Here is a 57,671-nt window from a genome sequence, read left to right on the forward strand (position 1 = left end):
CAGGTTGCAACTAGCTCTAGCCTGACCAGCCCCTCTCACAAGGAAAACGCTAATCAACCTACTCTACAGATCGCACATTAATTTTAATTGCGACCTAAACCAGTAAAGCGTTTCCAGAGGCAAAGTTACTTTTCTCCCCGCAGTACGCTCTCTGCTCGCTGGAAAACCTCGCTCTTTCCGGTAAGAGACGGTCCGTTGGATTGTCGCTTTCCGCGATTTTACTTGGTCGCATTCTTCCATCAGAACTCACCCACCTACGCGTGTTTTCCGTAGCGTGAGCTGCCGACGAATTCACCATTTTGGTGAAACTGTCACTTCATAGTGGTGAAAGCGTTCCTCAAATCCTTTGCAGGAAAGGAGTTGCATCAACTCTAATCTGGTTGTCTAGGACTGTTCGGGAGAACGCTCTTTGTCCTAAACTCAAGTTGCATAGGGTATTACGTTCAGGGAAGAGATATTCCCCAGTCTTGTGGAGCGGTTTTAGAAAGGCGAAACGAGTTTCAAGACGCCAGAATTTTTTTCGATGTTTCTTCCGCCGGAAAATTCATCCCGCCCTGATTTGCTGCGATAGGGGTGTGTGCAATTAGCAGAGCGGCACGATGATTGCACTTAAGTGAGGCAATGTTTGGGTCCGGGGCTTTGCCTCCAGGGCTTCTCAGATTTTAGTTTCATTAGCTAAAGGGCAGACTCGTGAACATTGACTTGCAATCTTACTCTGACGAACTCGAAGATAGTTCGCAGGTCCACTTTTCTTCTCGCGCTCCCCGTCATCGCAGTGGCGTAGCTCCGGATCGCGTCCGTGCCAAACGGAAGAGCTTCCGCAAGCGGAATTCTCCAAATCAGATTCGGAGCATCGCACACCGAAGCAATCGGAAAATTAGCTGGTAGAAGTAATTCAATTGGCTACAAGCTTCTGTCGCTAGGCACTCCCCGTTTGGATCGAATTCCTTGGACTGAAGACGGTGTGTCTAATATTGGCTACGGTTGTACAATAGCCTACTGCTCCTGGACCCCTTGGGGAGACAGGGTTGTACATTCCTGTTGACCATGCGCGAAGCTAAAGCATGAGTGAAGTGGTAACAAGTGTCCTCCCGATCTTCTTACTGATACTGGTGGGCTGGGCCCTCAAATGGTGTCAGTTTTTGAAGGCTGGTGGTTGGAATGCACTTGAGCGGCTTACCTATTACGTGCTTTTTCCCGCCTTGCTGATTGCCACTCTGGCCGAGTCCGAGTTTTCGCAATTGGCTGTTGGGGCCGTTGCCACGTCTATTGCAGGGGCTATCGCACTCGTCAGTATTCTACTGCTTGCTGTGCGGAGGTTTCTCCCTGTCGACGGCCCTGGTTTTACGAGCGTCTATCAGGGCTGCGTAAGAATGAATACCTATATCGGGCTTTCCATAGCAGAGAGCCTCTTCGGAGAGCAAGGACTTTCCGCCGCCGCGCTCGCGATTGCCATCATTGTTCCGCTGGTGAATTTCACATGCGTACTCGTTTTGACTTGGTTTGGATCGACAACAACGACCAAGAAGTTATCGATTCTCATCATGAGTTGTCTCAAGAATCCGCTCATCATTGCCTCGATAGTGGGTTTGTCATTGAACCTGTTGGGCTGGGGCATTCCAGGCCCCGTGGGTCCTATGACCAAGATCCTCGCATCGGCAGCCTTGCCACTAGGATTACTTGCTGTGGGTGCCGCTTTGAATTTTGAGGCTCTGCGGGAAACTGGAGCGGTCACACTGGTTGCCTCAGCAGTGAAATTGGTAGTGTTGCCGATAACTACCTATTTCTTACTAAGCTGCTTCGATGTGCAAGGCTTAGAGGCATCCATTGCGGTGCTTTTTAATGCCCTACCGACAGCGACGAGCGCCTACATATTGGCCAGCCAGTATGGTGGCGATGCTCAACTGATGGCGCGGCTCATCACAGTTCAAACCTTGCTGTCCATGTTTAGTCTACCGCTCGTGCTTTCTTATTTTGTCTGAACAGCTATCCGACTCTTGGGTCCAACAAATCTCACTCGACGATTTCAAGAGTTCCGACTTTCGGAGCCAGGGAACTGCCGCCAACAAAGATCTCGTACTCACCCGGTTCGAGAACACGTTCTTCGTCGTTATTAAAAAATCCCAAGTCACTGACGGGCAAAGCGAATTCAACCACGCTGGTCTCGCCGGGCTCCAGTTGAATGCGACGAAAGCCTTTGAGTTCACGAACCGGTCGCGTGAGGCTTCCCACCAGATCGCGGACATAGAGTTGTACAATTTCGTCTGCGGCGACTTTACCTGAATTGGAAACGGGTACGCGGACGGCAAGAATTTCTCCTGAACGAAGCTTTGTGGCCGATAATTCGACGTCGCCGTAGGTAAAGGTGGAGTAAGAAAGTCCGTATCCAAACGGGAACAGAGGATACGGCCCCACGTCGATGTAGTTCGAGTTGTATCCCAACTCCACGTCGAAGTCGTCGTCCACCCGTTTATCCTTGGCAAAATCATAAGGGCGGGGAGGACGGCCCGTGTTTACGTGGTTGTAGTAGAGCGGAATCTGCCCGACGGATTTTGGAAATGTCACGGGAAGTTTTCCCGACGGAGACTCGATCCCCCACAGGAGATCAGCCAGGGCAGGGCCTGCCATAGTCCCGGCGTGGAACGAGTAGAGCACCGCATCGACCGCTTCGATCTGCTTGCCGATCGTGAGTGGTCGCCCTGCTTGGACGATCAGAATGATCGGTTTGCCCACCTTCGCGAGTGTGCTGACCAATTCATTTTGCGCTCCCGGCAAATCGAGCGTTGCGCGACTCCGTGCCTCACCAGAAATGTTGGCCCGCTCGCCGACGATCAGGACGACGATATCCGCCTGCTCGGCAGTTGCTACGGCCTCTGCAAAACCCTGCGTGCTGCGATCAAGGTCATCAACAAGCCCCGAGGCATAAAGAACCTCGATCTCGTTGTTTTTCGCACTCTCTCGAATTGCAGCGAGTGGCGTTTGACTGTCGGCCTCTTTGCCATCGGGGATCCAAGTGCCAAGTTGGTCTCGCTTGGCATCTGCCAGGGGGCCGATGATGGCGATTTTTTTGAGTATAGTCTTATCCAACGGCAAAACGCTGCTTTCGTTTTTGAGCATCACAACGGATTGCCGGGCAACTTTTCGGGCCGCGTCCAAATGTTCTTGGCTTAGCAAAATCTTGGCGGCGTCGGGTTCTGTGTAAGGCTGCTCAAACAAACCAAGTTGGAATTTGACGCGCAAGATCGGTTTAACCAATTCGTCGACGGTTGTCTCAGATACCTGGCCACTCGTGACCAACTCCGTCAGATTCTTGCGGTAGCAGGGGCTACTCATTTCCATGTTCACACCTGCCTGGGCCGCCGCCAGTGCCGCCGCCCGCTCGTCCTTTGACGAGCCATGCTCAATCGTCTCGAAGATGGAGTCCCAATCGCTCACGACAAATCCTTCAAACCCCCACTCACCGCGAAGTACGTTGCTGAGCAATTGCTTGTGGACAGACATCGGAATTCCGTTCACGTCGTGAAAGCCGCACATCAACGTCGCGACGCCCGCATCGACGGCAGCCTGAAAGGGAGGGAGGTAGACATTCCTCATGGTGGAAGGGGAAATCATTGTGGCGTTGTAGTCGCGACCTCCCTCGGCTGCACCATAACCGGCAAAGTGCTTTACGCAGGCCGCAATGGAATCTGAATTGGACAAGTCGTCCCCTTGGTAACCTCGAACAGATGCTGCCGACAGGGAGCTGGCGAGATAAGGATCTTCACCAAAGCTCTCAGCGATTCTCCCCCAGCGAGGATCACGAGCGATATCGACCATCGGGGCAAACGTCCATCCAACACCCGCTGAACGTGCCTCGCGGGCGGCAATGGCGCACGCTTGCTCGACCATTTCGGGGTTCCATGTGGCAGCCTGACCGAGTGGAAGAGGAAAGATCGTCCGAAACCCGTGGATCACGTCGCGACCGATGATGAGTGGAATGCCAAGCCGACTTTCTTCCACAGCTAGGCGCTGAAACTCGTTGACCGTGGTCACGTTGATCTCATTGAGAATCGAGCCGAGCTGTCCGCTGCGAATCAATTCGTATAACGCACTATCTGCAACCAAATTTTTCGTGTTGCCCGTCGCTTCGCCACCAATGCCATTGGATTGCGTGAGCTGCCCGACCTTTTCTTCGAGGGCCATTTCTGCAAGCAGAGAATCGACTCGCTGGTCAAGCGGGGCAGATTTATCTAGCCAGGGACGTTCAGTCTTAGTCTCTTGGGCCGACAGGAGAGGAGATCCAGAGATCGCCAAACAGCAAACGAAACACAAGAATGAATCGAGGAAGTAAGTGGGAGTCATGTCGTGTCGATTGCATAGCGCAGTGCAAAATTTCATACTGTTTTCTCAAGAAGGAATAGTCATGATGAAAAAGTAGCCGAGGCGGGAGTCGAACCCGCACGGGGGTTACCCCCCACTGGATTTTAAGTCCAGAGCGTCTGCCATTCCGCCACTCGGCCATATTATATTCGGAAATCGGAATGCAGAATGCGGAATCAATCCGGTGCCACATTCTGCCCCTAGCTTCAGGTGCGTCTTCAGATTACTGTTTTGGGTGCAGTTCGCCAACCAAGGTAGGTGGGCTGTTTCTTGATTTCCTGGCTCGACGCGGTACTGATCAATGGAATTTTCCGGCTGGAATGGGTTTCTCGGGACGCGAGCATCACTGATGCTTGATCTTGTTTGTTTAGGGATGGTGCTGGTGCTGGCGATCCTGGGCTGGAGCATTCGACTCGTGCGGAAACATGGGAATTACTCACTTCATAAGAAGGTGCAACTCACCCTGGCGGGATTGCTGCTAGTCGTATTAACCCTGTTTGAGGTGGATATTCGGCTCCACGGTTGGGAGGAGCGGGCAGCGGGTGAATTGGGAGGCACGCCGTCGAGCAGTGTCTTCTACGTTTTGTGGGTTCACCTCTTCTTTGCAATGACCACGTTGGTGCTGTGGATCGTGGTCATCGTGCGGGCTCTCAAAAATTTCCCCCAGCCCCCCCTGCCCTGCGAACACAGCCGCTCACATCGGCGCTGGGCATGGTTGGCGGCGATCGACATGCTGCTCACGACTTGCACCGGCTGGGTGTTCTATATGATGGCGTTTGTGTTGTGAAGTTGCGAGATACGAGTTTCGAGTTGCGAGCCCGATAATTGCCCAAAACAACTCGTGACTCGCAACACTCCTCACACTGCTCCTCGAGTTTCATTGGTGACTTCAGCGGCGCCGGCTTCGATGCGATTGATGGAGTTGAGGAAGGCGCGCGCCGCCGCTTCGACGGTATCGGTGGAGGCACCCCGGCCGCGATAGACTCGGCCGCCGTATTCCACTTCGACCACGGACTCCCCTTGGGCGTCTTTACCGCGGCTGGCGCTCTGAACTCGGAAATCTTTCACCACGACCGACTTGCCGGTGATCTCTTCGATGCCGAGAAACAAAGCATCGAGTGGGCCATCTCCCTCGTTGTTGGTGGCCTCGGATTCCTGGCCGGCGCGAGACAACACGATCCTGGCCTGACGGACCGCTCCGCTGGTTGCCTGGACCTCATAGGAAACGAGTTGCCATTGGTCACCAATTTCTGTGTTACGTTGTTCGATCAGGGCTGCGATGTCGCCATCGTAGATCTCTTTTTTCTTGTCGGCGAGTTTCTTAAAATCGACAAAAACGGCGTCTAACTGCTCGTCGCTCAGGTGGTATCCGAGCGCCCGACTCCGGTCGGCCAAGGCAGCGCGACCGCTGTGCTTGCCGAGTACGAGGTCGGTCTTGGTGAAGCCAACGTCTTCGGGCCGCATGATTTCGTAGGTTGTGGGTTCCTTGAGCATGCCGTCTTGATGGATCCCCGCCTCATGGGCGAATGCGTTGCGGCCGACGATGGCCTTATTGCGTTGGACGACCATCCCGGTGATGTTCGAAACCAGGCGGCTGGTGGGGACCAAACGCTGGGTGTTGATAGTCGTTTCGGCCTGGTAATAGTCGCTACGGGTTTTCAGGGCCATGACGGCTTCTTCGAGCGAACAGTTGCCGGCTCGTTCGCCAAGGCCGTTGATCGTGCATTCGATCTGCCCCGCACCGTTTTCGACGGCGGCGAGGCTGTTCGCGACAGCAAGTCCCAGGTCATTGTGACAATGAACGCTGATAACCGCTTGATCAATGTTCGGTACGCGATTGACGAGCATATGAATCACCTGCGCAAAATGGGTCGGCGTGGCGTAGCCGACCGTGTCAGGGATATTGACGGTTGTGGCACCGGCAGCAATGGCTGCCTCGACCACCTCACACAAGAAGTCGTGCTCGGTTCGGGCGGCATCTTCGGGAGAGAACTCGATGTTGTCGCAATAGCTCTTGGCTCGTTTTACCCCCTCGACTGCCCTGCGGATGATCTCGGCTTTGTCCATGCGGAGCTTGAATTCGCGGTGGATCGCGCTGGTGGCGAGAAAGACGTGGATGCGTGTATCCTTGCCATACTTGAGGGCTTCCCAGGCACGGTCGATGTCTTGCTCGCGGCAACGTGCCAAGCCGCAGATCGTCGCCCCTGAGACCGTGTTGGCAATCTGGCGGACGGCTTCAAAATCGCCTACGGAAGTGATGGGGAAACCTGCCTCGATGACGTCTACACCGAGATCGACGAGCGCCTGGGCAACCTCCAGTTTTTCCTTGAGGTTCATGCTGCAACCGGGCGATTGCTCACCGTCGCGCAAGGTCGTGTCGAAGATCGTGATTTTGCGTGGTTTGGAGGGTGACATAGTAATTTGTGGATTGGTGGTATGTGGTTGGGGAGAAGGCAATAAAAAAACCCTGGGGCCGAGGGGCCTCAGGGTTTGATAACTTTTTTCGGTAAAAGTGTCTTTACGAACCCTAAGCCCTTCGCTTGGTTAGCGGTAGTAGTAGCAGGGTTAGTAAGGACAAAATAGCCATGATCGCTTGCAGTTGTAGACTTATTCGATGGAATTCGCTTGGTCGCGAGCTGAACAATGTAGTATTCTTCTCGGTAACTCTAACCGACAAACTGTGGCAAGTCAAGGTTCGTTAGGAAGAGCGAAATTCTCAGAATTCATGCTCCCCAGAGAAAATGACAAGCAGGTGAAATACCATGCAAGACAAAGGAAAGTATCTCGACCTAAGCACGGAGCGTGCGAACAACGTTGTGAGCTCCTCAGCTTCAGTGAAGCCATTTCTGGGCGTAAACTTCGCCTGCTGCGGGGTTTACTCCCGGGTGTATCCTAATGCGGATCGAACTGCTTATGCGGGGCATTGCCCTCGCTGTGCGAGGCGGGTGCGATTTGAGATCGGTCCTGGGGGGAGCGATTCTCGGTTTTTCACCGCTCAGTAAATTCGCTTGTCTTCTTTCCCACGCAGGCGGGAATCTATGTACTTGCAAGGATTGTTGCCGAATCTCCACGTGCTGAAGCAAGCTCGCCTTCTATTGCCTTTTCATTTGCTCCTGGATCCAACACTCCAATTCCTCCAGATCGACCGGCGGGAGCGAGCCGATATCGGGCCGCAAGCGTTTGGCTTCGCGAACGTAAACGTGGTGGATGTCTTTTTGGGGCTTGTCGGTATTCCAATGCAGGAGGACGCGGATGCACATCGGAAGACTTCCGGGTACGGAGATCTCGTGGCCGCAGAGTAAGGGGACGTCCAGGAGTCCTAGCTGCCGAGCCGCCAAGGCTGGAAACTCGGCATTGATATCCGGAGTGGTCGAGAAGACAGCGCTGGCAATGTCACAGGATTCGATCTCGTTTTGCCGCAACATGAGCGCGAGCAATTGGCGTGTCGCCACGAGGATTTCCTCGCGGTCGTTCTGGTCGAGAGTGGTCGCTCCACGGACACCGCGACAGGGCATAGCAGAATCTCGTAAAAAAGTACTGGAAAATGAGTGGTGAAAGATCGGAACAGCAGCTTATCTCTTGTTTTGGCGGAGAGTAAGCCAGGCAGTGTTTCAGAGCATTATAGATCGGAATATTCCAGCTTTGCGAGTGTTCTTCGGCATTGCGCAAAGATTGCCGACCTTGCCTGATTTAGCTGGGAGAAACTGGAAAAAATGTTTGGCAGAATATTTCAGACCCGTTGACAGCTGGAGGCCCAATGGTAGAATTTCGGGTCTCGACTGAACCTGTTGTTCGCAACAGGGTCTTGAGAGAAACGCTCCGGCACGGAAAATAAGTGCTGGAGTTTGTATTGCTCTTTGACAATTCGGTAAGTGACTTCTAACAATTTCTTGAGATTGTGAGTTCCTCTTTGTAGGGTCTCATAATTCTTGAGTGAAATGCCAGCACAAGACTGTATTTTTCGTGTCGGGCGCGCTTAATTCACGCGTTCGGCATTAAATCAAATTTCTCAATTTGGCTCTTTAGCTGAGTTTACTCAGTTTAAGTATACATTAATTGAAGGGTTTGATCCTGGCTCAGAATGAACGTTGGCGGCATGGATTAGGCATGCAAGTCGAGCGAGAACTTTAAGATTGAAACTTCGGTCGATTTCTTAAAGGGAAAGCGGCGCAAGGGAGAGTAACGAGTAGTTATCTACCCCAAGGCCCGGAATAGCTGCGGGAAACTGCAGGTAATGCCGGATAATATCCCCGGATCAAAGGTGTGATTCCGCCTTGGGAGGAGACTGCTTTGTATTAGCTTGTTGGTGGGGTAATGGCCCACCAAGGCTACGATGCATAGCGGGCGTGAGAGCGTGGCCCGTCTCACTGGGACTGAAACACTGCCCAGACACCTACGGGTGGCTGCAGTCGAGAATCTTCGGCAATGGGCGAAAGCCTGACCGAGCAATGCCGCGTGCGGGATGAAGGCCTTCGGGTTGTAAACCGCTGTCAGTTGGGAGGAAGGGTCCGTGAAGAGCGGATCTTGACCTATCTTCAGAGGAAGTCCGGGCTAAGTTCGTGCCAGCAGCCGCGGTAATACGAACCGGACAAACGTTATTCGGAATTATTGGGCTTAAAGGGTGCGTAGGCGGTGCGGTAAGTGCGGTGTGAAATCCCACGGCTCAACCGTGGAATTGCGCTGCATACTGCCGTGCTAGAGGGAGACAGGGGTAAGCGGAACTGATGGTGGAGCGGTGAAATGCGTTGATATCATCAGGAACACCAGTGGCGAAAGCGGCTTACTGGGTCTCTTCTGACGCTGAGGCACGAAAGCTAGGGTAGCGAACGGGATTAGATACCCCGGTAGTCCTAGCCGTAAACGATGAGCACTTGACTGAGGACCCCCCCATAGGTTCTCGGTCGCAGCGAAAGTGTTAAGTGCTCCGCCTGGGGAGTATGGTCGCAAGGCTGAAACTCAAAGGAATTGACGGGGGCTCACACAAGCGGTGGAGGATGTGGCTTAATTCGAGGCTACGCGAAGAACCTTATCCAGGCCTTGACATGTACGGATGCTGCCCATGAAAGTGGGTTAGTTGCCTTCGGGTGAAACGTGCACAGGTGCTGCATGGCTGTCGTCAGCTCGTGTCGTGAGATGTCGGGTTAAGTCCCTTAACGAGCGAAACCCTTGTTCTTAGTTGCCAGCGCGTCATGGCGGGGACTCTAAGAAGACTGCCGGTGTTAAACCGGAGGAAGGTGGGGATGACGTCAAGTCCTCATGGCCTTTATGGTCTGGGCTGCACACGTCCTACAATGGCATATACAAAGGGATGCTACCTCGCGAGAGCAAGCAAATCCCAAAAAGTATGCCCCAGTTCGGATTGCAGGCTGCAACTCGCCTGCATGAAGCCGGAATCGCTAGTAATCGTGGATCAGCATGCCACGGTGAATATGTTCCTGAGCCTTGTACACACCGCCCGTCAAGCCACGAAAGTGGGGGGGGCTTAAAGTCGCCAAGCTAACCTTCGGGAGGCAGGCGCCTAGAGTCAACTCCGCGATTGGGACTAAGTCGTAACAAGGTAGCCGTAGGGGAACCTGCGGCTGGATCACCTCCTTTCTAAGGATTTCTTAGAACTTCAAAGATCTTGTTTGCTCTTGTAGTAAACATCCTTTGATGAAATCTTCAATATCGGTGACGATGTTGAAAAACATGGGGACGGTTCTTGTGATGGCATAGAAGTCAGATAAGCGACCCGGATGCGTAAGCTTCCGGTAAGTTTGACAGCGAACCGAATTGATATTGAGAAACCCGGCCCAGAGTTAGCCGCTCTGGGTCGGGTTTTTTTTATGCGCCTAGCTTCTCGTGAGTTAGTGCCTGGTTGCACCGTAATCGCCTTAGTTCGAAGCGGTTGAGTACCAGGGTCCCCTGGTCCAGTGATTATGGAGAAGTGGTGTAATGCATGTAACTGGATTCGCTGAATAACATGCCAATCAAAAATATTTTGTTCGATCTCGATGGCACGATTGGCAATACACTGCCGCTGTGCATTGCTGCATTTCGAGCGGCGATCGAGCCTTTCGCCGAGCGAAGCTTGAGCGACGAGGAGATCATCGCAACGTTTGGTCCTTCGGAAGAGGGGACGATTGCTGCTCTCCTACCCGATCATCAGGCGGAGGGACTTCGACGCTACCTGGCAAGTTACGAGGCATTGCACCCCGAATGGCCAGCACCGTTTAAGGGAATGCTGGAGGTCCTCGATTTTCTCAAAGCTAATCGTGCATTCGTAGGCCTCGTCACAGGCAAAGGTGAAGTAAGCGCCAACATGACTCTGCGTAGATATGGTTTGAGTAATTTTTTCGATGTGGTAAAGACGGGTGCAGCGACGGGACCTGTCAAAGACGTTCGCATCACCGAAGTCCTGAGGGAATATTCCCTCCAGAAAGACGAGACGCTGTACGTGGGGGATGTCCCTAGTGACATTACCGCCTCCAGAGATTGTGGGATCAGAATCGCTGCCGCGGCGTGGGCTCCGACTTCAGATGAAGAAAAGCTGCGAGCCTTGAGCCCGGACTTTCTGTTCACGTCCGTGCCGCAATTTTTGGAGTTTCTAAAGGATGAGTTCGGGATGTAATGAGAAGGTGACTACTTCGCGAAAGCCTGGGGGAATGCGAACCCGAGACGCACCCACAAAATTCCGGCAATCACTATTCTGAATTCGATTGTAGGACTCTGCACTTTGTCATGGAGAAAATAGACTTCGAGCTGTTGACAGGTCAAAGACAGATCTTCCCTTAATACTACGCCATTATCACATGCAAGATAGTGAACACTATGTTTCTATATGATAAGAACCTCGGCTGTGATTTGTTGCACAGCAGGTGCCACTTTCTCCGCAAGAACTTCTCCCGTGAAGCCTGGAGCATTGTATTCGCTTGTCGGGTCTGAAATGACGGGTTGGATCATGAGCGGCGGCGCTTCGGGTGCGACTGGCTCCGCAAGTAATTCTCCCGTAAAGCCCGGAGCGTTGTATACACTCGCCGGGCCTGTAATCACAGGTTGTATCATGAGCGGCGGTGCTGCGGGTGCCAATGGAGCTACCAATGATTCTCCCTCAAAGCTAGGAGAGTTATATTCGCTCGCTGGGTCTGTGATTACGGGCTGGATCATGGGAGGCGCCACAGGCACAACAACATCTTTTGGTGCTGGCAAAGGTGCCGACACTTCGCTCCGAATGCTCCCGGTTTGGGTACGAACAGCAATCGAACCTGCCCCAACATCCGGTAAATTCGCTTCGGTGACCGGGAGTGGAACTAAGTCGACCCAATTATGCGTACTCGCCGGATCCATGATCACGGGCTGAGTTAAGAGCGGTGGCAATTCATTCAAACTGCTGCCAAATTCACTCGATATCGAGTCGAACGCCGCATCTAGCACAGCAATCTCATAAGGAACATGCGACTCCGGAACCGAAACGGTTGGAGCATATTCCAACGATTTGTCTTCCGCAAGAATCTTTTCGATAAAAATGGGTTCGTTTAGTTGTCCAGCAAGCGGAGGTGCAACCGCTTCAGTGCGATAGTACTGAAGCAATACACGATTATGCGTGGCAGAACTCTGGATCTCATCTGACTGGTTTAATTCCGCTTCAAAGAGGGAACCAAACAGCGGCAACATGACTCCGGGCGCATTTCGGCTCTCCAAACGTTCGGGAGCAACGATTCGTCGAGGGGAGCGCGGATAACATGGGAGATATACCCCGTGCGATAAGTCAGCCAGCCATTTCCACTTGCGATTCATAAGTCTCTTTGCTCACTTAGGCATGCCTTATACGCACCGCTTTTTTGACAAAATCCGGCTTGATTTACTCAGGTTTCACTGCCGCAGGTTTGGCAAGCAAATCTCTTGCTCCACGAGCCAATTCGATCCATCAGTGGCCAACTTGCTCTGTTTGCCCCAATTGTCACTATCGGCCAACTCACACCGGGCGGTAAACTCAGGTACTATTTAGACCGTTTGGATGGATCGTGCCTCTTTTCTGGACAGTATTCAGTAGGGATTCTATAATCCGCAAAGATACTTTCGACCAATTTGGGCGATTTGGCGGGTACCTCAGACTGCACCTTCTGTCGTCCCAACTCGTTTTATGAATCTTTTCTAAATGCTGCTCTATGCCCGGCGCTCACGAATACTAGTTGATCGCCGACAAGTATCCTTTTGATTACCCCCGCCAGCCCTAGGCGACCCGCTGTGGAAGTGGTCTCCGGCGTGTTTCCGGAATGGCGAGAATCTCTACCTTGCCTAAGGGGTAAGTTGCCAGACTTGTCTTGGTCCCGCTGAATTGTGGGAAGCGGAACACATCAAGCCTGATTGGCACGAGAAATCACCCGACGAAAAGCTTCCGTTCGGACTCAATTCCTTGGAAGATCCTGCCCTTCGTGCTGCGACCTGTCTCTCGTGTCATGTGCGCCATAGCGACTGCGGAAGACTCATCACTCATGAGATGTACGCCGCCGGACACCCTCCTCTCTCGGGTTTCGAGATGGAAGCATTCGCCGACAAGATGCCGAGGCATTGGCGGTATTCCCACGAAAAACCAGGAAGCCAACCTTTCAACTTTGAACGCCCCCGGGCAGTTTTTCTGGGCAGCTTCGTCGCGTTCAGGACTGCCGTCGATCTGGCCAGCGATGCCGGGAAAATTGGCCTGAACTCGCGCGTCTGGAGTGCTATTCTTGCCATCACTAATGGCAGACTCCCAGTTGGCGGCTGGAGGACAACAATCGAAGTGTTGCCGGTCGCCCTCGGCTTGAGCTTGGCTGCCTCCCGTTGGTGCGAATCGCCGCGGTGTTGGCGGGGAGACCGTCGGTGCAGAGCAGCTTGACACACTGCTCACCCAATCTCAGCAGCCTTTTTAACAAAACTTGTTCGGAGACATCACCGAATTGGTGGCTCTCCGCGCTGCAGTCGACAGGTGGTCTGAACCAGTCGAGCAGCAACTGTTCGAGATGCCACTCGACGAAGTTCAGGTGGGTGAAATCCTCGATTTTCTGCTGGGCATAGCTGCCGAGGGATGCCACGACTACGACACCGCCCGGCAACTCTCGGGGGCGATCACGGTCGTTGCCGGGGAGCTGTCGCGTTCTGGGGCCCAGGTTCCAGGGCTCAGCAACCTGCAGAAACAACTGGCGAATCTCAACGTGCGGGGATTTGCCTTGGTCTCCACCGATGACAAACACGTAGAAGCCAAGTTTCACCAGCAACTTTCCAATCGTGCCCGCTTCAAACCCCGTGTCTTTTCTGCCCTGATGGCATCGCTGCGAGAGAGCACTGGCAAGTAAAACTTGCACTGATGGAACTCTATTCCATTGCTCTCACACGAATGGTGAAGCTTCACCGATTCAGGGAAAACCCTATTTTCCCCTGGAAAAATGGACGCATTCGCTCAAGGCCAGCACATTCCCTCCCTGAATTGGTGACCGCGGGTGAAGAGGTGTGTTTCGCACTACAAGACTCTAAGTGGTTTACCCACGCAATGTTGCGTCGCTTATTACTGGCGATTCCCATCTTGGCACACAAGTAGCAATAGAAACATTGCCGCTCAGTGCATGCGCAGAGCGGGGGGTGCCATCAAGGATGGCCTCCAGCGCTGTCGGCTCGTCGCTGATGGTGTTTAGGAAAATTGTGATTCCTTCACCCTTTGGTTGTCGGAATGGCATCTCGCTGAGCAAGCGAGGAAAAATAACGCAAGGTGCGTTTCCACTGGATTTAATAGGAGAAATGCAAATGAGCAACTTTCAATCTTACGAAGCGTTGGAAGCAGATTACGGCGGTGACAACTTTCGTCGAAGCGAACCGATTAAGGCGAGCCGACAGAATCCACCCAATCGGGGAAATCGTCGCGGAAAATCTCCTCAATCGGTCAACGGAATTCACCGTCGACGTAAACGAAAACTCAATTGGTAAGGCATTGGACCATCCGACCAGGTGCGTGCTGCTCTTAGATCCTTTGGTTCGCAGAGTGTGCATGTCGCTGGCTCTTGGTGGGTTCGTTGCTTAGTAGCCACAGTGGTTTGTCCTTTGGGCGTTCACTGGAATTGGAAGTGTGAGAACTACCTACGTACGGTTACGTCGCATGAGTTGTGGCGCTCGTGTCGCAGAGTTTTTACCTGAAGAAGTGTTAATTGGGATTCGGAAGTGCAGCGTGTTGCTTGCACATTGATAGGAATCACTTGGCAGGTTTACTCAAAATGATTTTGACACCGGCGATCAACATCTACGACATCCGAGGGTCTTAAGCTGTGGAATTTGTCTCAACGCAATCAATCCGACGAAGATCTAAGCAGCCAGAGAAACAATCGAACGTGCCTGTGGGCAGCTTGGTATTGCCGAGCATGCTGCACTGTTTGATGTTGACCTGGTCTGACGAGAGAGCTGGGTTATTGCGTAATGCTGCCGAAAGCGAATCCTGGCGATCCACTGTTAATCGGGACGTTCAAGAGTACCTTCGCAACCTGTTTCGACTCCGTGTGCCCCTGACTCTAATCGACCTACCATGCCTGAAATCCAACAGTTACGTGGGAATCCAACAAGCGGCTAGCCATGCCTCAGAGCTTGGTAGTTCTCAGGTCATCATTTGTGGAAACGATAATCACCGTGAGGAGGAGATCTGGGCTCGGGGATTAGGAGTCTGGGCTTATCTGCCAGGTGATAGAGGTCCAGCTGGTTTGGAATTTGTGTTCGGTGACGCTCGTCAGGCGCTGGCGAAGAGTGCAATGACCTATGTGGAACTCGAGGCATATCACTAGATGCGAACATTTTAATTAGAGCGTGTTGTGGATTGATGGAAGAGACATCGTGAACTGAAAAGAGCGCAATTACACTCCCCCTCGAATACCACATTGCGAGTAGATCGATGAACAAGCGAAACCTGGGAGAGCTTGAAGAACTTACAGCGGAGTACACGGCCAGCTCGGTTGTGCGAGCGGCACGTCTCCGGCGCGAGGCTAGAACAGGAACCTTGCGTTCCCACTCCAAGCGCCGCAGGGAGGCAAATGGACGGCGAAAGAATTCCGTTGTCGGCGGGATTCACTTGAGAGGCGGAAGAAGAACCGTCAGGTAAGAAGCCTGGCAAGACAATAAGCCTAGTTGGGCGGGGGGTTGTGTAACTGTCGGTTGTTCCGACGACTTGCAACCAAAGCGGCTGCGAAGCTGCAAGGAATTATTTGTATCGCTGCCTACAGCGATGCCAGTTTTATTTTTCGGGAAATGTACACCTTTTTTTCTAACTGGAGTTACCTCATGATCGAAGTTCAACACCTAAGAAAACGCTGCCTAGGAGTTCTGGCAGCTACGCTGGCGACCTGCTCCCTTGTCGCTTCCAGCCTGTACGCAGGCACGATTCCGTCAGGAGCAATGACACTTCCGATTGGGCAGTCGGTGAAACTCAACTTGCTCACACAAGGCGAGATTCCAGGGATTGTTGTTGGCGACAAACTGTTCCAGGAATTCATTTATTCTTGGACGAACGACATGCCGCTACCTGAGAACGTGAATGTGGTTGCAATCCAAACACAGGGCAACTACGGAATTCGTTTTCAAGGGTCCTTCGGCGACTTGCCAGACATTGGCGCGCAAGTGGCCTCGGATGCCCACTTGGAATTCTCAGTGCATGTGGTTGACTTTCCAAATGGGGCGGCAACTGGCGAAAATGGGAATACTCCCGGGCTCTATCGCATCTCAGATGCCCACCTAGCAAGTGCCATCTTCCTGGACAAGAACGCACCTGGTTCGTTTGGTTCGATCGACGAGAGCTTCCTAGGCAATTCGCCACCTATCTCCCAGACTTTAAGTGTGTATAACTCCACTCTAGGTGGAGGTGGCAGTCGATTTGAAGATGGCGTTGATTTCAACAACACCTATGAATGGCTACGTGTGCAAAAAGATATCTTCGCCAGAGCAGCTGAAACGGCAATTGAACCTGTAAGAATGACGATTATTGATCAGACCTTCTCACAGGTGCAAGTGGAAGTTCCTGAACCGAGCTCGGTCGGACTCCTCATGTTGGGGAGCATCGCATTGACCGGCTTGGGCAGACGATCGTTGATCTCTGCAGGTTAAGACTTTAAGGCAGACTTAATACGCTCGTCCAAGCGGGCCATGGATGGAGATACTCCAGCCCCACCCATGGCTGATGGACTGGCGCGTACATTTCCGAAGGCTCAGCGGCCGATCAGTTGATCGACCGCTGAGCCGATTTTTTTTTCTCTGATCAAAGACTCGCCTACCAATATCGCGTTGACTCCCCCTTGCTCCAACTGCAAGACATCTGCGTGAGTTTTGATGCCACTCTCTCCCACGACTACGCACTCGTGAGGAATCTCTCGGCGGAGTCGCAATGTACGACCCAGATCAACTTCGAACGTATGCAAATTACGATTATTGATGCCGAGTAGATTGGTTCCCGTTTCCAGCACTCGCGATAGATTCTCCGACTCGTATAACTCAATCAGAGGCGTCATGCCAAGTTCGATCGTTTCGCCATACAGCTTGCGAAGCTGACAATCGTCCAGGCACTCGGCGATTAACAAGACCGCATCCGCCCCTGCAACTCGCGCCTCGATAAGCTGGTAGGAATCGATGACAAAGTCTTTGCGCAACACAGGTATGCTAACTGCGGCACGGACTTGCCGCAGATAATCCAAGCTGCCCTGGAAGTAGGTCACATCGGTGAGCACGCTAATGCAAGCAGCTCCGTGTCGCTCGTAGATCTGAGCGATCTCGACCGGATCAAAATCCTCGCGAATTACTCCCGCAGAGGGACTCGCTTTTTTGACCTCGGCAATCAATTGGATCGATTCGCTGAGAGCCAGCGGTGCGAAGAAGTCCCGCACCGGCGGAGCGTCGCCCAAACGGGCAGTCAACTCTGTGATGGGAACAAGCGCACGAGCTTGTTCAACTTCACTCCGCTTAGTGACAATAATTTTTTCAAGGATAGTGGCTGACATGTACCCATTTTAGCCAGACCAGCTTCCTTACGACAGCCTGGCTCTTTTCTGGTCCCTTGGGCGAGCCGTAAAGTAACGAGTAATCCTGCGCCTTGTGAGTTCGCTGCTCGCAAGGCCATCTAATGTCGAAAAGTGGTTTGAAGGAAAAGGGACAAAAGATTGATTCACCTCCTGCAAGAGCATCGCCAGCATAGTAAGTCTGCTAGCAGCAACACCTGCCGAAGCGGCAAATCTTGCCGGCAAACCTCGCCGCTAGCGGGATAGATCATTTGCCAGCTGACGGGCAATTAGCACAAGATCCTGCTTAGTTTATTCGTTGGAAATGGCATTCCGTCGTTCTACTCACCTCTTTTCGAGCGGATTGGCATGTGAGATGCATCTGATTGATGGCCGATGGCAGGGGGGTTACCTGCTTTTCGATCGACTGACTCACATGTACGGAATGTATCTCTCTGCTGAGGGGGCGAAAATCCAATCGAAGCGATTGGAGTTCATTGCCAATAACCTCGCTAATCTGGAAACGCCCGGCTTCAAGCGGGACATTCCCACGTTTCAGGCTCGCTATGCCGAAGCGATTCAACAGGGGAAAGACTATCCCGGCAGCAATTCCATCAATGACACCGGCGGTGGTGTGAAGTTGATGAACGTGGATATCGACTTCTCGAAATCCACGTTTCGCGACACGAACGTTGATACGGACTTTGCCATCAATGGCGAGGGATTTTTTCGTGTGAAAGATTCTGAAGGACAGGAGTTTCTTACTCGTGCTGGTGACTTCGAACTGGACGGTGCGGGGAACCTCATGACACAGGACGGGAGGTATTCCGTCCTCGACAACAGTGGCAAGAAAATCACACTCGATCCCCTGCTGCCCTGGACTATGATCGGGGGCGGCAATATCGAACAGGACGGAGATCTGATTCCCCTAGGCTTGGCACAGCCCCAATCTCTGGGTGACCTGGTCAAGACCGGCAACAATACCTTTCGCTCCCTCGGGCCAACCTCAACTGTGCCAACTGAGAAACGGGATATTCGCCAAGGCTATTTGGAGCAATCGGGCGTGAGTTCAATCCGGGAAATGAACTCCATGATCGAAACCACGCGAGCCTTTGAGGCGAACACGCAACTTATCCAACACCAAGACACCATGGTCGGCGCGCTGATTAGCCGTGTCTTAACCAGCTAACAACTTTTCCAAAATCAAGGAATTGAATCATGAGTGTGCAAACTCTCTACACTGCGGCAACAGGCATGGAAGCCCTGGAAACCAAGTTGGACGTGATTGCCAATAATATGGCGAATATCAATACCACGGCCTTTAAGAAGGACCGGGCCAACTTTGAGGATCTGTTCTATCGGCAATACCGCTTGCCGGGTGCCCAAGATGCCGACGGCGGCATCACATCTACAGGTATCGAGGTGGGTCTCGGTTCTCGTGTATCCAGCACTCAGACGAATTATGTTCAGGGTGCGATGCAGGTAACCAACAATCCGCTGGATTGGGCGATCGAGGGGCGTGGATTCTTCAAGGTCAATTCTATCAACGGGCCGCTGTACACTCGCTCCGGCAATTTTGGCGTGGACGCCAACGGTCAAATAGTGATGGGTTCAGCAACCCAGGGTTGGATTCTCGATCCGCCAATCAACATCCCCGATAATGCGACTGGAGTGGTGGTTGCTACTGATGGCCAAGTGAGTTACTCAACTTCGGATTCAACCTCACTGATTCCGGCTGGACAATTGTTATTGACGACCTTCATCAATCCGGATGGCCTCTTGAAGATGGGCGATGGTTTGTACCAGGCAACGGATTCCTCGGGGATCGCCACTGAAGCGAATCCTGGCCAACCTGGAATGGGAAATATTCGCCAGGGTGCGCTTGAGGCAAGCAATGTCGAGCCTGTGCAGGAATTGATCGATTTGATCACTACCCAGCGGGCATTTGAGTTGAATTCGCAGGTGGTGCAGGCTGGTGACCAAATCATGCAGGTTGCCGCGAACTTGAGACGGTTCTAATCAACCCTTGCTTTGACGCTATCAATTAAACCTATTCTTGCCACGGATTGACACGGAACAAACACAGTTAAGTTCAAATATCAAAAGCTTATCTGTTAATCAGTGTTTCATCCGTGGCTAAAATCAAAAAACACTAAGTTGGCCATGAAATCTAGAATCCTATGTCTTGCATTACTTTCGTCGCTTGCGGTGACTGATACGCAAGGTGCAACCGTGTTGCTTCATGAACGTGCCAGTTACACAGGGGCGGTAGTCTATTTGGGTGATATTGCCGACATTTCCTCCGCGACTCCTAACGAGGTCAATGATCTTTCCACCACCCCCTTGCTGCCGGCACCTTCGCAAGGAACGAAAGATTATCTTCGAGACAATCAGATTCGCGAGTTGCTCATCAGCCGGGGAGTCGACGTTACGGAGCTATTGATTACCGGGGCAAAGGTCGTGGAGATTAGTCACTCGGTTGTCAAAAAGGCTCCCACTCCAGCGGACCCAACTACGCTCATGGAACCTCAAGAAATCGAGGACGCTGTTCTTGCTGCTATCAAGCATTATTTGACAAGCGAAACTGGGCATCAACAGTGGGAGCTGGAACTATCGCTCACCGATGCCACGCTTAACAAACTAGCAAAGCTAGGGTCTGAACTCATGGCGACAGCTGGCCACAGCCCGTGGACGGGTCCCCAACGATTTCAGATCACTGGCATAGGCACAGCGAATGCGGTATTGGTAAATGCCACAGTAGACCGATTGCAGGAGGCGGTCGTAGCGGTACGAAAGATCCAACCGGGAGACCTGATCGGAGTTTCTGATGTGGAAATTCGTTTGCAGGGTGGGAACATGCCCGCGACTACCGTCAGTTCTTTGGAACACGTGCTTGGCAAGGAGGCCATCAGGGCAATCACTCCGGAAACCATCCTGCAAATCGGGCAGCTTCGTGCTCCCTTGCAAGTGCAACGGGGGGAGACGGTTGAAGTTTTTGCTCGTACCGGCGGGATCACGGTTAAGACTTTCGCCGTGGTAAAGCAAGATGGCTCGCTGGGTGATCTGGTACAGGTTGAAACCCTCGATCGCAAAGAGAAATTTGCCGCTCGAGTCTCAGGGTGGAAACAACTGGATGTGCTGCCCACGGGCGTCTCAGCTGCCGATGTTGCCACGCTTCACCCCTTAACACGAGAACTACGCTAAACCTGATAGTGACAATCCATGATTTACCTTAAACCACAATTTGCCCATTCATTCGCCGTGCTGTTTGCTCTGTTGGCAATTGACACGAGCGCCGATTGGGCAAGTGCCCAGGATGGCAGCCTCTACCTGCAGCCGTCCCAAGGACGTGACGGGCTTACTCTGGAAGATAGTTCGTTCATGTACCAGGAATTGCCCCCCGAGTCGTTGCCTCGGAAATTGCAATTGCACAGCATCATCACAGTCCTCGTGGATGTTCGCTCGCGGTTTTTGAGCGAAGGAGATGCCCAGAACCGAAAGACGCAAAGCCTCACAGCCGTTCTGGCTGACTGGATCCGCCTAGAAAATGGCAGCCTCAAACCGGCTCCTCAAAATGACGGCGATCCGAGAGTCGCAGGAACCCTCAACAGCCAATACCGTGTCCAATCGGATGTCGAGTTGCTGGATTCTCTGGCGTTTCGTATGGCAGTCGAAATCGTTGACATTCAGCCCAATGGTAATCTTGTCATTGAAGGCCATCAGACTATCAACAACAACGAAGAGCAATGGCGAATATCACTTTCGGGTGTTGTACGTCGCGAGGCAATTCAAGCGGATAATACCGTCAGCAGTGATGCAATCTATGACCTGAGCATCGACAAGGAAGAGATGGGTCAGGTGCGAGATGCTTATGCTCGTGGATGGTTTTCAAAGTGGTATGATCGGTATAAGCCATTCTAATTGCAAATATCATTTTCCACGGACTGCTTCTCAGATTTAGGTAAACATGAGCAATAAACAATGAACAACACTTTTCACAAACTTTTGGTGTTTTTTCTCGTGATTATGGCAACTCGATGCCCCAGTCCTTTGTATGGCCGCAGTATTTTGCGGAATATCTGCCGTGTGAAGGGTCAGGAAGAGAATGTGCTGCGCGGATTGGGTCTCGTGGTTGGTTTGAATGGCACGGGTGAAACGAATGATCCACAAACAATGCGTGCCCTGGCACGTGCGATGGAGATCATGGGGAGTCCGCTACCGCAGCAGGGAATTCCCGGTTCAGGAAGTTTTGAAGAACTAAAAAAGTATAAGAATATCTCGCTCGTGATGGTGTCGGCCCGAATTCCAGCAACGGGCGCCAGAGTGGGTGACAAACTTAACTGTGAAGTGAGCGCGATCAACGGTAAGAGCCTCGAGGGGGGCAGGCTCGCTTTTGCCGCGCTGCAAGGTCCGAACGTCCAAGACAAGAAAGTTTATGCAACCGCTGAAGGAAACATCCACCTTAATTCATTTGAGCAGCCGATGGTAGGAACCATCACTGGGGGCTGTCAGATGGAAGCGGATGTGTTCACTCCCTTTGTGCAAAATGGTTATGTGACTCTGATCCTGGACAAAAATCATGCAAATTTCCAGACTGCGTCTGATATCGTCTCGACGATTCGCCAGACCTATTTCCAAAACGATGACACGGCCGTCCAAGCGGCAAATGCTGCCAATATCATCGTGCGGGTTCCTGATGCCTACAGCACCGATCCTGTGGAATTCATTTCCAACCTGCTTGAGCTGCAGTGCTACAATCCTGAACCGGAATCCCGCGTCGTGATCAATCAGCGGACGGGGAGTATCGTCATCGACGGCGACGTGCAGATTGGGGATGTGGTCATCTCCCATCGCAACGTGCTTGTCGAAGCGGTGGCAACTCCGGTTCAATTCCTGGCGATTGATCAGCAACAACAAGAAACCACCAAGCTGCAATCGCTTGTTGATGCCCTCAATGCCCTCAAGGTTCCCAATGCGGACGCTATCGAAATTATTAAGGGTATTGACCGTAGCGGTAAGCTGCATGCACGCCTGATTGTTGACCAGTGATAAAAGTAGCGTTGACCGACTCTTCGAGTCGGGATTCCCAACTCGGAGAGTTGGGCAACGGAGAATCTATGAAAATCGAGATGAATAATCTGAATGCAATTAAGCCTCTGCGGCCGGGAATGCTTACCCCCCAGCAGCAGGTTGAAGGTGCAGAAGAAGTTCGCGACGTTTTTCGCCAGTTTGTCGGCGAAGCGTTCTTTGGGCAAATGCTCAAATCAATGCGAAGTACGCAGGGAAAAGCGGCCTATTTTCATGGTGGACATGGGGAAGAAGTATTTCAAAGTCAACTCGATCAAGTGCTCTCGGAAGAAATGACCGAGTCCAGTGCCGACCAAATTGCCGATCCTATGTTTCGTCAGCAGTTTCCTCAGCAGGCGGCGGTTTTAGCAAAACACGAAGCAAATACGAAGTCATCGCTAGAGGATTTGACATCCCTCCGGAGATGGTAGTGATGTTTTATCGTTGCCCGACTCTCCGAGTCGGGTAAATAAGTCTGACTCGGAGAGTCGGTCGACCATGAGCCCGCAGCAAGAATTAGAGAACCTATGATTGACATGGACTGGGAAGGCGAATTGGCAGATCTGCTCGGCAGGCTCAATGAAGCCCAGCAGCGATTGTTCGATCTCTTGTCGCGCAAGCGAGAGTTGCTGATTGCTCGAAACCACATCGAGTTGGCAGCACTTGGCTCAGAAGAGGTATTGTTGTGTGCAGAATTGCAAGCATGTCATGACCGTCGCCAGGAACTGCTAGCAGATGCAGCAGCCGTGGGAATGCCCAGTGATAGCATTCGATCGTTGGCAAGCCAATTACCTGCGAAACAAGCAAAAGGCCTGCAACAGCCGCTCGATGAAGCCCAAAGACGCTCCCACCTACTCCGCCATCATTGCATGTCCCAATGGGTCGCAGTGCAACGAACAATGCTCCATCTTTCTCACCTGATCGAGATTATTGCTACCGGAGGGCAATTAAAGCCGACATATGGGAAAGGGGTTGCTCCTTCTCAGAGCGGTACCCTGATGGATCAAGCAGTCTAAGTGCCTAGGGAGGGGGAGTCCCGAGGCCAGGACTATTCGTCTCGGTAACGGGCTACTTCTTCGATGTCGATATTTGGCTCACTTCAGATGGCAGGTAATACCTTGTCAGCCATGCAGATCGGTCTGCACGTGGTTGGCAATAATATCGCCAATGCCAACACACCAGGCTATGTCCGCGAAAGGGCAATCTTTACCCCGGCCCCTGTGCAGCGAATCGGCAATCTTACGCTTGGTCTGGGAGTGCAAGTAGCCGGGATTGAGCAGGTCATCGACAAGTTTGTCGAGACTCGGCTCCGCGACGCCGGGAGCGATCTAGCAAGTGCCGAAGTTCAGGAAAAGGTTTTTAACGACCTGCAGGCTATCATCGGTGAATTGACGGATGTCGACATCAGTTCGGCTTTGACTCAATTCTTTAACGGGATCGAAAATGTTACTGACGGACCCGAGAACATTGGCATCCGAGATCTAGTAGTTAAAGACGGGGTAAGTCTCACCCAGCGAATTAATTCGTTGGATCGTCGGGTGGAAGTAATCAATGCCGATCTCAGTAGCCGCGTGCAGTCGATTGCCACTGAAATCAATACTTTGACTGAGCAGATTCGCAAACTGAACTTACAGATCGTCACAACCGAAGGTGGCGGGACGACTGGTAGCGATGCTGGTGGGCTTCGCAGCCAAAGAGCGGTTGCCCTCACCAAGCTGGCGAATCTGGTCGACATCAAGGCTACCGAAGGGAAGACCGGCTCAGTCAATATTTCGCTCAACGGGGAACTATTGGTCTTTGATGGGACAAGTCGGCAGGTAGAAGCAGCTTCGGTCAATGTGAATGGTGTCAATGCGACTCGTATCCGTTTTGTGGATAACAAGAGCAGCCTACAGGTCAATGGCGGCGAACTGCATGGGGTCTACGAAGCGCGTGATAATGTGCTGGGCAGTTTCCTGGAAAGTTTCGATCAATTCGCTGCCACGTTGGCTTTTGAATTCAACAAACTCTACAGCCAAGGACAGGGTCTCGAAGGATTTAATGAGATCACCAGCGCAGCAAGGGTGGACGACCCTGACGCTGCATTAAATCAAGCAGGGCTCAATTTCACGACCACCAGCGGATCTTTCCAGGTCTTGATTCGCAACAAAAAGGATGACATCACCAAAACGCATGACATTCGCATCGATCTCAACGGACTCGATGGAAACGATACAACCTTGCATTCTCTGGCGGCAAAATTGGATTCCATCGATGGTCTCTCGGCAACAGTTAACCTCGACAATCGATTGGTTCTAAGTTCCGAAACAGATGACATTGACTTCAGTTTTGGAATCGAAAGCCCTGAAAATGAAAGTGGTGCCTTAGCAGCGCTGGGAATTAATACTTTCTTTACCGGTTCAAAAGCAGGAGACTTAGAAGTCAACGGCCAACTCCGGTCGGGATCAAGAGCCGGTGCCAAATTCGCCGCCAGTACCCAGGGAATCAACGAAGGAACGCAGAACGCCTTGCGCCTGGTGGCTCTCTACGATGATTCGCTCACAACGCTTGATGGCAGCTCAATTCGCGGCATCTACGATACGATCATCAACGACACGACCCAAGGGGCGACGATCTCTGCTGCAGTCGCCGACGGATTTCGTGTCTTCGCCGGGACGCTAGAGGCCAGCGCCCAGGGGGTCAGCGGTGTGAACTTGGATGAAGAAGCCATCGACATGATTACCTTGCAGAGAACTTACCAGGCATCGGCTCGATACATCAGTACTCTTGCCGAATTGCTCGACACCATGATCAACCTCTAAGATTACTCTCCACTCAGCTACCCGCGAGTTACGACATGGCCGGCATCATCCCGATACCGAATACCCGCGTGAGCAGTTTGCTCTTGAGGCAGCGGCTGACCAAGCAGTTCCAGAACGATCAGCTTCAGTTATTTCGGTTGCAGGAACAGATCGCCACCGGACAACGGATCTCGTTACCCAGCGACGATGGCCCTGCCGCTCTGCGGGCAATTGCCTTGCAGCGGCTTATCGAACGCAAGAACCAACTTGGCACGAATATGCGCATCGGCCAGCAGTTCTTGGCCGCCAGTGACACGGCATTGCAAAAAGTGGCAACCCAACTGGCCGACATCAAAGGATCCACACTCGGAGTTGCGGGAACTTTGTCTTCTCCCGAAGAACGTAATGCAGCGATAGCCGAAATCAATGGATACTTGGAGAACCTAGTAAACCTTGCTAACCGACAGTTTCAGGGTCGGCATTTATTCGCCGGATCTAAGACGAGTAAACAACCCTACGAGTTGGTCGATGGCAATGTGGTCTTCAACGGCGATAATGGGGCCGTACAAAGTTACTCCGACTTCGGCGTCTTGTTTGCCTCGAATGTCTCCGGCCAAGATGTCTTCGGTGGGTCTTCAGCTCAGGTGGAGAGCAAGGTAGATCTGAACCCAGCGCTGAGCCTAGATACAAATCTGAGCAGCCTGCGCGGAGGACGGGGATTGTCGCCGGGAGGTGCCCTCACGATCTCCGATGGCACGAATCAATCGATCGTAGATATCAGTGGGGCACGCACTGTAGGTGACGTCGTACGTTTGATTCAAGAGAATCCTCCTGCTGGACGGGAGATTCAAGTGAGTGTTACTGGGACAGGCTTAAAACTACAGCTTGTGGATCCTGGTTCGCTTGGTGGAAACCTAACGGTTACGGAACTTGCCAACGGCAGGGCTGCCCGGGAACTCGGCATCCTGGAGAAGACAGGTGTCGGGACGTCACCGCTGGTGGGGCAGGACCTAAATCCACTATTGCTGAAGACTACGCGTCTCGATGACTTACTCGGCTCTAAAGCCCAAACGGCGATAAATTCAGGTAGCAACAGCGACAATAACGATATTCTTCTGCGAGCAAGTGTAAACGGAACCGCGTTCAATGGCGTGACTGTACAGTATGTTGATAGTGATCTACTGACTGCTGCAGGTATCTCTGCGGGGAATGAAGAAGTTGACTACCACGTGAGTGCTCAGCCTGCCAAGGCTTCACTAAAGTTTGAAGGTTTGGGCAATGACTTGATCCTTACCGCATCGTCTGCCGGCATCGATTTTAACAACCTGGTTATCAATGTCACCGATGGGGGTGCTATTGGCGACGCGGCAACAGTCAGCTACGACAGCCTTACGAAGAAACTCACCATTGCAGTTGACAGTACAGGTGCCACCACCATTGATACGGTGAGGAACGAAATCAACAGCGAGGGTACGTTTACCGCGGCCCATGACAACAGTCTCGAAGCAGCGGCCTACATTCCTACTGCTAACATCGCTGCGAGCGACCTGGGCATCGTCCAGGGAAACACCGGCAATAGCGGTGGTGCAGCAAAAACGCTCTACATTCGCATAGATCCAGGTTTCTCCACGGCCAATCATGTGGTTGCAAAGATCAATGCCGAAGGCACTTTTACGGCGACGCTCGATCCCAATGATGCTACTTCGGCCGTTGAATCGGGGACCGGTAAGGTAAGCCTGACGGCTACCGCCGAAACTACCGCCGGTGGGACAGGGACAACGCTCGACCTCGCCTCGGGACTGCGGGTCGTGAACGGTGGCGAAACCTACGACATCACCTTCGAGAACGCCGAGACCGTCGAGGACCTACTTAATACGCTCAACAATTCCGGGGCCGGATTGTCTGCCGAGATCAACGAAAAGGGAACCGGCATCAATATCCGCTCGCACCTGAGCGGCAACGATTTTCAGATCGGTGAGAACGGTGGTACCACGGCGACGCAGTTGGGGGTGCGAACGTACGGCGGCGAGACGAAACTCAGTGATTTCAACTATGGAGTCGGTGTCCCCACGCAACCGGGCTTTAAGCTACCCACGACCATAGGGACTGATTTCACGATCACGACCCGCGACGGTCAGGCGTTTGACATTGATCTAAGCAATGCAACCTCGCTTGATGATGTCGTCGCTGAAATCAATTCCGTAGCGGGGGGGAATGTATCGGCCCAACTTGCTTCGCCCGGAAATGTCCTGGAACTAGTCGATAACACCCTTCCGGGGACAACGGACTTTTCGATATCCCAGGCCAGTGGCAGCCTGGCAGCTCAGTACTTGGGTCTCGTGCCCAATGGTTTAACCTCAGCCAGTACCACAAGTGCAACTCTAACCGGCGATGACAGTCGCTACATCGATTTCACGATCACTTCTGCCAGTGGACAGAAATTTGGCATCGATTTGAGCGGAGCGAAAACGGTTGGCGAAGTAATTGATGAGATCAATTCGATAACTACGACGAACATCACGGCTCGGCTCACTTCAGAGGGCAATGGAATCGAGCTAATAGACAACACGGTTGGCCCTGGACAACTATCGGTAACACAAGCCGAAGGGACCAAGGCAGCTGAACTACTCGGATTCGTGCCGACCGGTGCAACAACGTCCAGCAGCACTGGTACGCTGAAGAGCACCGACCACAACTTTCTGGAAAACAAGAGTGTCTTCAATACTCTGATTCGACTTCGCGATTCGCTTGCAAACGGAGACCTCAACGGGATCGAACGAGCATTGGAAGACATCAATGTCGACATCGATCGCGTCACCTTCGCCAGGGCACAGATTGGTGCGACCCAGCAGGGATTACAACTCTCTCAATCGAACCTGGAAGATGAGGATGTCAGGTTGCGGGCCGCGCTTTCAGATGAAATCGATGTCGACCTGGTCGAAGCGATTTCGGAGCTCACTTCTCGGCAAGTCGCCCTTCAGGCCTCACTCAAAGTGACAGGCAATATTCTGCAGCTCTCACTACTCGACTTCATTTAGATGAAATCGAACCTCAGCTTTGGGGCTTTCAATATCGATTTCTCAATTTCCAGGGGCTTAAGCACCCTGGCTATTGACTGCCGCCACTTCGTGGCTGAGGGGATGGTTTGCGTAGCCAGTGGAATTCGCTCTCAGTCTCTTGGTAATGTGTCACCCGCCGATTTTTGGGAGGGAGGGGAAACTCTCCGCTGGGTATACGGTTTGCGGCTAACCATTTCACTGCGTTGCGGTTAAATCTGAGGCGCTGCTCTTGGGTTTCATTGCCTAACAATTCGCAAATTAGCCAAATTTACTGAATACCCCATCCCGCCCGGGTCGATACCCAAAATAAGGCGAATTGCCAACGTGCGCACGGAGAGTGCCACTACCGGTGCATTTATGTACGCGAAAAATCGCACCTGCACTAGGTCACGGAAGGCTGGGTAGACCGATGGACATCTTTACAACACGCTTTGGAACCCTCTCGGTTCAGCCCCAAGATGAGCTCTTATTCCAGAATGGGCTCATCGGGCTGGAAGATTGCCGACGCTGGGTTGTCCTTACCGATTCTAATAATGCCGCATTGGGCTGGCTGCAGAGTCTCGATCAGGGGCATATCGCTCTGGGTGTCGTAAGTCCCCGTCGATTTGTGCCTGACTACCAATTGCGGGTGGATCGGTTTGATTTGAACATCCTGGGCCTTGCGACTGTTCGCGATGCGGAAGTTGTCGCGATTACCAGTCGGCGAGACTCAGGCCTGTCTCTGAACTTGCGTGCTCCGATTGTCATCAACGTCGAAAAGCGGCTTGGCTGTCAGGTAATTGCCAAAGATGAGTACCCCGTGCAATATCCGCTTGATGTGCACAATACGAACTTGCGTCGGATCGCTTAAGAGAACATCACTCACAGGACGAATTGGTCGATAACCTACTGCCATTGAATCCTACCAGGAAATAACAGACACACTTCACGTTGAGAGTCGAGAGACAGATTCTCTGGAGTGCCGAGGAGAAAACCATGTTGGTGCTGTCCAGACAACGCGACGAGAGTATCATCATCGGCGACAATGTCGTTATAACCGTTGTGGATGTACGTGGCGACAAAGTGAAATTGGGAATTGAAGCCCCCAAAGAGATTCCCGTGCATCGGCGGGAAGTCTACGAGGCAATCCTTCGCGAAAATCGCCAGGCTTCGCTGCTAAAGCCCGAAGACACCCAATTCTTGGGTCCCAACGGTATTTCTGTAGATCGTAGTTAGACTGCGACCAATCGAATACGCTCGCTCGAATTGCGGCGAGTAGGTGGGTAGTACTTTTCTTTCTTCTGAATGACGGACTTCCGAGAAAATCCATCTAATCCTGACAGACGTGATTCGCAGTCACTCAAGACCTAGTTCTAACGTTTGTATGGCTTAATAGTTGTGTTCGTGAAGAAACACAGTAAATCGGCCAGAAATATGCCAGCACTTCCTCAAGCGCCCCTTTTTCTACGTCGATATCTTGCCATAGACGGTCCGAAACAAAGCGAACAATTTTTTTGTCACGCACGTTGCACGGAATATGTCCTAGAGTTGGCTAGGTAATTGATACCAGTCAACCCTTGGGACGAGGCTAACAGGAACTGCCTGGGCCGTCGTTCAAGGACGGACAGCGGTGTTACACTTTCGAGGCGAATATCCTCGGCGCCGTGCGACAACATATTATGAAGGGCCGGAGTCAATCTGACTCCCCAGATCCGGTCTTCCAATGAAAACTGGTTTTTTTAGACAGGGGTGTTTGCAATGACTCGAATTAACACAAATGTGAGCTCGCTCGTCGCCCAGAACACGTTGGGACGATCGAATGCGAGCTTGAATGAGGCTCTTACCCGGTTGAGCACCGGTTTGCGAATCAACACTGGTAAGGATGATCCTGCCGGTTTGATCGCCAGCGAAAACTTGCGGAGTGACATTACCTCGATTAAGCGTGCGATCAGCAATACTGACCGTGCCAATCAGGTCATCGCCACCGCAGACTCGGCCCTAGGCCAAGTAAGCTCGCTGCTGAACGACATCCGCGGTCTGGTGACTGAATCAGCCAATACGGGTGTATTGTCCGATGAGCAGATCGATGCAAATCAGTTGCAGTTGGATTCATCCTTAGATGCCCTCAATCGTATTGCTCAGACGACCACCTTTCAAGGTCGCCGTCTTCTGGATGGTAGCCTCGACTTTATTACCACCGCCGGTACAAATTCCACGAACATTTCTAATTTGAAGATCGACCAGGCAAATCTTGGCTCTACTGGTTCAGTGGCAGTAAGCGTGAGCGTTACTTCGGCCGCAACTCAGGCCCAAGTTGACGTCACTAATGTTTCTGCCGTGGTACCTGCGGTCCAAGCCTCAGACGGTACATTGACCTTCTCGACAGCTGAAGTTCAGTCGTCAGGTACTGCCACGCTGGATTCCGGCGACATCCTGACGATCACTGTCCTCGACGGCGGTACCGTAGATGGTGCCAGTGGCGATGGCATTGATTTGGTTTTTGTTCAAGACGGTACCAATGCAGGTGCCCTCAACGGTGTCACATTCGATGGCTCGACCATCACTGTCAACGGTGACTTCGCCACAGGTGTAGGGTCTGATACAGTCGCGACGGCAATAACCGCAGTCAACTCAGGAGCTGATCTGACGGTTTCCTCCAGCGGCACAGCTGATGTGGTCGCCGCAGACGTGGCTGCGACTTACGCCGACATTACCACCGGTGGTGTCGACGCTGGCGACGATGTCATCACTATCTCCGCAGTGGCAGCTGGAGCTTTCAACCGAACGATTACGTTTGTCGACTCGGCTGATCTGGGTGCTGGAGTGACCAACATCGTTGATGATGGCACGACGCTCACGATCAACGTCGACGACGATTCAGATATCGATCTGGCTCAACTCGCCACAGACATTGCTGCCGCTCTGGGCTCCGACTTTACCGCCACGTTGTCTGCGACTGCCGGCGATGGCCAGTACAACGGCGGATCGGACACAGCTCCAGTCAACGTAAATGTGGGTGCCACCACCACTGGTGTTGGTATCACGGGCGGTATTTCCGCAGCGTTGGTGTTGGAGTTGGCCGGCTCGAATGGAGCTGAAGTCCTTAGCTTTGGTGCTGGCACGAGTCTTAGCGACTTAGTCAATGGCATCAATCTGGTTAAGGATGCTACTGGCGTTACAGCAACCGCAAATGGCACCACCCTCGAATTGAAATCGAGTGCCTATGGCACCAAATCAGTTGTTGATCTGAAGGTCAAAAGTGAGGGGACGGGTGCTACGCCTGCTGGTACGTTCACCACTGCCATTGGTCAAGGTAGCAGAGACACCGGGACCAACATTGTTGCCACGATCAATGGAGTTTCGGCAACTGGTGATGGAAATGAAATCACCATCAACACCTCGAGTCTAGACCTGACGGCCTCGATCACGGCAGGTTTCACTGGAACCGCACAGTTCAATATCACTGGTGGTGGTGCATTGTTCCAGTTAGGTCCCGACGTGGTCAGCAACCAACAAGCCCGCTTGGGAATTGGCAGTGTGAATACTGCCAGTCTGGGTGGTGTAAGTGGTAAGCTGTTCCAGTTGGGTACCGGTGGTACTTTCTCACTGACCAGTGGAAATTTGGACACCGCCGCGGCGGTTGTCGGAGAGGCCATCGATCAGGTGACATCGCTTCGCGGTCGATTGGGTGCGTTCCAGCGAACCACACTTGAAACCAACAAGCAGGCCCTTAACGATACCTTGGTAAATCTGACCGAAGCTGAAAGCTCGATCCGTGATGCCGACTTCTCGCAAGAAACTGCTGCCCTTACCCGGGCTCAGATTCTGGTGCAGTCTGGTACGACGGTTCTCCAGATTGCGAACTCGAATCCTCAGAACGTGCTCGCTTTGCTCCGGTAAGTTTAGTTTTCACGATAAATCGATCGAACCGGTTCAGTCTCTTGAGACTGGACCGGTTTTTTTATTGGTTCGGAGCGTTTTCTCTGACCGATATATTCGATAGGGTCGTGCCCCAGCGAGTGCTAGCGGTACGCGCTATTGAAAACACTATAGTCTGAGCAACACATCATGGGTCGCATCACATCGAATGTCGGATTGGTTAGCGGGCTACCGATCTCGGATATCGTCGACCAATTGATTCAGATTTCATCGACGCCTCGGAATATTCTGGCGAAGCGGACTGAGGACTTGCAAACTCAGCAAGTCGCCATCGGAACCCTCTCCGCAAAGCTCATCTCGATTCAATTCAGCCTCGGAAAGCTGACGAGCCCATCTTTGTACGCCGCGAAGAAGGCAACCTCAAGTGATGCTACTGCACTGACGGCTACCGTTGCCGACAGCTCGAAATTGGTCAACTCGACCTATAGCTTTACACCCGTCCGTACGGCCTCGTCTCAGCAGCTAGTCAGCCAGAGATTCGACAGCAAAGACTCGAAATTCTCAGCTCAGAATTTCGAATTCCGCACCGGCGGGTTCGTCGACAAGGGAATCTCACTGGAGGAATTGAATGGCGGATTGGGGGTGCGTCTGGGCCAGATTCGCATCACAGACAAGAGTGGCGAGAGCGACGTGATCGATCTAAGGTTTGCTGCCACGATCGATGATGTACTGAATACGATCAATGCCAACTCTACAATCAATGTGACCGCCAAAACCGTGGGTGATACGATTCAATTGGTCGACAATACCGGCCAGTCGGGCACCTTGTCAGTGCAAGAAGTCAATAACGGCAAGACAGCACTTGATCTGGGGCTATCTGCAATAAGTGCCTCAGGCGCGACGTCCGTTGCAACGGGAAACGACGTGTTCTATTTGCACACCGGAACGCGTTTATCGAAACTGAACGACGGCACTGGCGTAAACTTCACCAACGATGTTGCTGAAGTCGATGATTTGGTTTTTGAATTTGCCGACGAATCGGGACCCATCGGACTCGACCTTTCGGGAGCGACCACGCTGGGAGATGTTGTCAACGCAATCAATGATTCCACGGATTTGGCAGGCAAAATAACGGCAGCAATCTCCGCCGATGGCAACCGACTGGAACTAACCGATCTCACCAGTGGTGGTGGAACTTTTTCCGTGAGCAACGGCGTGCTGGGGACTGCTGCCGACGACCTTGGTCTAACTAAGGCCGCTATTGGAAACACGATATCGGGTGCAAGGCTCGTATCTGGACTCCGAGACACCCTGCTCTCTTCCCTCAATGGTGGATCGGGTATTCAATCTCCTGGCAACCTGGAAATTACCAATCTTAATGGGGTCTTCTCAGTCATCGATCTGAGTGCTGCCGAAACACTCAGCGAAGTGATTGACGCTATCAATGGGCAGGCGACCGAGGTAACGGCTCAGCTCAGCGAGAATCGTGGCGGGATTGTCTTGACCGACAATTCAGAAGGCTCGACCAGCAATTTCATTGTGGCCAGCGAATCAGGCTCCACGATTGCCGAAGACCTAGGAATTGCCCACGATTCAGCCACAGCGGAAGTTGCAAGTGGAGTTCTCAATCGTCAACTCGTGAGCGAAGCGACTCTGCTGACGTCGCTAAGGGGCGGCCGGGGCATCGCAACCCTCGGCGATATCACGATCACAGATACTGCAGGTGTGAAAAAAACGATTGACCTAAACCAGACTGATGCGGAAGTAAAGACACTTGGCGATGTCATTGCGAAGATCAACTCCTCGATACTAGGTGTGGAAGCACGAATCAACGATACAGGTGATGGACTTATTCTCGTTGATACCGCCGGAGGAGCAGGGAAGATTACGGTAGTTGACACCAATGGCACCGTAGCAACCGATCTCAATCTATTGGGATCGAGTGTTGAATTAGACATCAACGGAACTCCCACACAAGTTCTTGATGGGACATCGATCAATTCCTTTGCCATTGAGGAGGACGACACCCTCTCGGATATCGTCAAGAAAATCAACGATCTAGGCGCTGGAGTCACGGCCTCACTGCTGAATGACGGCCAGGGAGTTCGTTTGTCATTGACCGTCGATAGAACGGGAGCAGCTAACGCCTTACTGCTTGATTTCGATGAAGCGAATTTTCAATTCCAGGAGATAAGCAAGGCCCAGGACGCGCTTTTACAGTTTGGCACTGTGCAGGCTGGCGCTGGAGGCATTCTCGTGACTTCTGCCACGAACACCTTCAAGGAAGTCGTGAGTGGGTTGAACCTGAATATCCAGAAGGCGAGTTCGACTCCCGTGAGTATCACCGTCGCCTCGAATGATACTGGCTTGGTAACCGCCGCCGAAGATTTCGTCGCTTCCTACAATGCACTTCGAGATGAACTCGAATCCCTCACGAGTTTCGACGAGACCGCTCAGACGACAGGTTTACTTTTTGGCACTGGTGAAGCACTGCGTGTCGATACGCAATTATCGCGATTGATCACAGACCGTCATTTTGGGCTAGGGTCTTTTCAGACACTTGGCGAGGTCGGCATCAAAGTCAACCAGGACGGCAAATTGGAACTCGACAAAGCCAAGTTCCAGGAAGCCTACCAGAAAGATCCAACAGGGCTACAGACTTTTTTTGGAGACGACGAGAAGGGTGGAGTCGCTTCGAAGTTGGACACGGTAGTCGAGCAACTTACGGGCTTCACGTCTGGTTTACTGACCAATCGCACGAATTCACTTCAATCGACCATCGACAATAACAATGATCGCATCGCTCAGTTAGATGCCTTTCTAGAACGGCAGCGGGAAACGTTGCTACTGCAGTATGCCCAACTCGAGTCGATCCTTTCCAAATTCCAAGCAACGCAGTCTGCCCTCTCCGCGTTCTCACCAGTACCTCCCCTTGGCACTGTAGCGTAGAACAGTGCAAGCATCACACACAATAAACTCGGGCAAAAAGACATCATGCAGCAACCAGGCCAAAACTATCTGGACAGTAAGATTCTCACCGCCTCGCAACCACGGTTGCAATTGATGTTGATCGAGGGTGCGGTTCGATTCGGCAAACAAGCTCAGCAGAGCTGGCAAGATGGCGCAGAGTTTGCGAGCATTGACCAGTCCTTGTCTCGTGTTGCTGAGATCCTCGAAGAACTGATTCGAAGTGCTGCGTCAGGAAAGACTGATCTCTCAGAACTTGTTGAGAATCACTATGCCTCCATCTATCGGGAATTAGCAAACTGTCGAATCAACCAAGCGGCTGACAAACTGGATGCGTGTCTCGAACTGCTCCAATATCATCGTGAGACCTGGAAGCAAGTTTGCCAGAAGCTTGAATCTGAGGTGATTCCCAAGCACTCGCCTGTCAAACCACACATCGCTTTAGATCAGTCTCAGGCTTGTGAGAGCTTCTCGCTCGAAGCATAGTGCTATCGGGATCACTCCCGCCATTTGCTGTACCAAATGATGAGTCGCAACTAAACGCCCGGGAATGATTCACATCAGCCTCGGACGTTGTGCTAGATGACATTCTCGAAGTCGGCGTCATTTCCCACCTCCAATCCCATTGGGACGAAGTAGTTCTTGAAAACTAGCTGGCCTCCAGGGCCATCGCTGGATATTTCAGTAGTCACTGCTCCTGAAGTGCCACCCATGGTGAGTCCGGCAATTGTGACAGGAGTAGTACCCACGCTAACGTTCAGATTAGTACCCAACCCCATGGAAACATTTGCTGTAGGATAGTCCATGTCGAGGGGATCGGTGTCATTCGGAAAACCAGCTAGATCCCAGTTGGTATCATTTTGCCAGATCTGCGAACCCGTGCCACCAACCCACTGAAATTCTGTAAAATCTGCTTCGAACTGCGCATGTATGGAACTGCTAAAAACTAGTACGGATAAGATACTACCCAACACAATAACAACATGGACCAGACGCATTTGATCTCTTTCTGAACAAGATTACGGATTAGAGTGACACCTTCGCACTACGAAAGTTCAAGTCGACGATGAGTAGTCATCAGACAAGAAGAATGCAGAACCGATGAGAAAAAGCACAAGTAGCTTTTCATCCTAACGAGCCAGGAGACGGTGTCAAAGGTTTGACTAGCACTTAAATGCATTATTTGAGGATTAGCAGTCTCACTTGCTCCTTAAAAACGCTAGGCACTTTCTTCTCGTTGCAAAATCACTCTTGTAGACCTGAGGATCGGCAAAACGACAACAACTTCACCGATGAGAATCGATACCTAAACGCTACTCTAGACTAATAGCTCTTCACTCAGACAGTACAATTGTTTCCTCGCTGGGTTCGAGGCAACCCATTCCAAATAGGTGACAATAACAATCGTTGGAAGCGAGCACATTATGCTCCGCTCTCCTGCCGGCATGGCCATACTTGTTCTCGGTACTATGATTTTCTGCAACACCAGAGGGGCAATTCCCTCGCCACGTTATCCGCAACAATTGCGTCGAGAATTACAAAAACTGCGCTAATGACAGATCGCTGATAGCATACGCCAATCGTCGACGCTAAAATGAGTACCCATAGGCGTGCTCAACCCATGAAGTAAACTTCTTTTCGCCAAAAGCTAATCGAATAATTTGACATTTGAACCAATAGAGGACTTTTCGATGATCCCCCGATGTCACTTTTACCTGAGTTCTTCATTTGCCGTTTTTCTGGTATTCACTCTTTTGTTCGCCAACGTAGTCGGGTGTTCTTCTCACAAAGCTGGACCTGATCACAACACGGACGCATATGCCAATGAAGCCCAAATCGATGCAACAGGTGATAACCGGAGAATTGCCGTTGTCATTTCAACATTGAACAATCCGTGGTTCGTTGTGTTAGGCGAAAGCGCTCGTGATCGAGCACTCGAGCTTGGCTACGAAGCGACCATGTTTGACTCGCAAAATGATGCCTCCAAAGAGGCTGCCCACTTCGACAACGTGATTGCTGCCGATTACGAAGCAATTATTTTTAATCCGACCGATGCGGACGGTTCTGTAGCGAATGTCAAGCGTGCGAAGAAAGCTGGCATCCCAGTCTTCTGCATTGATCGTGAAATAAACTCTACCGATACCGCTACTGCGCAATTGTTGTCCGACAACTTTTCCGGCTGCGTCGAGCTGGGAAAGTACTTCGTCGAACAAGTCGGCAAGAAAGGAAACTACGTTGAATTGCTGGGGCTGGTCGGAGACAACAATACTTGGAATCGATCAAAAGGGTTTCATAGCGTGGTGGATCGGTACGAAGGCCTGAAGATGGTCGCTCAGCAACCCGCCGACTTTGATCGAAATAAGGCATTAGAAGTGATGGAATCCATGCTACAGTCGCACGATGATATTTCGGCTGTATTCTGTGGAAACGATGCCATGGCAATGGGGGCGTATCAGGCGTTGCTAGGAGCGGGGAAAGCCGCTCAAGTCAAGATATTCGGCTACGACGGATCAGCTGATGTCGTGCAAGCCATCGCTGATGAGAAGATCACAGCAACCGTGATGCAATATCCCAAACTGATGGCAATAGAGGCGGCGGAATTCGCACACGAATATCTGGCCAATGGAAAACGCGACTTCCCTCAGAAAATTCCCGTAAACGTCGATCTTGTCAGCGCCGAGAATATCGACGAGTTTGTCGGCTTTGGGAAGAAAAATTGATGAAGCTGCTAAAACCCATTCGGCTGGCAATTTGCGCTGTGGCGGCGGGCATATTGCTCTACTTTTTTCCGTTGGTCCGAATTCGCAAACTCGGATCAGCCGCCACTCCTGGTTTGGTTTCGAATACTCAATCGGAACCTGAGATCGCCGCCCCAAACGGTACGCCGCCGCCTCAGATCACTACGTTTGTTGAAACACTGTGGAGCGAACGACTTCCCCAGGCCGCCGGAAATGCAGCATCCGTTGACGACGTACTTGCGATGGCCGCAACGGATGCCGACCGTGCGCGTAGTGAGTTCGGTCGAGAAGTGGGACTGGGGGGGCCAACATTCCTGTTTCTGCGAGGACGCGGTCGAATCGAAAGCTTCAATGAGGACGAATGCCACCTGATCATCGAGGGTCAAAAGCAAAGTGTAACTCTCGAGATCGGTATTTTATTGGGCAACGCCGTTCGTGATGCGACCGGACTGGTGAGCATCGGCGAGTTCCCCAACTCGCAGGAGTTCAATCGGTTGTCGGCGGAGTTAAACCAGCGCTGCGAATCGGAAGTGATAAGCCCCGTTCGCGACTCCCTGGCCGTGGGAGCCCTCGTAGAGTTTGTCGGGTGTGGAGAAGTCCGCAAGAATAACGATTTTGATCCACTCAGACTGGTTCCCATTCAGTTGAACGCAATGAAGCCAGCGGAGTCGACTGAATGAACGTGGCATCGCCAACTGCGACACCGGTTCTATCGGGCCGTGGCATTGTCAAAAAGTTTCCTGGCGTGCTGGCACTTGACCGTGTGGACTTTGATCTTAATGCCGGTGAAGTTCATGGATTGATTGGGGAGAATGGGGCTGGAAAAACGACATTGATGCACATCCTCGCCGGAGCGCTGCAACCAACCGAAGGTGAGATTCTATTAGATGGCCAATTAGTTCATTTCGCCAATGCCAGACAAGCACTGAAACAACGCATCTGTATCGTCTATCAAGAACTCAATCTGATCCCCTATTTGTCGGTCGCAGAAAACGTCTTTCTCGGGCGCGAGGTAGTCGGTACCACTGGGCTGATCGATGCCAAATCGCAAAACCTACGTTGCAAGGAACTGCTCGCACTACTCGACCCGTCTATCGATCCACGCGCCCAAGTGAACACACTTCGAGTCGGCCAGCAGCAGATCGTTGAGATTGCCAAGGCGTTAAACGCCCAGGCTCGCGTTATTTTCATGGACGAACCGACTTCGGCGATCAGCGATTCCGAAGTCGAGGTACTATTCAAACTGATCGAATCCTTGCGGAGGGAGGGAATCGCAATCGTCTATGTCTCGCACAAATTGGATGAACTCCTACGCATCACTGATCGGATCACGGTCCTGCGCGACGGCAAGTATGTCGACACCCTAGTGACAGGCGATACTCAGCAGGAAACGATTGTTCGTCTGATGGTAGGTCGTGATCTAAGCGACATGTACGTTCAAAACGTTTCGGAGATCGGCGAAGAAGTCCTGCGATTAGACTCGCTCAGTCAGCGATCGGACATCGGCGAACACTTGCTGGTCGAAGATGTATCCCTTTCTGTTGCCGCCGGCGAAGTGCTGGGAATCTTCGGTCTGATGGGGGCTGGACGTACAGAACTTCTGGAATCCATCTTCGGACTTCATCCGAAATCGACGAGTGGATCGGTCTCTATCCATGGCAAACGCTGTGACCTTCGCTCACCCGCAGCCGCGATGGGACATGGCATTGGACTCGTGCCCGAAGATCGAAAGAAGCAAGGCTTGGTTATGGGAATGAGTGTCGAGAACAACATTAGTTTGTCGAACATAGGCCTCATTGAATCCTATGCGTTGCTCAGTCGACGGCTAGAGAAACAGCATGCCGAATCCTATATCAAACAATTGTCGATCAAAACGCCATCGATGCGTCAGAAGGCAAGTGTCTTGAGCGGCGGAAACCAACAAAAAGTTGTGTTGAGCAGAGTGCTCAGTACAATTCCCCGCGTACTGCTACTCGACGAACCGACTCGCGGAATCGATATTAACGCCAAGCGCGAAATCTACGCACTTGTCGATCAATTGAAACAACAGGGCTTGGCAATTGTCGTTGTGTCATCAGAACTTCCCGAACTTTTGGGCATATCGGATCGAATCATGGTCATGTGCGAAGGCCGAAAGACGGCTGAGTTCAGCCGAGAACAGGCGAACGAAGAAAATCTGATGCAGGCCGCTGTACCTGGTTTTCAGGCGGAGACAACGAATTATGCATAAGTCTTCGAAAGACTTGGTGAAATGTATCAGTCGGTTCCAATCGCTGCTGGTGCTGGTGCTGATGGTTATCGCTATCAGTTTGCTTTCCGATCGGTTCCTAACAGCCGCCAACGGCTGGAATATCATGCGGCAAATTTCAGTGAACGTTTGTCTGTCGATTGGCATGACAATGATCATCATCGCAGGGGGCATTGATTTGTCGGTGGGGTCAATACTCGCGCTGGCTGGAGCGGTCACCGCTGGGCTGATCAAGTCTCCGGTGCCGATTCCTTGGTTGGGTATTGAATTGGATTTTACCCTGGCCGGTGCCATGATCGCAGGGATCGCCGTCGGCATGCTGCTGGGGTGGTTCAACGGCCAGATGATCACTCGCGTTCGTATACCACCGTTTGTTGCCACGCTCGGCATGCTCAGCATCGCCCGCGGCCTGACAATGCTGTGGACAAAAGGCTTCCCAATTACCGGCCTTGGGTCGTCGTTTGCTATCATTGGAACGGCGAACTTTCTGGGGGCACCTGTTCCGGTTTGGATCTCGGGGTTATTGGTGCTCCTGTTTATTGTCGTCACAAAAAAGACGCGATTCGGTCGCTACATCTATGCGGTCGGAGGGAACGAGCAGGCCTCGCGACTTTCCGGTTTAGATGTCGATCGAATCAAGTTGTGGGTCTACACGATTGCTGGCGGCTTGTCGGCGGTCGCCGGTCTGATCGCAACCTCACGACTTGACTCTGCCCAACCCAATGCTGGCATCGGCTACGAGCTAGATAGCATTGCGGCGGTGGTCATTGGTGGCACGTCACTATCCGGCGGACAAGGTTCAATCTGGGGAACCGTACTTGGTTGCCTGATCATCGGTGTTCTGAATAGCGGATTGGTTCTTTTGGATGTCTCTCCGTTTTGGCAACAGGTGGTCAAAGGAATCGTGATTCTGATGGCTGTGGCCATTGATCGTTTAAGAAACCGAGGAGAAGATCAGTGAGCTTTTTAGCGAAACCTGATAATGCTGATTTTTGTATCAATGACAACTCTTACTCGACTTTACCGAGCGAATGAATCACAGCCAGTTTAAGTAGCACACAACGATCTACTCTTATCAAACTAATTCCTATGAAAACGCATCTGACTTTTTGCCTGCTTGTTGTTCCCTTTCTGAACGCTTGCTCCTTCTCGTTCGCCGTGGAACCAAAACCACGAGTGTTTGTCCTCACTGACATAGAAAATGAACCCGACGACGCGCAATCCATGGTTCGCTTTCTCACTTACGCAAATCAGTTTGACATCGAAGGGCTGGTTGCCACGACCTCAATTCACCAACAAAATAAAACAGCCGCTTGGCGAATCAAGGAGATTGTCGAGGCCTACGGCCTGGTGCAGGCTAATCTACTCTTGCATGAACCGGACTACCCGACTGCGAAATACCTATTATCTGTTATTCGTGAAGGGCGACCCGATTATGGCATGAATGCCGTGGGAGAGGGGAAAGATTCCACCGGTTCTGAACTTCTCATCTCGGCTGTCGATCGCGACGACCATCGACCGCTCTGGGTTCCAGTTTGGGGTGGGCCAAATGTACTCGCCCAGGCGCTCTGGAAAGTACGAGCCACCCGCTCGCCTGAAGCACTCGCCAAGTTCGTCGCAAAACTCCGCGTTTACACGATCTCGGATCAGGACAATAGTGGGCCGTGGATCCGTAAGACGTTTCCTGATCTTTTCTACATCGCTAGCCCCGGTATGCACGCGGGAGGGGCCTATCACTACGCCACCTGGAGTGGAATTAGCGGCGACAAGTTCCACGGCCGCTTTACAGGAGCTGACTTCAGCCTCGTGGACAATGAATGGCTCGATCGGAATATCCGCCACAACAAAGGCCCGCTGGGTGCACAGCACCCACACACTGAATACCTGATGGAAGGCGACACGCCGAGCTTTCTCGGCCTTGTCTCCAACGGCCTAAACTCGCCCGATAATCCAAACTGGGGCGGCTGGGGTGGTCGCTACGAGTTCTACACTCCGCGGATGCAAAAGTGGTTCCAGGAACCTGAGACTCGCCCGTTTTGGACGAACGCGGTCGACGAAGTCCGAGGTTTCGACGACAACTGGCACACCAGCAATCACGCGACGATCTGGCGTTGGCGATCGGCTTACCAGAACGACTTTGCCGCACGCATCGACTGGACAATCAAACCTTATGATCAGGCGAACCACCCGCCCGTCGTGAAACTCGCCCAATCTACCGAACTCACAGCCAAACAGGGCGAAATCGTCCCACTTAGCGCCGAAGGCACCACGGATCCCGACGGCGATGGGATCTACTACAAGTGGTTCTATTACGGTGAGGTCGGCACTTTTACAACCTCCAATGCTCGCACCGGTCAGCCACTCGAAATCAAGAACTCTGACCAACAGAAGGCGTCATTCACCGTTCCGGACGGCCGTGTCATGTCCCCCGGCACTGGCACTATGCACATCATTCTGGCCGTCACCGACGACGGCACCCCGCAGCTCACTCGCTACCGACGCGTGATTGTTACCGTAGCTCCATAAACTCTTTTCGCCACAACTTGGAATCCAAATGAAAATGCTTCAGTTCATTAAGCGTCTCGCAAAATCACTCGGTCCCTCTATTGTCTTGCTCGCATTTCAGCTTACGCTTGCCGCCACCACTGCAGCCGAAACCAAGCCGTCGAAACCGCGCGTCATCGTCACCAGCGATGGAGAGATCGATGACGAATGTTCCATGGTTCGATTCCTCCTCTACGCCAATGAGTGGGATATAGAGGGGATTATCACCTCCAGTTCTCAATACCATTGGCAGGGACACAAATGGGCCGGCGATGACTGGATCCAGCCCTATCTGAAGGCCTATGCAAAAGTCCGTCCCAATCTAGTCAAGCATGACAGTCGGTATCCCACAGCAGACTATCTTCAAGCACGAACCTTCCTCGGCAACGTGAAAGCGGAGGGTGAGATGGAGGAGGTCACTCCCGGCTCGCAACACATTGTCAACGTTCTGCTTGACGAGTCCGACGACCGCCCCATCTGGATCCAGGCTTGGGGTGGGCCTAACACAATCGCTCGAGCCTTAAAGACTATCGAAGAAGACCACCTAGAGAAGATGGCTTATGTGGCCAATAAGATACGCCTGTTCTTTATCTGGGAGCAGGATTCAACCTATCAAGATTACATCCGTCCGCACTGGGGAAAGTACAACATTCAAACGATTGTTTCCGACCAATTCATTGCCATCATGTACCACTGGGACAAGAGTCTGCCGCCAGAACAACAGAAGTTCTTTACCGGAAAATGGACAATCGAGCACCTAGTACGGAACCACGGTCCGTTGTGTGCATCGTACAAAGCCAAGGAAAATGGCGATTTCCGATCCGAGGGGGACTCGCCTTCGTTTATGCATGCGATCCCGACGGGATTGCGGAGCTTGGAGTCTCCTGACTGGGGTGGTTGGGGCGGCAGATATGCCCGAGTCCGCGAAAACACCTGGCTTGATCCTGTTGCCAATCCGGCCTACCAGTACCCCGAGGGGAGATGGTTCGGGAACTCTGCCTGGGGACGACTGCGATTAAGAAACATCGAACGGGATAGGAATGCTGAGGACCAAGAGTTAATAGAGTATCTGAAACCCATTTGGCGTTGGGCGGAAACGTTCCAAAATGATTTTGCGTCTCGGGCCGACTGGTGCGTTAAACCCTACGACGAAGCTAACCACCCACCGGTAGTCAAGCTGACCACTCCCTTGAACCTGAAGGTCCGGCCCGGCACGACCGTACAACTCAGTGCACAGGGAACCAGCGACCCGGATGCTGATGAGTTGGCGTACTACTGGTGGCAGTATCAGGAAGCAGGCACCTACGATGGAATCAGCAACTTAATGGACGGTAACAACCAGGATGCCAGTTTCACTGTTCCTAACGATGCCAATGTGGGTGAAACTATCCATATCATCTGTGAGGTGACGGATAATGGCACCCCCCCATTAACAAGATATGAGCGGGTCGTTGCGGAAATTAAATAGCGACTGATCTCTGCACAACAGTTGGCTTTGGCTTCACCATTGAGCCGCACAATACTTGAAGATCTAATCGAAACACGTGGGTCATTAAACTCTTCTTAAGGACATAGCTGTGAAAACCATACATCACTATGAAATTGTAGTCTTGGCCATGTTCTTTTGCTGCCCTGACTACAGTTTTGCCCAGAGTCAAATCGCATTTCCGGGCGCCGAGGGCTACGGAAAATATACTGTTGGAGGGCGTGGCGGCGATGTCTACGAAGTCACGAACCTCAATGACTCGGGGGAAGGCAGCCTTCGCGCTGCGGTTGAGGCATCAGGACCAAGAACTGTCCTGTTCAAAGTGTCTGGTACCATAGATCTGAAAAAATCACTGAATATCAAGAAACCCTACATCACCATCGCTGGGCAAACAGCGCCAGGAGACGGTATTGCTCTTAGAGGACACTCGCTAGGAATTGTCGCCAGTGAGGTCATCATCCGACATCTAAGAGTCAGATATGGCGACGAATCAGGGGAAGATAAAGACGCGATCTCAAGCAGATATATGTCAAACATCATTTTGGACCACGTGTCGGCAAGCTGGAGTGTTGATGAGACAGTGTCTATATACCATTGCGAAAATGTGACGATTCAGTGGTGTTTGATTTCGGAGAGCTTGTACAAGTCCAACCACGGCAAAGGCCACCATAGTTTTGGAGGCATTTGGGGTTCCAACAACAGTACCTACCATCACAATCTGCTGGCGCATCACTCCAGCCGTAATCCCCGTTTCGCTTCTGGTTGCGGGAACAATGATTACCGAAACAACGTGGTCTACAATTGGGGCTACAACAGTTGCTATGGGGGCGAAAAGCAGCAGAAAGGTAACCCGAAATTCAATTTCACGAATATCAACATGGTGGCCAATTACTACAAGCCGGGACCGGCAACTCGACCTGGCGAAGTATCGTATCGCATAGCGACTCCCACATCGCGCGATGGAGCCGATGATTATGGCAAGTGGTACGTAGCCGAAAATATTGTTGAGGGTAATGCCCAGGTTACAGGTGATAACTGGAATGGTGGCGTACAACCCGGCGGCGGTAGTTCGGATATTGGCATACTAAAACTGGACCAACCGTGGCCAGCGATGGCTATCAACCAACAAACCGCGGAAGAAGCCTATGTGTCTGTTCTTGAAAATGCGGGTGCAACACGGCCCAAACGCGATGCGTCAGATACACGCATTGTTGAAGAAGTCCGCAAAGGTATGGCTACTTACGAAGGACCAACATACAAAGAAGATAACGCCATGCCTGACAAATCGAAAAAGAGCGGTATTATAGATTCCCAGAAAGACGTTGGCGGTTGGCCGGAACTGATGAGCGCCAAAGCCCCCGCCGACGCCGACCAAGACGGCATGCCCGACCAGTGGGAAAGCTCACACTGCCTGAATCCAAACGACTGCGAGGACAGGAACAATGTAGCCGACGATGGCTACACAATGCTGGAGCATTATCTAAACAGTATTGAGTAAACTCTCTGATAAGGAATGATCAACTTACGCGTCAGACAGCGACGCTCAAACATCCTACCGACCGCGCGATCCCCACCGTTCCAGGTACGATGCACATCTTTCTCGCAGTTATCGACAACGGCAAACCCACGCTCACCCGTTACCGCCGTATGATCGAGGACGTCCAACCATACCTCGGATAGTTGCCTACCAAACAATATGCAAATGCTTCAAGAAACATGCGTTCCCTTAAAGCTGCTCGTAGTCAATCTTTTCTCGTTCGGATTTCCTAGGCGGAACTCCAAATCCACAGGGATTTAAATTTTAGTCTTGGCTCGCGAGGCGGTCCGACAAGTGATCTCAATTCTGTCGGAGTGGTTGACGCATGGCCAAGATCGGCCCTATCATCGGTTGTTCGTACCCATTGAATATACCTGGGAGCCAACACCGTGCCTGCAACCGAAACCAAAAAACTCATCCGTGTGGGTCACAGTCCCGACCCCGACGATGCGTTCATGTTCCACGCCTTGACCAATGATTGTGTTGATACGGGCAACTACCTTTTTACCCACGAATTGGTAGACATTGAAACTCTCAATGAGCGCGCCTTTCGCTCAGAGCTGGAATTAACCGCGATTAGTATCCATGCCTACGCTTTCCTGCACGATCGATATGCCCTATGCAGTTGCGGAGCCAGTATGGGTGACAACTACGGCCCCATGGTTGTGGCGAAGGAAGCTTGTCGTGTCGAGGACCTCCGAGACAAGGTGATCGCTATACCAGGCAAACTGACCAGCGCCTACTTGGCTCTGCGACTCTGCCTAGGCCACGACTTTGACTACGTGGTTGTACCGTTTGACGAAATCATTCCAGCCACCGTCCGTGGCGAATATCAAGGGAAACAACTGGACGCGGGCTTGATCATCCACGAAGGCCAGTTGACCTATAGTCAAAGCAATCTTCAACTGGTGGTCGATCTGGGAGTGTGGTGGCATGAATTGACTGGGTTGCCGCTCCCCTTGGGTGCCAACGGAATTCGCAAAGATCTCGGCGAAAAGACGATCGAAGAAGTTCAACGATTGCTTTACGAAAGCATCAAGTACGGTCTCGACCACCGTGATGAAGCACTGGACTACGCTCTTCAATATGGTCGTGACCTGGATCGATCGAAGGCTGATCGCTTTGTGGGAATGTACGTCAACGACTGGACCCTTGATTTCGGACCCCGCGGACGCGAGGCGGTGACTCGTTTTCTTGCTATGGGTCACGAACAAGGAATTCTGCCGCACTTAGTCGAGCCCGAATTCGTCAAACTGTAACCATTTCTACTCGCACTAGTCGGTGGCTTATGCCTGAACCTTGGAAGCAACGACTCGATGCGATCATCTCAGAGAAGCGTGACGAGGTCCGCGACCTCCGCCGACATCTGCACGCCTTTCCCGAGCCAAGCGGTGCCGAACTTGCCACGAGCATGCACCTGTACCAGCTGTTGGGGCAATTGGGCGTTGACGTCCAAATGGGCCCCGAGGGCTGTGGCGTTATCGCGGACAGCCTTGCGCCGAAAGATAAGACTCTTGGCAGAATCGCTGTTCGCGGCGACATTGACGCCTTGCAAATCCAGGATGAAAAGACGACACCCTATCGAAGTACGCACCCCGGGATCATGCATGCCTGTGGCCACGACGCTCACTCAGCCATCGCCTATGGAGTCGTACAGGCACTCGTTGCACTCACTGAGAGCGGTGAACTCCCCTGGCCGATCTGCTGGCGGGTGATATTTCAGCCTGCCGAGGAAACTGCTGCTGGGGCGGCACAGATGATCGAGATGGATGTCCTGGCAGATGTCGAGAAGATATTTGCCCTGCACGTCGATCCCACGCGCCGCACGGGGGAAATTGCCCTACGCAGTGGTCCGATGACGGCGTCTTGCGATTCGGTGCAACTCACGATCACGGGCCGAGGTGGACATGCTGCCCGACCCCACGAATCTCGCGATCCCATCGCCGCCGCGGCCCAGGTTATCAGTTCACTCTACCAATTTGTACCGCGGGCCACAGACACCCACGATGCAGTCGTCCTTACATTTGGCAGCATCCAGGGTGGGACAAATCCAAACATCATCCCAGATCATGTTGAATTACATGGCACGATGCGAACCCTCGATTCAAGGGTGCGAACGCGCACCATTGAACAGATCCAACAGGTAATTCGCGGTGTGGAAGGAATCACTGGCACGAAGATCGAATTCACGCTCGATGCCAGCATCCCATCAGTGGTAAACGATGCGAACTCAACCGCCCTCCTGTGGCAAGCAGCCGAGGAAGTGATCGGGGCAAAGAACGTGCAACTGATAACTCGCCCTAGCATGGGGAGTGAAGACTTTGCCTGCTACTTGGAACAGGTCCCCGGCGCTATGTTTCGCCTTGGCAGTGCTGCCGATTTGGCGGCGATCACACCTCTGCATACTCCTAAGTTCGACATCGACGAGGGGGCTCTCGAAATTGGCGTCCGTGTTCTCGCTCGCTCAGTAGTAGCGGCGTGTGCCACTAATGCAACTTCAAATCAATCGGCTTGAGGAAACGGCGATGGCGAAGATCGAGTTCAACGCAAATGATCGTCCCACTCTAGGTGTGGAAATCGAGTTGGGATTGATCGACGGTCGCACAATGGCTCTCTCAAGTGCCTTCGACCAAGTGGCCAAGCTCGTGCCAGAAGATCTCGCCGATTCGCTCAAGCCGGAGCTGATGCAATGTGTCGTGGAGATCATCACGGGAGTCTGTGAAACGGTCGACGATGCAGAGGCGGATCTGCGCGAAAAGATCATCGCTGTGGAAGCCGCCACCGACCAGCTTGGCATGCGTCTTTGGTGGGGAGCGACTCATCCGTTCTCACCATGGCAAGAACAAATGGTAACCAACAACGACCGCTATCTCAAGTTGGTACAACTTCTGCAAGAGTTGGCACGTCGGCTGGTGACATTCGGGTTGCACATTCACGTGGGTGTCGATTCTGGCGACAAAGCGGTCATGATCTGCGACCGCATCCTTAGACACCTACCCACGCTACTGGCCCTATCGAGCAGTAGCCCTTTTTGGGAAGGCCGCCAGACTGGGCTACAATCTTACCGCTCGAAGATCATGGAAGGCTTGCCGACCGCAGGTTTGCCAACCTTAATGCGCAATTGGAGTGAGTACGTCTGGCTTGTGCATCACATGGTCGAGACCGGCTTCATCAACACCATACGTGAGATTTGGTGGGATGTGCGACCTCATCACAACTTTGGCACGGTAGAAGTCCGTGTCTGCGATATGCCGGGAAGTCTGGACGACACGATGGCTATCGCAGCACTGGTGCAATGCTTGGTCAAAACACTCTCCGATGAGATTGACAATGGAACCTATCAGCATGACTGCCATCCAATGATGGTGCGACAAAACAAATGGCGGGCAGCCAGGTATGGCACTGCAGCCCAACTCGTGGACTCGTTCACGTATCAAGTTGTGACTGTTGAACAGAGTGTCAATCAGCTTGTCGATCATCTCACACCGATGGCGAATCAACTCCATTGCGAACATCACTTGAAGCGTTGCCTTCAGATTGCCGCCTCTCCAAGCTGCGCCGATCGACAACTCTCAATTCAGGCCGAGACTGGTAGTGCCGAGGAAGTGGTTCGGCAACTGACTGAGTTGTCGAGGGTCTCGCCACCAGAATGACCGTGAGGCAGCCAACTTGACTGCTGATACCTCGTTATGATCTCGAACACTCTCTTAGCCATCAATCGGTTCGATGTTGACCACGATCCCCAACAATTCCCACTTCGTACCTCGGAGAACATACTTGTACGAAAACTTGACTCGCGAAGGCTTCGACGCGAAATAGCCCTCCAGGAGCAACACGCCTTCTGCTGAGAGAGCAGGTTCTGCAGTGAACATCGGTTGTAGATTCTCCAAGACGGAGAGATCCACTTCAGATTCGATAAACACCGAAAAGATCTCGTTGAATTTCTCGAGCGGCACTTGTTCTTGAAACTCTTTGGCTAGGTCCGCGTGAAACTGAGTGTAGTCCTTGGAGTTGATGGCCGCGGCGAAGTCTCGAGTGGTATCTTTTATCAAAACAGCCGCTTCCGCTTTCGTTGGGATCGGCACATCTTCGGTGGCTGCTGCGTTGAGCCCAGCTCCCTTCTTCTGTATGGCATAGATTTTCCAGGCACCCAATTCCTTGACGAAGCTCATTTGAACCGGAATTGAACCACCAGATTTGGTCAGCACGACACCCTCCAATTCGCCTGATCCGTTGGCGACAGATCGGCTATTCCAGCTGGCCTCCTTGAAATCGATCAACGCCGATTCCGTGAGAAACACTTCGAATTCTTCTGGCGAAGTAGCCGCCTTGAATTCCTCCGCCAGGAAATCGCGAGACTTTTTGAAGTTGCCGTCCGACACCTGCTGGAAAAAGTCGTCGGCCGTTTTCACTATACCGCTAGTTATGAAGAAAATGCCAAATATGGCGACTACTAACAGGACGAAGAGGCCTCCGATGACAACGAGTGTTTTCTTCATGTGTGGGCTTTCCTAACGCAGGTCAAATGATCGCAAAAGACTCAAGCAGGTTCATTGCCGGGTGCCCACTTGATATTGCAGCCTATACTAGGTTTCTGATCTTCCGAGGGTGCTTTGCCAGCCAAGACATTGTCCAGTGCCGCGCGTAGGTCAGCACCAGTCACTGGGATACCACTGTCGGGGCGACTCGCATCAAGTTGCCCGCGATAAGCCAGCCGCTGCTCGGCATCAAACAGAAAGAAGTCAGGAGTGCATGCCGCGTGATACGCCTTGGCGACTTCCTGGGTTTCGTCGTAGAGATAGGGGAATACGTAGCCGCGGTCTTCTGCTTCGGCGACCATCTGCTCAGGGGAATCCGCGGGGTAGTTGGCGACGTCGTTAGAGTTGATCGCCACGATGGCGGCTCCCTTGGACTTATAATCTTGCCCCAACCGCGCCAGTTCGTCGGCCACATGTTTTACGAAGGGGCAATGATTGCAAATAAACATCACCAGCAAGGCAGGGGCACCTGAAAAATCTCCAAGCGATACGGTGGTCCCATCGACGTTCACCAGCGAGAAATCCGGGGCTGGGGTACCTAGGGGGAGCATTGTGCTGGGAGTGCGGGCCATGGTCAGATTCTCCTAAAATCGGGGAGTTTCGGGTAAGAAATAAGCTACCCAGGGTGTCCAAGGGGGTAGAACCGTGGGCAATTCCCTTAAGTATCTGGCATAGCAGGTGTTTGAGCAATGCTCACGGCTATTCGTTGACAGCCCTGGAAAGTATGCCAATAATCTTGAATCAATCGGTAGCGAGCAAGTATTTGCAGAACGGTCAGCTTGAGAGCCGATTTGTGAGAGAACATTGCTCACTTTGAGAGTTGGCCGCCTGGATAAAAGGAGATAGATAAACATGGGTGCTGTAGCAGAAATCAATGACACAAATTTTGACGCCGAAGTGCTGAAGTCGTCCGAGCCGGTCTTGGTCGATTTTTGGGCTCCTTGGTGTGGCCCTTGCCGCCAGATTGCTCCGTTGGTCGAGGAGTTAGCCGGAGAGAACGCTGGCTCTGCCAAGGTCATGAAACTCAACGTGGACGATGCTCCTTCTGCCGCACAGAACTATGGAGTGAGCAGCATCCCAACCATCATGATATTTAAGAACGGTGAAGTAGTTGACCGTTTTGTCGGCGTACAGCCGAAAACTCGCCTGCAAGAAGCAATCGACGCAGCTAAAGCGTGACGTCTTGAGCTTTTAGAATTCAAATTCTTACGCCGTAGCGATCGCTGATTGTTACGGCGTTTTGCCTGCGCTGCTAGCACTGCTGTTAACCAATCGCCTCAAACGACGTGATTTCTGCAGCACGATTTAATTCATGCCACCAATGTGCCGATTTGACGTTTAGGCAAAGTTTGTCTACTGGCGAACCCTTGCCGTCTCCTCGAGCAATTGCAGGCATTTTTTCATGGCAGCGAACACCCCAGAGCGAACCCTACTCACCGAGGGCGCAAAGCCCCTACGAGAGACTCGCATTGATCCAGCTCATCCGGTGGCACGGAGCGAGGCAGTGACTCCTAAACTAGTTGCCGTAGAAGTGGGTGCCGGTGCAACAGAACCAGACGAAGCTGATGAATTTGGCATCGCAGACTTGTTTGCATCTGGCGCACCTGCCGAAGCTCTCAGTCGTCATGCGGCTGATTTGGCCGAGCGACTCCAGGCACGGTTGACTGAACTTGACCATCGTGAATCCACATTGAACGGTCACGAGGCAGAGCTCGAAAGTCGAATTCGTAGTGCCCGACTGTGGCTCGACGAACGCGAGAGTGAACTGGACCAACGCGAAGAGGCACTCAATGAACAAGCCTCTCAACAAGCCAGTCAAGGACCGCATGCTGCCGAAGCTGGCCAGCTGGCAATCAGCACAGAAAAATCACTCAAACTGGAAGAACGAGAGAGACAGCTTGCCAAACTAGAGGCCGAGCTGGAATTCTCTCAAAGTGAGCTTGCGGAGAAAATCAATGAACTAGAGTTGAAAACAGCCCTCTGCCAGTCCAAAGAGGAAGAATTCACTTCCGCAAAGCTCGCCTGTGAAGAACGTCATCGGGAAATAGATGCCCGAGAGGCACAGCTCTACAAACAGATGGAGCAGATGACGACGACCGAGGTTTCTTTGCAACAGCGCGGCACGAAACTTTATGCCGCTGATTCTGAACTGACACGTCGGCAGGATGATTTGCGAGCTTGGGAACTCAAGTTAGGCGAGCAGAGCAGTGAGTTGGAATTCAAACGTGCCGAATTGAGCCGCATTCAGCAAGAGGTCGAATTCAAGCTTTCGGATGCTACTGAGCAAGATCGCCGGATTCGTTTCCGCGAACAGGAAATCATGACGGCCTTGCAACGATTTGAACGGCTTGGAGTTACCGAGCAGAAAATGGTCGAGCTACAGCAGACGGCAAACCTGTTTGAGCAGCGCGCTGCAAATCTCTCTGCCGCCGAGTCTCTGCTAGCCGAACAGCAGATGGAGCTGGCCGAGCAGCGTGCGGATCTTGAGAAACAAGAATTGTCCTTCGAGAATCATGTCACTCGCGAGCGCAAACAGCTGGCGAAGGAAAAGCAAGCAACGAGTCTGAAGCTTGCCCGTCGGGAGCAGGAGATTGATCGCCGTGAAGCCATGCTGGATCAGCGCCAGGATGCACTTGAGCAGCTTCAAGAAGAATTACGGTCAGCCCAGCGGGAAGTCTTGGAGCTTCGTCTGGCAACCGAAGAAACCTGGCTTCAATTACAAGGCGTCCTCGCCCCGGCGGCCTTATCACGATCCATTTCTCACTTGCGAGTTCGCTTAGCCGACCATTTTCAGTTGGCAGCAGATGAAGCGAGCCGACGACGCAAAGATCTTGAAACTGTCCGGTCCGAGTTGGCAACAGAGCATGCGGAGTTGGCCAGCCAAAGGCAGGAACTACAATTGTGGCTTGATCGACGCGAGCAAGACCTGGAAGAACGGGCAGCCCGCTTAGTTGCCCGCGAGAAGGAACTAGATACCCAGCAGCGCACCTACGAAGAATCCGAGCTAAATTGGCAAGCCCAACAGGCTGAATATCAGCGCGAGTTGCAGCGCCTATTGGCAGAAGAACGAAGTAGCTGGAGTCACGCCGCGTAAGGGGAAATTTACGCAGCTTCTCCCATCACTTACATTACTTCAGCGGTTGTCTGCTGATTGGTCGCTCTTCGGACCAGACTTCTCAGGATTTGTTAGTTTCTCCGGAGTCGCATCCTTTTCGCCGTCTGGATTCCTTTCACTGACCGGTTGCCAGTTCCGTCGCTCGATCTCTTGCCCGGCAGTAGCCTGTTGGGCCTGAGCAACAATCGCCATTGCGCTCTTTATTTCCGCAGCGGAGAAGTACGGATTACGAACTGCGTGGCGAACCGTGCCCGTTAGTTTCGCAGCGAGTTCTTGCCAACCTACTTTGCTATTCACATTCCAGACAGCCGCTTGGGCAGCTGCAGGTTGCAAGTCGCCATTGGCATAAGCTGCTACGATTTCGATCACGGCTGGGTCACTGACGACATCTTCAATTGGACGAATCTCGTAAGGCTTGTTCGATGAAGGGTCGCGGAGCCCGTGGTCCAAGCACAGTAGCGGCACGTCGATCGTGCTGACTTCTTCCGGGGCAACATTGAAACGTCCGCCTCCGCGACCACCGCCACCGCCTCCGCGACCACCGCCGCCGCGACCGCCGCCGCCGCCACCGACACTTTGCTGGCCGCCACCACCTCCGCCACCGCCACCGAAACCTCCGCCACCGCCACCACCACCGAACTGATGCATGACTGGCACACCAGCAAACGCGTCGGGTATGAGCACGTCAACTGGCTCGTCGGTTTTGTTCGTCAAGAAGAGTCGACCCCGCTGACTGTCGCGGGCGATGAACTTGGCGTCGATCACCCCTTGATCGATGGCATCGAAGACGTCGAGCGCCGTGGCAGATCCCTCGACGGGTTCCTCTGCGAATGAGAATTCCCCAGTCGGGGCAGTTCCCCAAGCTGTAAGCGCAAACATTAAGTACCATTTCATCTGTTGAGCGGACGCCATGTCAGTACAACCTTTTCAGAAGCCAAAAAATACTGTCTCGCCAAGCAAGGACTGACGTCTCAGACTCGGCGAACTAAGAACCACTGGCTGCAATTACAAATATCAGCCGATCTCTCCAGCATAAACTGGCGAACGGCAAATGCCAACAATTTCAGGCTAGTCCTGGGAAAACAGTCGGTTTTGCCAGTGATGCCCTACAGTATGGACTCAGTAGCAGGATTCCCGGTCGATTTCTCCGTTTTCTCCCCAAACACGGGAGGTCTCGCAAAGGGAGAGTGCAATACTTAAGTGATAGGAACCGATTTTTCCACTTCATGTTGATTTGCCTTGTCCATGACGCATAGAACGCCTGTCACTGCCCGACCTCAGAGCTGGATCATATCCCCCTGGTGGGACATGACCTATGTGGTAATTACGCCTGTTCTCATAGTGCCGGTTATCCTGATCCTCGGGCGGCAGTGGCTCACTCCGGAGCAAGTTTCCCTGGCAGTCATTTCGTTTGCCTCCCTGGGACACCACCTACCGGGCTTCATGAGGGCCTACGGTGATCGAGAGCTGTTTCAGCGATATCGCCTGCGGTTTCTATTGGTGCCCCCCTTGGTGTTTGCCATGGCCCTCTGCTTTACGCCTCCTCGGGGGCTGGCTGAATCGCTCCACCTGCCCTGGCAACATTTACACGGGCTGGAGCTGGTCCTACTGCTGTGGGGCACATGGCATGGGTTGATGCAAACTTATGGATTCATGCGAATCTACGACCTGCGGCGGGGAGTGAACGACCGCTGGACTGCCCGACTCGACCACTGGCTCTGTCTGGCCATATTCACTGCAGGCGTGGTGTTTAGTGATGCCCGCATGTTTGGCATCGCCAAAACCATGTGGGAGTCGGGCTTGCCAATCTTCGGACCGATATGGATGGACTGGTTAAGGTTACTAGTAGGTGGCGCACTAGGTGTGATCCTGGTCGCGTACTTTATGAACCTGCTGCGACTCCACAGAGCCGGTTACCCGGTAAGCTGGGTTAAAATCTTACTGGTAGGGATCACAGGATGGTTCTTCTGGTACACGGGGCGACTCTCGGTCAACCTGTTGATCGGCATCGCAATGTTCGAGATCTACCATGCCGTGCAATACTATGCCATCGTTTGGATCTATAACAAACGACTATTCAACCGCGCCGGAGACCGGTTTGGACCATTAGGTTTTCTCTTTCAAGATCGCTGGAGCATGCTGGGGCTGTATCTGGCCGCCATCGCTGCTTACAGCTCGATTCGCTTTTTCACGGTCGATTCGAATGCCTACATTTTTTCGGCGGGGAGCCAAAACGCTTACCAATGGTTGGTTGCTGCATTTGTTACATCTTCCTTCCTGCATTTCTACTTCGATGGCTTCATCTGGAAGGTGAGCGAACGGAAGACCCAGGAAAATCTAGTCGATACACCAACGAGTGATGCGATACCACTGTTTACCGTTCCCGCAGTGGTCCATGCCGCCAAATGGGCCGTCTTGTTGGCAATTGTGGCAGGTCTACTTGTTGCCGAGCGAAAACGCATGTTGCGTGAGCCGGAAGGGGGTGAATCACAACGGTTGGTCGCCCTAGCGGCATTGACCCCCAATCTCCCCGAATGCCATGCTTTGCTGAGTCGTGATGCCTTGTCACGTGGAAATGCCCATCAGGCCATTGTCCATGCCGAGCAAGCTTTGGCCCTCCGCGAACGTTCACACACAGCCCACGCCGATATGGGCCTTGCTTACCTGTTGGGTAATCGCTTGACTGATGCCCAACGACAATTCGAGCAAGCGGTCGCGCTTGCTCCGGACCAATGGTCTCATCACTGCGATCTGGGTCTCGTTCTCCAACGCCTGGGAGAGCATGATCGTTCCGAAGAAGAATTACGGCTTGCTGTGGAGCTTGGTCCCGACACGTCCGAACCTCTAGAACAATTAGCGGATTTCTACCTCTTGCAGAATCAGACCCAGAAGGCAGTGGAGTTGTACGAAATTCTTGCCGAGCGTTTCCCTGACTCGCTCACAGGCGAACTTGGCAAGATTCATTTGCTCAACCGAGCCGGTCGATATCACGAAGCTGTTGAGCTCGCCAGTTTTCTGGCCGCGGACAATGCAAACGATTGGCGCGTGTTGACCGTCTTAGGGGCCTCCCTTAACGCGGCCGGAGATCCCCAGCGTGCAGTCGCCCCACTCGAACGCGCACTGAAACTCAGGCCCCAAGCTGCCGAGCTGAACTATCAAATGGGGCTGGCTCAATTCCAGCTCAATGAACCGATGCAGGCAATCCGATATCTCAAAGAGGCCCTGCTACTCGATCCTCGCCATTTCGCCGCCCAGTTGCAGTTGGCCAATACCTACTACCTGCTAGGAGCATTCGACTCCGCCTTGGGAACCTATCAACAAGCGTTGGATCTCCGGCCGGGCGATCCAAACGCAAGTGCCAACTACGGCGGGCTACTGGCCCAGTTGGGCATGAACGGCGAAGCCGAGCGGGCCTATCGCGCGGGGCTTGCCGAGTATCCCGATGCTGCACAACTCAATTACAACCTTGGTTTACTTCTATGGCAGAAAGGAAAACGCGAGGAAGCTCGCCAGCTTGTTCTACGTGCTGAGCGACTTGGGACAACACTCTCGCCGGAAGTGAAGGCGGCGATTGGCAAGAGCGACAACTAATACATACTCGGCCGTCTCAAATTGTGGAGTCCACCTCTCCTATGGAGAGGTGAGTGAAGAAAGAAAAGCACTACCATGGGGATAGTTGTTTTTTTGCGTAGTGCGGATACGTCGAGCGCTTCTACCTGAAGGAAATTCATTCCCTCCCTGCGCACATTGTATCGAACTCGGCTTCGCTAAGCACGGCGACTCCCAATTCTTGGGCCTTGGCGAGCTTGCTTCCCGATTTTTCCCCGGCGACCAAGAAGTCCGTGCTCGATGAAACGCTGCTCACTGCTCGCCCCCCCAATCGCTTGATCATTTCCTGAATTTCGTCGCGGGTGTATTTTTCAAGTTTTCCTGTCACGACGAAAGTCTTGCCAGCAAAGGGTTGAATCTCCGCAATAGCGGTAGGCTCCACAGCGGTTTCCATGTTAACGCCCGCGGCTGCCAGGCTCGCGATTGTCTCGCGTCCGTATTCATTGTGAAGAAACTGGTGCACGCTTTCGGCAATGATCGGGCCGACTTCGTCGACTTCGCTCAATTGCTCAACATTCGCCTCACTGAGGACAGCCATCGTTTGAAATCGCTCTGCAAGAATCGATGCAACGCGAGTCCCAACATGACGAATCGTAAGTGCATTTAAGAGTCGGGCCAATGAGCGAGTTTTGCTTTCTTCAATCGCATCGACTACATTCTGGGCGGACTTCTCTCCCATTCTTTCGAGTTCGGCTAGTTGTGCTACCGTCAATTCATAGAGATCGGCAAATCGTTTCACCAATCCCGTTGAGACGAGCTGGTCGATCAACTTTTCTCCGAGTCCTTCGA

46 protein-coding genes, 1 tRNA gene and 1 rRNA gene (1 of these 48 only partly in view) are annotated in these 57,671 nt (G+C 52.5%); 36 read left to right on the forward strand and 12 right to left on the reverse strand.

Annotated features, from left to right (window positions below):
• The first annotated feature begins 1,064 nt into the window (after positions 1-1,064).
• A complete protein-coding gene (locus tag Pla144_RS13035; protein WP_146451134.1) occupies positions 1,065-1,982 on the forward strand; it encodes an AEC family transporter in 918 nt (305 codons plus the stop codon).
• Between the two features lie 31 nt (positions 1,983-2,013).
• Here the strand turns inward: Pla144_RS13035 and bglX are convergent, their stop codons facing one another.
• Both bglX and Pla144_RS13045 read right to left on the reverse strand, forming a co-directional pair.
• A complete protein-coding gene (gene bglX, locus Pla144_RS13040; protein WP_197530665.1) occupies positions 2,014-4,377 on the reverse strand; it encodes a beta-glucosidase BglX in 2,364 nt (787 codons plus the stop codon).
• A 37-nt stretch (positions 4,378-4,414) separates the two neighbouring features.
• Positions 4,415-4,499 (reverse strand) — tRNA-Leu (locus tag Pla144_RS13045).
• A gap of 209 nt (positions 4,500-4,708) precedes the next feature.
• On the opposite strand from Pla144_RS13045, the gene Pla144_RS13050 reads away from it, so the two are divergent.
• Entirely contained in the window at positions 4,709-5,146 is a 438-nt protein-coding gene (locus Pla144_RS13050) for a DUF420 domain-containing protein (RefSeq protein ID WP_231936350.1), read from the forward strand.
• Positions 5,147-5,217: 71 nt separating this feature from the next.
• Here the strand turns inward: Pla144_RS13050 and Pla144_RS13055 are convergent, their stop codons facing one another.
• Together Pla144_RS13055 and aroH are read right to left on the reverse strand one after the other, a co-directional pair.
• On the reverse strand, positions 5,218-6,774 hold the full coding sequence (locus Pla144_RS13055) for a 2-isopropylmalate synthase (protein WP_146451136.1): 1,557 nt from the start codon (positions 6,772-6,774) through the stop codon (positions 5,218-5,220).
• 677 nt (positions 6,775-7,451) lie between these two features.
• Complete coding sequence (aroH, locus tag Pla144_RS13065) at positions 7,452-7,874, reverse strand: chorismate mutase (RefSeq protein ID WP_146451137.1); 423 nt, start codon at positions 7,872-7,874, stop codon at positions 7,452-7,454.
• Between the two features lie 538 nt (positions 7,875-8,412).
• Between aroH and Pla144_RS13070 the strand changes: the two genes are divergently transcribed.
• Together Pla144_RS13070 and Pla144_RS13075 are read left to right on the forward strand one after the other, a co-directional pair.
• Positions 8,413-9,954, forward strand: a 16S ribosomal RNA gene (locus Pla144_RS13070).
• Positions 9,955-10,321: 367 nt separating this feature from the next.
• Positions 10,322-10,969, forward strand: coding sequence for an HAD family hydrolase (locus tag Pla144_RS13075; RefSeq protein ID WP_146451138.1), 648 nt, complete (start codon positions 10,322-10,324; stop codon positions 10,967-10,969).
• A 206-nt stretch (positions 10,970-11,175) separates the two neighbouring features.
• On the opposite strand, the gene Pla144_RS13080 is transcribed toward Pla144_RS13075, so the two are convergent.
• A complete protein-coding gene (locus tag Pla144_RS13080) occupies positions 11,176-12,135 on the reverse strand; it encodes a hypothetical protein (RefSeq protein ID WP_146451139.1) in 960 nt (319 codons plus the stop codon).
• Between the two features lie 583 nt (positions 12,136-12,718).
• Entirely contained in the window at positions 12,719-13,219 is a 501-nt protein-coding gene (locus Pla144_RS13085) for a hypothetical protein (protein WP_146451140.1), read from the reverse strand.
• 61 nt (positions 13,220-13,280) lie between these two features.
• On the opposite strand from Pla144_RS13085, the gene Pla144_RS13090 reads away from it, so the two are divergent.
• The 4 genes from Pla144_RS13090 to Pla144_RS13105 all read left to right on the forward strand — a co-directional run bounded on the left by Pla144_RS13090 (position 13,281) and on the right by Pla144_RS13105 (position 16,452).
• Positions 13,281-13,673: a hypothetical protein gene (locus Pla144_RS13090; RefSeq protein ID WP_146451141.1), complete on the forward strand. Its 393-nt coding sequence runs from the start codon at positions 13,281-13,283 to the stop codon at positions 13,671-13,673.
• A 445-nt stretch (positions 13,674-14,118) separates the two neighbouring features.
• Entirely contained in the window at positions 14,119-14,298 is a 180-nt protein-coding gene (locus Pla144_RS13095; RefSeq protein ID WP_146451142.1) for a hypothetical protein, read from the forward strand.
• A gap of 428 nt (positions 14,299-14,726) precedes the next feature.
• Positions 14,727-15,140: a hypothetical protein gene (locus Pla144_RS13100; protein ID WP_146451143.1), complete on the forward strand. Its 414-nt coding sequence runs from the start codon at positions 14,727-14,729 to the stop codon at positions 15,138-15,140.
• A gap of 493 nt (positions 15,141-15,633) precedes the next feature.
• Positions 15,634-16,452, forward strand: a complete 819-nt coding sequence (locus Pla144_RS13105; RefSeq protein ID WP_197530666.1) for a PEP-CTERM sorting domain-containing protein — start codon at positions 15,634-15,636, stop codon at positions 16,450-16,452.
• 101 nt (positions 16,453-16,553) lie between these two features.
• On the opposite strand, the gene trpC is transcribed toward Pla144_RS13105, so the two are convergent.
• A complete protein-coding gene (gene trpC, locus Pla144_RS13110) occupies positions 16,554-17,339 on the reverse strand; it encodes an indole-3-glycerol phosphate synthase TrpC (RefSeq protein ID WP_146451145.1) in 786 nt (261 codons plus the stop codon).
• 373 nt (positions 17,340-17,712) lie between these two features.
• Here trpC and Pla144_RS13115 point away from each other — a divergent pair, with 373 nt between their 5' ends.
• The 14 genes from Pla144_RS13115 (at position 17,713) to Pla144_RS13180 (ending at position 35,553) form a co-directional block, all read left to right on the forward strand.
• Entirely contained in the window at positions 17,713-18,525 is an 813-nt protein-coding gene (locus Pla144_RS13115; protein WP_197530667.1) for a flagellar hook-basal body protein, read from the forward strand.
• Between the two features lie 29 nt (positions 18,526-18,554).
• A complete protein-coding gene (flgG, locus tag Pla144_RS13120) occupies positions 18,555-19,355 on the forward strand; it encodes a flagellar basal-body rod protein FlgG (protein WP_146451147.1) in 801 nt (266 codons plus the stop codon).
• Positions 19,356-19,499: 144 nt separating this feature from the next.
• Positions 19,500-20,540, forward strand: coding sequence for a flagellar basal body P-ring formation chaperone FlgA (gene flgA / locus Pla144_RS13125; protein WP_146451148.1), 1,041 nt, complete (start codon positions 19,500-19,502; stop codon positions 20,538-20,540).
• Between the two features lie 18 nt (positions 20,541-20,558).
• Positions 20,559-21,257 carry a flagellar basal body L-ring protein FlgH gene (locus tag Pla144_RS13130; RefSeq protein ID WP_146451149.1) on the forward strand — a complete coding sequence of 233 codons (699 nt, stop codon included), beginning with the start codon at positions 20,559-20,561 and terminating at the stop codon, positions 21,255-21,257.
• A gap of 60 nt (positions 21,258-21,317) precedes the next feature.
• A complete protein-coding gene (locus Pla144_RS13135) occupies positions 21,318-22,385 on the forward strand; it encodes a flagellar basal body P-ring protein FlgI (RefSeq protein ID WP_146451150.1) in 1,068 nt (355 codons plus the stop codon).
• Between the two features lie 80 nt (positions 22,386-22,465).
• Complete coding sequence (locus tag Pla144_RS13140) at positions 22,466-22,834, forward strand: rod-binding protein (protein ID WP_197530668.1); 369 nt, start codon at positions 22,466-22,468, stop codon at positions 22,832-22,834.
• A gap of 96 nt (positions 22,835-22,930) precedes the next feature.
• On the forward strand, positions 22,931-23,419 hold the full coding sequence (gene flgN / locus Pla144_RS13145; protein ID WP_146451152.1) for a flagellar export chaperone FlgN: 489 nt from the start codon (positions 22,931-22,933) through the stop codon (positions 23,417-23,419).
• Between the two features lie 63 nt (positions 23,420-23,482).
• Positions 23,483-25,204: a flagellar hook-associated protein FlgK gene (gene flgK / locus Pla144_RS13150; protein WP_146451153.1), complete on the forward strand. Its 1,722-nt coding sequence runs from the start codon at positions 23,483-23,485 to the stop codon at positions 25,202-25,204.
• A gap of 35 nt (positions 25,205-25,239) precedes the next feature.
• Entirely contained in the window at positions 25,240-28,221 is a 2,982-nt protein-coding gene (locus tag Pla144_RS13155) for a flagellin N-terminal helical domain-containing protein (protein ID WP_146451154.1), read from the forward strand.
• Between the two features lie 430 nt (positions 28,222-28,651).
• Positions 28,652-29,092: a flagellar assembly protein FliW gene (gene fliW / locus Pla144_RS13160; protein WP_146451155.1), complete on the forward strand. Its 441-nt coding sequence runs from the start codon at positions 28,652-28,654 to the stop codon at positions 29,090-29,092.
• 125 nt (positions 29,093-29,217) lie between these two features.
• On the forward strand, positions 29,218-29,457 hold the full coding sequence (gene csrA / locus Pla144_RS13165) for a carbon storage regulator CsrA (protein WP_146451156.1): 240 nt from the start codon (positions 29,218-29,220) through the stop codon (positions 29,455-29,457).
• A gap of 522 nt (positions 29,458-29,979) precedes the next feature.
• On the forward strand, positions 29,980-32,121 hold the full coding sequence (locus Pla144_RS13170) for a flagellin N-terminal helical domain-containing protein (RefSeq protein WP_146451157.1): 2,142 nt from the start codon (positions 29,980-29,982) through the stop codon (positions 32,119-32,121).
• A gap of 168 nt (positions 32,122-32,289) precedes the next feature.
• On the forward strand, positions 32,290-35,049 hold the full coding sequence (gene fliD / locus Pla144_RS13175; RefSeq protein WP_146451158.1) for a flagellar filament capping protein FliD: 2,760 nt from the start codon (positions 32,290-32,292) through the stop codon (positions 35,047-35,049).
• Positions 35,050-35,094: 45 nt separating this feature from the next.
• The gene (locus Pla144_RS13180) at positions 35,095-35,553 is read left to right on the forward strand and encodes a flagellar export chaperone FliS (protein WP_146451159.1); all 459 of its coding nucleotides are present in this window, start codon (positions 35,095-35,097) and stop codon (positions 35,551-35,553) included.
• A 92-nt stretch (positions 35,554-35,645) separates the two neighbouring features.
• On the opposite strand, the gene Pla144_RS13185 is transcribed toward Pla144_RS13180, so the two are convergent.
• Positions 35,646-36,065 carry a hypothetical protein gene (locus Pla144_RS13185; RefSeq protein WP_146451160.1) on the reverse strand — a complete coding sequence of 140 codons (420 nt, stop codon included), beginning with the start codon at positions 36,063-36,065 and terminating at the stop codon, positions 35,646-35,648.
• Between the two features lie 693 nt (positions 36,066-36,758).
• On the opposite strand from Pla144_RS13185, the gene Pla144_RS13190 reads away from it, so the two are divergent.
• The 11 genes from Pla144_RS13190 to Pla144_RS13235 all read left to right on the forward strand — a co-directional run bounded on the left by Pla144_RS13190 (position 36,759) and on the right by Pla144_RS13235 (position 49,273).
• Positions 36,759-37,787 carry a D-ribose ABC transporter substrate-binding protein gene (locus Pla144_RS13190; protein WP_146451161.1) on the forward strand — a complete coding sequence of 343 codons (1,029 nt, stop codon included), beginning with the start codon at positions 36,759-36,761 and terminating at the stop codon, positions 37,785-37,787.
• Positions 37,787-38,485 (forward strand): DUF2291 family protein, encoded by a 699-nt coding sequence (locus tag Pla144_RS13195; RefSeq protein ID WP_146451162.1) that lies wholly within the window; start codon positions 37,787-37,789, stop codon positions 38,483-38,485. The genes Pla144_RS13190 and Pla144_RS13195 overlap by 1 nt, the downstream gene beginning before the upstream one ends.
• Complete coding sequence (locus Pla144_RS13200; protein WP_146451163.1) at positions 38,482-40,035, forward strand: sugar ABC transporter ATP-binding protein; 1,554 nt, start codon at positions 38,482-38,484, stop codon at positions 40,033-40,035. The genes Pla144_RS13195 and Pla144_RS13200 overlap by 4 nt, the downstream gene beginning before the upstream one ends.
• The gene (locus tag Pla144_RS13205) at positions 40,028-41,014 is read left to right on the forward strand and encodes an ABC transporter permease (protein ID WP_146451164.1); all 987 of its coding nucleotides are present in this window, start codon (positions 40,028-40,030) and stop codon (positions 41,012-41,014) included. Before Pla144_RS13200 ends, Pla144_RS13205 begins: the two co-directional genes overlap by 8 nt.
• Before the next feature lie 128 nt (positions 41,015-41,142).
• Positions 41,143-42,579 (forward strand): DUF1593 domain-containing protein, encoded by a 1,437-nt coding sequence (locus Pla144_RS13210; RefSeq protein ID WP_146451165.1) that lies wholly within the window; start codon positions 41,143-41,145, stop codon positions 42,577-42,579.
• A 34-nt stretch (positions 42,580-42,613) separates the two neighbouring features.
• Positions 42,614-44,065 (forward strand): nucleoside hydrolase-like domain-containing protein, encoded by a 1,452-nt coding sequence (locus Pla144_RS13215; RefSeq protein WP_146451166.1) that lies wholly within the window; start codon positions 42,614-42,616, stop codon positions 44,063-44,065.
• Between the two features lie 109 nt (positions 44,066-44,174).
• Positions 44,175-45,581: a pectate lyase family protein gene (locus Pla144_RS13220; RefSeq protein ID WP_231936351.1), complete on the forward strand. Its 1,407-nt coding sequence runs from the start codon at positions 44,175-44,177 to the stop codon at positions 45,579-45,581.
• Between the two features lie 8 nt (positions 45,582-45,589).
• Entirely contained in the window at positions 45,590-45,763 is a 174-nt protein-coding gene (locus Pla144_RS25565) for a hypothetical protein (RefSeq protein ID WP_391580971.1), read from the forward strand.
• 246 nt (positions 45,764-46,009) lie between these two features.
• On the forward strand, positions 46,010-46,879 hold the full coding sequence (locus tag Pla144_RS13225) for a menaquinone biosynthesis family protein (RefSeq protein ID WP_146451167.1): 870 nt from the start codon (positions 46,010-46,012) through the stop codon (positions 46,877-46,879).
• A 29-nt stretch (positions 46,880-46,908) separates the two neighbouring features.
• Positions 46,909-48,135 (forward strand): M20 metallopeptidase family protein, encoded by a 1,227-nt coding sequence (locus tag Pla144_RS13230; protein WP_146451168.1) that lies wholly within the window; start codon positions 46,909-46,911, stop codon positions 48,133-48,135.
• Entirely contained in the window at positions 48,110-49,273 is a 1,164-nt protein-coding gene (locus Pla144_RS13235; RefSeq protein WP_231936353.1) for a carboxylate-amine ligase, read from the forward strand. Before Pla144_RS13230 ends, Pla144_RS13235 begins: the two co-directional genes overlap by 26 nt.
• A gap of 54 nt (positions 49,274-49,327) precedes the next feature.
• On the opposite strand, the gene Pla144_RS13240 is transcribed toward Pla144_RS13235, so the two are convergent.
• Positions 49,328-50,119 (reverse strand): hypothetical protein, encoded by a 792-nt coding sequence (locus Pla144_RS13240; protein ID WP_146451169.1) that lies wholly within the window; start codon positions 50,117-50,119, stop codon positions 49,328-49,330.
• A gap of 41 nt (positions 50,120-50,160) precedes the next feature.
• Positions 50,161-50,730 (reverse strand): thioredoxin family protein, encoded by a 570-nt coding sequence (locus Pla144_RS13245; RefSeq protein ID WP_146451170.1) that lies wholly within the window; start codon positions 50,728-50,730, stop codon positions 50,161-50,163.
• 280 nt (positions 50,731-51,010) lie between these two features.
• Here Pla144_RS13245 and trxA point away from each other — a divergent pair, with 280 nt between their 5' ends.
• The gene (trxA, locus tag Pla144_RS13250; RefSeq protein WP_146451171.1) at positions 51,011-51,337 is read left to right on the forward strand and encodes a thioredoxin; all 327 of its coding nucleotides are present in this window, start codon (positions 51,011-51,013) and stop codon (positions 51,335-51,337) included.
• A 223-nt stretch (positions 51,338-51,560) separates the two neighbouring features.
• Positions 51,561-53,252 carry a hypothetical protein gene (locus Pla144_RS13255; protein WP_146451172.1) on the forward strand — a complete coding sequence of 564 codons (1,692 nt, stop codon included), beginning with the start codon at positions 51,561-51,563 and terminating at the stop codon, positions 53,250-53,252.
• Between the two features lie 39 nt (positions 53,253-53,291).
• Here the strand turns inward: Pla144_RS13255 and Pla144_RS24615 are convergent, their stop codons facing one another.
• Entirely contained in the window at positions 53,292-54,185 is an 894-nt protein-coding gene (locus Pla144_RS24615; protein WP_197530670.1) for a hypothetical protein, read from the reverse strand.
• A 333-nt stretch (positions 54,186-54,518) separates the two neighbouring features.
• On the opposite strand from Pla144_RS24615, the gene Pla144_RS13270 reads away from it, so the two are divergent.
• On the forward strand, positions 54,519-56,864 hold the full coding sequence (locus Pla144_RS13270) for a tetratricopeptide repeat protein (protein ID WP_146451175.1): 2,346 nt from the start codon (positions 54,519-54,521) through the stop codon (positions 56,862-56,864).
• 136 nt (positions 56,865-57,000) lie between these two features.
• Here Pla144_RS13270 and ligA read toward each other — a convergent pair whose 3' ends face one another.
• Positions 57,001-57,671, reverse strand: the 3' end of a protein-coding gene (gene ligA, locus Pla144_RS13275; protein ID WP_146451176.1) for an NAD-dependent DNA ligase LigA. 1,342 nt of this gene lie beyond the right edge of the window; 671 of the gene's 2,013 nt are visible here — the last part of the coding sequence; the start codon falls outside the window, past its right edge; its stop codon occupies positions 57,001-57,003.

The sequence above is a fragment of the Bythopirellula polymerisocia genome, from assembly GCF_007860015.1.
GTDB classification, from domain to species: Bacteria; Planctomycetota; Planctomycetia; order Pirellulales; family Lacipirellulaceae; genus Bythopirellula; species Bythopirellula polymerisocia.

Excerpts from the sequence above, each read along its gene's own strand:
- Pla144_RS13185 (WP_146451160.1), bottom strand. The coding sequence starts at position 36,065 with ATGCGTCTGGTCCATGTTGTTATTGTGTTGGGTAGTATCTTATCCGTA.
- Pla144_RS13105 (WP_197530666.1), top strand. The coding sequence starts at position 15,634 with ATGATCGAAGTTCAACACCTAAGAAAACGCTGCCTAGGAGTTCTGGCA.
- Pla144_RS13215 (WP_146451166.1), top strand. The coding sequence starts at position 42,614 with ATGCTTCAGTTCATTAAGCGTCTCGCAAAATCACTCGGTCCCTCTATT.
- Pla144_RS13190 (WP_146451161.1), top strand. The coding sequence starts at position 36,759 with ATGATCCCCCGATGTCACTTTTACCTGAGTTCTTCATTTGCCGTTTTT.
- Pla144_RS13080 (WP_146451139.1), bottom strand. The coding sequence starts at position 12,135 with ATGAATCGCAAGTGGAAATGGCTGGCTGACTTATCGCACGGGGTATAT.
- flgK (WP_146451153.1), top strand. The coding sequence starts at position 23,483 with ATGTCGATATTTGGCTCACTTCAGATGGCAGGTAATACCTTGTCAGCC.
- Pla144_RS13135 (WP_146451150.1), top strand. The coding sequence starts at position 21,318 with ATGAACAACACTTTTCACAAACTTTTGGTGTTTTTTCTCGTGATTATG.
- Pla144_RS13210 (WP_146451165.1), top strand. The coding sequence starts at position 41,143 with ATGAAAACGCATCTGACTTTTTGCCTGCTTGTTGTTCCCTTTCTGAAC.
- Pla144_RS13155 (WP_146451154.1), top strand. The coding sequence starts at position 25,240 with ATGGCCGGCATCATCCCGATACCGAATACCCGCGTGAGCAGTTTGCTC.
- Pla144_RS13130 (WP_146451149.1), top strand. The coding sequence starts at position 20,559 with ATGATTTACCTTAAACCACAATTTGCCCATTCATTCGCCGTGCTGTTT.
- trxA (WP_146451171.1), top strand. The coding sequence starts at position 51,011 with ATGGGTGCTGTAGCAGAAATCAATGACACAAATTTTGACGCCGAAGTG.
- Pla144_RS13195 (WP_146451162.1), top strand. The coding sequence starts at position 37,787 with ATGAAGCTGCTAAAACCCATTCGGCTGGCAATTTGCGCTGTGGCGGCG.
- Pla144_RS13075 (WP_146451138.1), top strand. The coding sequence starts at position 10,322 with ATGCCAATCAAAAATATTTTGTTCGATCTCGATGGCACGATTGGCAAT.
- Pla144_RS13235 (WP_231936353.1), top strand. The coding sequence starts at position 48,110 with ATGCAACTTCAAATCAATCGGCTTGAGGAAACGGCGATGGCGAAGATC.
- Pla144_RS13035 (WP_146451134.1), top strand. The coding sequence starts at position 1,065 with ATGAGTGAAGTGGTAACAAGTGTCCTCCCGATCTTCTTACTGATACTG.
- Pla144_RS13245 (WP_146451170.1), bottom strand. The coding sequence starts at position 50,730 with ATGGCCCGCACTCCCAGCACAATGCTCCCCCTAGGTACCCCAGCCCCG.
- bglX (WP_197530665.1), bottom strand. The coding sequence starts at position 4,377 with ATGAAATTTTGCACTGCGCTATGCAATCGACACGACATGACTCCCACT.
- aroH (WP_146451137.1), bottom strand. The coding sequence starts at position 7,874 with ATGCCCTGTCGCGGTGTCCGTGGAGCGACCACTCTCGACCAGAACGAC.
- fliW (WP_146451155.1), top strand. The coding sequence starts at position 28,652 with ATGGACATCTTTACAACACGCTTTGGAACCCTCTCGGTTCAGCCCCAA.
- Pla144_RS13095 (WP_146451142.1), top strand. The coding sequence starts at position 14,119 with ATGAGCAACTTTCAATCTTACGAAGCGTTGGAAGCAGATTACGGCGGT.
- Pla144_RS13270 (WP_146451175.1), top strand. The coding sequence starts at position 54,519 with ATGACGCATAGAACGCCTGTCACTGCCCGACCTCAGAGCTGGATCATA.
- flgN (WP_146451152.1), top strand. The coding sequence starts at position 22,931 with ATGATTGACATGGACTGGGAAGGCGAATTGGCAGATCTGCTCGGCAGG.
- flgA (WP_146451148.1), top strand. The coding sequence starts at position 19,500 with ATGAAATCTAGAATCCTATGTCTTGCATTACTTTCGTCGCTTGCGGTG.
- Pla144_RS13180 (WP_146451159.1), top strand. The coding sequence starts at position 35,095 with ATGCAGCAACCAGGCCAAAACTATCTGGACAGTAAGATTCTCACCGCC.
- Pla144_RS13115 (WP_197530667.1), top strand. The coding sequence starts at position 17,713 with ATGCATCTGATTGATGGCCGATGGCAGGGGGGTTACCTGCTTTTCGAT.
- fliD (WP_146451158.1), top strand. The coding sequence starts at position 32,290 with ATGGGTCGCATCACATCGAATGTCGGATTGGTTAGCGGGCTACCGATC.
- flgG (WP_146451147.1), top strand. The coding sequence starts at position 18,555 with ATGAGTGTGCAAACTCTCTACACTGCGGCAACAGGCATGGAAGCCCTG.
- Pla144_RS13140 (WP_197530668.1), top strand. The coding sequence starts at position 22,466 with ATGAATAATCTGAATGCAATTAAGCCTCTGCGGCCGGGAATGCTTACC.
- trpC (WP_146451145.1), bottom strand. The coding sequence starts at position 17,339 with ATGTCAGCCACTATCCTTGAAAAAATTATTGTCACTAAGCGGAGTGAA.
- Pla144_RS13230 (WP_146451168.1), top strand. The coding sequence starts at position 46,909 with ATGCCTGAACCTTGGAAGCAACGACTCGATGCGATCATCTCAGAGAAG.
- Pla144_RS13240 (WP_146451169.1), bottom strand. The coding sequence starts at position 50,119 with ATGAAGAAAACACTCGTTGTCATCGGAGGCCTCTTCGTCCTGTTAGTA.
- Pla144_RS13050 (WP_231936350.1), top strand. The coding sequence starts at position 4,709 with ATGCTTGATCTTGTTTGTTTAGGGATGGTGCTGGTGCTGGCGATCCTG.
- Pla144_RS13100 (WP_146451143.1), top strand. The coding sequence starts at position 14,727 with ATGCTGCACTGTTTGATGTTGACCTGGTCTGACGAGAGAGCTGGGTTA.
- csrA (WP_146451156.1), top strand. The coding sequence starts at position 29,218 with ATGTTGGTGCTGTCCAGACAACGCGACGAGAGTATCATCATCGGCGAC.
- Pla144_RS24615 (WP_197530670.1), bottom strand. The coding sequence starts at position 54,185 with ATGGCGTCCGCTCAACAGATGAAATGGTACTTAATGTTTGCGCTTACA.
- Pla144_RS13170 (WP_146451157.1), top strand. The coding sequence starts at position 29,980 with ATGACTCGAATTAACACAAATGTGAGCTCGCTCGTCGCCCAGAACACG.
- Pla144_RS13255 (WP_146451172.1), top strand. The coding sequence starts at position 51,561 with ATGGCAGCGAACACCCCAGAGCGAACCCTACTCACCGAGGGCGCAAAG.
- Pla144_RS13055 (WP_146451136.1), bottom strand. The coding sequence starts at position 6,774 with ATGTCACCCTCCAAACCACGCAAAATCACGATCTTCGACACGACCTTG.
- Pla144_RS13200 (WP_146451163.1), top strand. The coding sequence starts at position 38,482 with ATGAACGTGGCATCGCCAACTGCGACACCGGTTCTATCGGGCCGTGGC.
- Pla144_RS13205 (WP_146451164.1), top strand. The coding sequence starts at position 40,028 with ATGCATAAGTCTTCGAAAGACTTGGTGAAATGTATCAGTCGGTTCCAA.